Source organism: Janthinobacterium sp., assembly GCF_031995485.1.
In the GTDB taxonomy this organism is placed as follows: domain Bacteria; phylum Pseudomonadota; class Gammaproteobacteria; order Burkholderiales; family Burkholderiaceae_D; genus Janthinobacterium.
In genome coordinates, this window is record NZ_DAMAGB010000023.1 from 11,029 (window position 1) to 68,699 (window position 57,671).

General features: G+C 64.3%; 44 protein-coding genes (1 of these 44 running past the window's edge). 16 read left to right on the plus strand and 28 right to left on the minus strand.

Translation table 11 applies throughout. The features are described 5' to 3' along the window. Nucleotides 1-207: 207 nt before the first annotated feature. Nucleotides 208-1,056, minus strand: a complete 849-nt coding sequence (locus tag RTQ46_RS14270) for an SDR family oxidoreductase (RefSeq protein WP_312437514.1) — start codon at nt 1,054-1,056, stop codon at nt 208-210. 108 nt (nt 1,057-1,164) lie between these two features. On the opposite strand from RTQ46_RS14270, the gene RTQ46_RS14275 reads away from it, so the two are divergent. The 4 genes from RTQ46_RS14275 (at nt 1,165) to phaP (ending at nt 4,844) form a co-directional block, all read left to right on the plus strand. After that, the gene (locus tag RTQ46_RS14275; protein WP_312437516.1) at nt 1,165-1,593 is read left to right on the plus strand and encodes a helix-turn-helix domain-containing protein; all 429 of its coding nucleotides are present in this window, start codon (nt 1,165-1,167) and stop codon (nt 1,591-1,593) included. A gap of 101 nt (nt 1,594-1,694) precedes the next feature. Next, nucleotides 1,695-3,929 carry an ATP-binding protein gene (locus RTQ46_RS14280; protein ID WP_312437518.1) on the plus strand — a complete coding sequence of 745 codons (2,235 nt, stop codon included), beginning with the start codon at nt 1,695-1,697 and terminating at the stop codon, nt 3,927-3,929. A 5-nt stretch (nt 3,930-3,934) separates the two neighbouring features. Beyond that, the gene (locus tag RTQ46_RS14285; protein WP_312437520.1) at nt 3,935-4,129 is read left to right on the plus strand and encodes a hypothetical protein; all 195 of its coding nucleotides are present in this window, start codon (nt 3,935-3,937) and stop codon (nt 4,127-4,129) included. A 106-nt stretch (nt 4,130-4,235) separates the two neighbouring features. Next, the gene (gene phaP / locus RTQ46_RS14290) at nt 4,236-4,844 is read left to right on the plus strand and encodes a TIGR01841 family phasin (RefSeq protein ID WP_312437522.1); all 609 of its coding nucleotides are present in this window, start codon (nt 4,236-4,238) and stop codon (nt 4,842-4,844) included. Nucleotides 4,845-4,953: 109 nt separating this feature from the next. Here the strand turns inward: phaP and RTQ46_RS14295 are convergent, their stop codons facing one another. Beyond that, entirely contained in the window at nt 4,954-5,595 is a 642-nt protein-coding gene (locus tag RTQ46_RS14295) for a metalloregulator ArsR/SmtB family transcription factor (RefSeq protein ID WP_312437523.1), read from the minus strand. Continuing rightward, nucleotides 5,592-6,815 carry an MFS transporter gene (locus RTQ46_RS14300; RefSeq protein ID WP_312437525.1) on the minus strand — a complete coding sequence of 408 codons (1,224 nt, stop codon included), beginning with the start codon at nt 6,813-6,815 and terminating at the stop codon, nt 5,592-5,594. The genes RTQ46_RS14295 and RTQ46_RS14300 overlap by 4 nt, the downstream gene beginning before the upstream one ends. Before the next feature lie 122 nt (nt 6,816-6,937). Here RTQ46_RS14300 and RTQ46_RS14305 point away from each other — a divergent pair, with 122 nt between their 5' ends. The 3 genes from RTQ46_RS14305 (at nt 6,938) to RTQ46_RS14315 (ending at nt 11,759) form a co-directional block, all read left to right on the plus strand. Then, nucleotides 6,938-7,642, plus strand: coding sequence for an SMI1/KNR4 family protein (locus RTQ46_RS14305; RefSeq protein ID WP_312437527.1), 705 nt, complete (start codon nt 6,938-6,940; stop codon nt 7,640-7,642). 155 nt (nt 7,643-7,797) lie between these two features. After that, a complete protein-coding gene (locus RTQ46_RS14310) occupies nt 7,798-9,465 on the plus strand; it encodes a VRR-NUC domain-containing protein (protein ID WP_312437528.1) in 1,668 nt (555 codons plus the stop codon). Continuing rightward, on the plus strand, nt 9,462-11,759 hold the full coding sequence (locus RTQ46_RS14315; RefSeq protein WP_312437530.1) for an ATP-dependent DNA helicase: 2,298 nt from the start codon (nt 9,462-9,464) through the stop codon (nt 11,757-11,759). Before RTQ46_RS14310 ends, RTQ46_RS14315 begins: the two co-directional genes overlap by 4 nt. Here the strand turns inward: RTQ46_RS14315 and RTQ46_RS14320 are convergent. The 14 genes from RTQ46_RS14320 to pstS form a co-directional block, all read right to left on the minus strand. Beyond that, a complete protein-coding gene (locus RTQ46_RS14320) occupies nt 11,740-12,468 on the minus strand; it encodes a response regulator (RefSeq protein ID WP_312437602.1) in 729 nt (242 codons plus the stop codon). The genes RTQ46_RS14315 and RTQ46_RS14320 overlap by 20 nt on opposite strands. Nucleotides 12,469-12,482: 14 nt before the next feature. Further along, nucleotides 12,483-13,556, minus strand: a complete 1,074-nt coding sequence (locus RTQ46_RS14325) for a histidine kinase (RefSeq protein WP_312437532.1) — start codon at nt 13,554-13,556, stop codon at nt 12,483-12,485. Nucleotides 13,557-13,559: 3 nt separating this feature from the next. Further along, nucleotides 13,560-14,357, minus strand: a complete 798-nt coding sequence (locus RTQ46_RS14330; protein WP_312437533.1) for a LiaI-LiaF-like domain-containing protein — start codon at nt 14,355-14,357, stop codon at nt 13,560-13,562. Beyond that, the gene (locus tag RTQ46_RS14335) at nt 14,347-14,730 is read right to left on the minus strand and encodes a LiaF transmembrane domain-containing protein (RefSeq protein WP_312437534.1); all 384 of its coding nucleotides are present in this window, start codon (nt 14,728-14,730) and stop codon (nt 14,347-14,349) included. The genes RTQ46_RS14330 and RTQ46_RS14335 overlap by 11 nt, the downstream gene beginning before the upstream one ends. A gap of 393 nt (nt 14,731-15,123) precedes the next feature. Then, on the minus strand, nt 15,124-16,023 hold the full coding sequence (locus RTQ46_RS14340; protein WP_312437535.1) for an NAD-dependent epimerase/dehydratase family protein: 900 nt from the start codon (nt 16,021-16,023) through the stop codon (nt 15,124-15,126). A 90-nt stretch (nt 16,024-16,113) separates the two neighbouring features. Continuing rightward, the gene (locus RTQ46_RS14345; RefSeq protein ID WP_312437536.1) at nt 16,114-18,075 is read right to left on the minus strand and encodes an ATP-dependent helicase; all 1,962 of its coding nucleotides are present in this window, start codon (nt 18,073-18,075) and stop codon (nt 16,114-16,116) included. 31 nt (nt 18,076-18,106) lie between these two features. Further along, the gene (gene senA / locus RTQ46_RS14350; protein ID WP_312437538.1) at nt 18,107-19,303 is read right to left on the minus strand and encodes a selenoneine synthase SenA; all 1,197 of its coding nucleotides are present in this window, start codon (nt 19,301-19,303) and stop codon (nt 18,107-18,109) included. Nucleotides 19,304-19,504: 201 nt separating this feature from the next. After that, a complete protein-coding gene (gene phoR / locus RTQ46_RS14355) occupies nt 19,505-20,818 on the minus strand; it encodes a phosphate regulon sensor histidine kinase PhoR (RefSeq protein WP_312437540.1) in 1,314 nt (437 codons plus the stop codon). A 10-nt stretch (nt 20,819-20,828) separates the two neighbouring features. Further along, nucleotides 20,829-21,518 (minus strand): response regulator, encoded by a 690-nt coding sequence (locus tag RTQ46_RS14360; protein ID WP_034755074.1) that lies wholly within the window; start codon nt 21,516-21,518, stop codon nt 20,829-20,831. Between the two features lie 5 nt (nt 21,519-21,523). Continuing rightward, nucleotides 21,524-22,234 (minus strand): phosphate signaling complex protein PhoU, encoded by a 711-nt coding sequence (phoU, locus tag RTQ46_RS14365; protein ID WP_312437551.1) that lies wholly within the window; start codon nt 22,232-22,234, stop codon nt 21,524-21,526. 62 nt (nt 22,235-22,296) lie between these two features. Beyond that, complete coding sequence (pstB, locus tag RTQ46_RS14370; protein ID WP_312437553.1) at nt 22,297-23,091, minus strand: phosphate ABC transporter ATP-binding protein PstB; 795 nt, start codon at nt 23,089-23,091, stop codon at nt 22,297-22,299. 30 nt (nt 23,092-23,121) lie between these two features. Then, nucleotides 23,122-24,009: a phosphate ABC transporter permease PstA gene (gene pstA, locus RTQ46_RS14375; protein WP_312437555.1), complete on the minus strand. Its 888-nt coding sequence runs from the start codon at nt 24,007-24,009 to the stop codon at nt 23,122-23,124. Continuing rightward, nucleotides 24,006-24,977: a phosphate ABC transporter permease subunit PstC gene (gene pstC, locus RTQ46_RS14380; protein WP_312437557.1), complete on the minus strand. Its 972-nt coding sequence runs from the start codon at nt 24,975-24,977 to the stop codon at nt 24,006-24,008. The genes pstA and pstC overlap by 4 nt, the downstream gene beginning before the upstream one ends. A 227-nt stretch (nt 24,978-25,204) precedes the next feature. Then, on the minus strand, nt 25,205-26,254 hold the full coding sequence (gene pstS, locus RTQ46_RS14385) for a phosphate ABC transporter substrate-binding protein PstS (protein ID WP_312437559.1): 1,050 nt from the start codon (nt 26,252-26,254) through the stop codon (nt 25,205-25,207). 290 nt (nt 26,255-26,544) lie between these two features. Here pstS and ppk1 point away from each other — a divergent pair, with 290 nt between their 5' ends. The 3 genes from ppk1 (at nt 26,545) to RTQ46_RS14400 (ending at nt 29,578) form a co-directional block, all read left to right on the plus strand. Beyond that, nucleotides 26,545-28,635, plus strand: a complete 2,091-nt coding sequence (gene ppk1 / locus RTQ46_RS14390; RefSeq protein WP_312437561.1) for a polyphosphate kinase 1 — start codon at nt 26,545-26,547, stop codon at nt 28,633-28,635. Nucleotides 28,636-28,674: 39 nt separating this feature from the next. Then, complete coding sequence (sixA, locus tag RTQ46_RS14395; protein ID WP_312437563.1) at nt 28,675-29,133, plus strand: phosphohistidine phosphatase SixA; 459 nt, start codon at nt 28,675-28,677, stop codon at nt 29,131-29,133. Between the two features lie 319 nt (nt 29,134-29,452). Then, nucleotides 29,453-29,578, plus strand: coding sequence for a hypothetical protein (locus tag RTQ46_RS14400; RefSeq protein WP_312437565.1), 126 nt, complete (start codon nt 29,453-29,455; stop codon nt 29,576-29,578). Between the two features lie 64 nt (nt 29,579-29,642). Here the strand turns inward: RTQ46_RS14400 and RTQ46_RS14405 are convergent, their stop codons facing one another. From RTQ46_RS14405 to RTQ46_RS14435, 7 genes are all read right to left on the minus strand, one after another. After that, on the minus strand, nt 29,643-30,716 hold the full coding sequence (locus RTQ46_RS14405; RefSeq protein WP_312437567.1) for a polyamine ABC transporter substrate-binding protein: 1,074 nt from the start codon (nt 30,714-30,716) through the stop codon (nt 29,643-29,645). Nucleotides 30,717-30,949: 233 nt separating this feature from the next. Then, on the minus strand, nt 30,950-33,556 hold the full coding sequence (gene clpB, locus RTQ46_RS14410; protein WP_312437568.1) for an ATP-dependent chaperone ClpB: 2,607 nt from the start codon (nt 33,554-33,556) through the stop codon (nt 30,950-30,952). Between the two features lie 136 nt (nt 33,557-33,692). Beyond that, entirely contained in the window at nt 33,693-34,154 is a 462-nt protein-coding gene (gene moaE, locus RTQ46_RS14415; protein WP_312437570.1) for a molybdopterin synthase catalytic subunit MoaE, read from the minus strand. Beyond that, the gene (locus tag RTQ46_RS14420; protein ID WP_312437571.1) at nt 34,151-36,733 is read right to left on the minus strand and encodes a DUF349 domain-containing protein; all 2,583 of its coding nucleotides are present in this window, start codon (nt 36,731-36,733) and stop codon (nt 34,151-34,153) included. Before RTQ46_RS14420 ends, moaE begins: the two co-directional genes overlap by 4 nt. Before the next feature lie 128 nt (nt 36,734-36,861). Continuing rightward, entirely contained in the window at nt 36,862-37,521 is a 660-nt protein-coding gene (locus RTQ46_RS14425; RefSeq protein ID WP_312437572.1) for a hypothetical protein, read from the minus strand. A gap of 121 nt (nt 37,522-37,642) precedes the next feature. Next, on the minus strand, nt 37,643-40,312 hold the full coding sequence (locus RTQ46_RS14430) for a bifunctional acetate--CoA ligase family protein/GNAT family N-acetyltransferase (RefSeq protein ID WP_312437574.1): 2,670 nt from the start codon (nt 40,310-40,312) through the stop codon (nt 37,643-37,645). A 140-nt stretch (nt 40,313-40,452) separates the two neighbouring features. Beyond that, a complete protein-coding gene (locus RTQ46_RS14435) occupies nt 40,453-41,445 on the minus strand; it encodes a DUF2804 domain-containing protein (protein ID WP_312437575.1) in 993 nt (330 codons plus the stop codon). 280 nt (nt 41,446-41,725) lie between these two features. On the opposite strand from RTQ46_RS14435, the gene RTQ46_RS14440 reads away from it, so the two are divergent. Then, nucleotides 41,726-44,908, plus strand: coding sequence for a di-heme oxidoredictase family protein (locus tag RTQ46_RS14440; RefSeq protein WP_312437577.1), 3,183 nt, complete (start codon nt 41,726-41,728; stop codon nt 44,906-44,908). A gap of 112 nt (nt 44,909-45,020) precedes the next feature. Here the strand turns inward: RTQ46_RS14440 and RTQ46_RS14445 are convergent, their stop codons facing one another. Genes RTQ46_RS14445 through RTQ46_RS14455 form a run of 3 tightly spaced genes read right to left on the minus strand, consistent with a single transcriptional unit; the run spans nt 45,021 to nt 48,219 of the window. After that, nucleotides 45,021-45,392, minus strand: a complete 372-nt coding sequence (locus tag RTQ46_RS14445) for a YajD family HNH nuclease (protein WP_312437578.1) — start codon at nt 45,390-45,392, stop codon at nt 45,021-45,023. A 58-nt stretch (nt 45,393-45,450) separates the two neighbouring features. After that, nucleotides 45,451-47,046, minus strand: a complete 1,596-nt coding sequence (locus tag RTQ46_RS14450; protein WP_312437579.1) for a RimK family protein — start codon at nt 47,044-47,046, stop codon at nt 45,451-45,453. Nucleotides 47,047-47,088: 42 nt separating this feature from the next. Further along, nucleotides 47,089-48,219: a GNAT family N-acetyltransferase/peptidase C39 family protein gene (locus RTQ46_RS14455; RefSeq protein WP_312437580.1), complete on the minus strand. Its 1,131-nt coding sequence runs from the start codon at nt 48,217-48,219 to the stop codon at nt 47,089-47,091. Nucleotides 48,220-48,486: 267 nt separating this feature from the next. Between RTQ46_RS14455 and RTQ46_RS14460 the strand changes: the two genes are divergently transcribed. The 3 genes from RTQ46_RS14460 (at nt 48,487) to RTQ46_RS14470 (ending at nt 56,653) form a co-directional block, all read left to right on the plus strand. Then, entirely contained in the window at nt 48,487-51,498 is a 3,012-nt protein-coding gene (locus RTQ46_RS14460; RefSeq protein WP_312437581.1) for a PAS domain-containing protein, read from the plus strand. Between the two features lie 48 nt (nt 51,499-51,546). Then, nucleotides 51,547-52,773 (plus strand): exonuclease SbcCD subunit D C-terminal domain-containing protein, encoded by a 1,227-nt coding sequence (locus tag RTQ46_RS14465; protein WP_312437582.1) that lies wholly within the window; start codon nt 51,547-51,549, stop codon nt 52,771-52,773. A 124-nt stretch (nt 52,774-52,897) separates the two neighbouring features. Then, entirely contained in the window at nt 52,898-56,653 is a 3,756-nt protein-coding gene (locus RTQ46_RS14470; protein WP_312437583.1) for an AAA family ATPase, read from the plus strand. A 21-nt stretch (nt 56,654-56,674) separates the two neighbouring features. Here RTQ46_RS14470 and RTQ46_RS14475 read toward each other — a convergent pair whose 3' ends face one another. Further along, nucleotides 56,675-56,914 carry a hypothetical protein gene (locus RTQ46_RS14475; RefSeq protein ID WP_312437585.1) on the minus strand — a complete coding sequence of 80 codons (240 nt, stop codon included), beginning with the start codon at nt 56,912-56,914 and terminating at the stop codon, nt 56,675-56,677. A gap of 95 nt (nt 56,915-57,009) precedes the next feature. On the opposite strand from RTQ46_RS14475, the gene RTQ46_RS14480 reads away from it, so the two are divergent. Together RTQ46_RS14480 and RTQ46_RS14485 are read left to right on the plus strand one after the other, a co-directional pair. Then, nucleotides 57,010-57,222: a hypothetical protein gene (locus RTQ46_RS14480; RefSeq protein ID WP_312437586.1), complete on the plus strand. Its 213-nt coding sequence runs from the start codon at nt 57,010-57,012 to the stop codon at nt 57,220-57,222. A 102-nt stretch (nt 57,223-57,324) separates the two neighbouring features. After that, on the plus strand, nt 57,325-57,671 hold the 5' end (the start) of the coding sequence (locus tag RTQ46_RS14485; RefSeq protein ID WP_312437587.1) for a hypothetical protein. Its footprint extends 544 nt past the window's final position; only the first 347 of its 891 coding nucleotides appear in the window; the start codon lies at nt 57,325-57,327; its stop codon lies off the right edge, out of view.

Consider the following 57,671-nt stretch of genomic DNA (forward strand, 5'->3'; position numbering starts at 1 on the left):
CCACGTGGCGGAATTGGTAGACGCGCATGGTTCAGGTCCATGTGCCTTCGGGTGTAGGGGTTCGAGTCCCTTCGTGGGCACCATTACCTAATTCGCAAAAAAGCCGCAGACTTTCATGAGTCTGCGGCTTTTTTCATGGCCGGACGGTTTTGTCAGACGATTTTGTGCCGCAAGGATGCCGCAGCCGCGGCACCCTGCTCCACCTTGCTAGGCCAGCGCCGCCTTGACGGCATTGGCCAGGCTGGTGGTCGGACGGCCAATCAGCGCGCTCAGCTGCTTGCCATGGTCTTCCAGACCGCCCTTGGCCACGCCTGCATCGGAGTCGGCCAGCAGTTCGGCGAAACCTTCCGGCACACCCACACCGACCAGCGCGGCCTTGAAGTCCGCCTGCGGCAGATCCTTGTAAACAATCTGCTTGCCCGACTGGCACGCCACTTCGGCCGCGTACTCGCTGAGGGTAAAGCTGTCGTCGCCGGCCAGTTCATAAATCGCCTGCGGCGCAGCGGCAGTCAGCACGGCAGCGGCGGCCTCGGCGTAATCGCGGCGCGCGGCCGACGAGAAGCGGCCATCCTGCGCCGCGCCGAGCACCACGCCATGCTCGAGCACCGGCGCCAGGTGTTCGGTATGGTTTTCCAGGTACCAGCCGTTGCGCAGGAAACTGAACGGCAGGCCCGAGGCGCGGATGGCCGCTTCGGTGATCACGTGTTCGGCCGCCAGGCCCAGCGGCGTGTTATCGGCACGCAGCACGCTGGTGTAGGCCAGCAGCGCGACGCCGGCGCGCTTGGCCGCATCGATCACATTCTGATGCTGGGTGGCGCGCTGCCCCACTTCGCTCGACGAAATCAGGAGGATCTTGCTGGCACCCTGGAAAGCCGCGTCCAGGCTGGCGCCGTCGTTGTAGTCGGCCTGGCGCACCTGCACGCCCTGCGCGGCCAGGCCTGCCGCCTTGGCCGGATCGCGCACGGCGGCGACGATCTGGTTGGCGGGAACGGTTTTCAGCAGCGCGGCAATAACGTGCTGGCCCAGCTTGCCTGTGGCGCCGGTGATGACAATCATGATTAGTCCTTTGGTGTTGGGGAAGAAAAATCTATAATAGCGCCATCACTTACCAAATGTAAGTACGTACCTTTTGGTAAGTACTGAATTTCTTCGGGATCACCCACCATGTCGAATCACCCCCCCGGCGCCAGCCTGCGCGCCGCCCTTGCCGAACAGAACCAGAGCACCCGGCTGCTGGCGGCCGCCTGTCCGTCGCGCGTCGTGCTCAGCCATCTCACCAGCCGCTGGGCCGTGCTGGTGCTGGTCCTGCTGCTGACCGGCACGCGGCGTTTCAGCGAACTGCGGCGCGAAGTGGGCGGCGTCAGCGAAAAAATGCTGGCGCAGACGCTGGACGCGCTGTGCGGTGACGGTTTCGTGCTGCGCCAGGCCTATCTGGTGATACCGCCCAAGGTGGAATACAGCTTGACGCCGCTGGGGCGCGAGGCCGCCGAGCGGCTGGCCGTGCTGGTCGACTGGATCGAGGATAATTATCCGCGCATCGAACAGGCGCGCACGCAGGCAGTGCTGGCGGCGCAGCCGGCAAAAGCGGCCTGAATGCCAGGAAACTATTGCCCGCAGTAAAGCCATTTATCGTTTACACCTGTTTGGCTTGATGTAATACTGACCCTACATACAGGCGTCATGATTGCGACACCATGAATCAGTTGATTTCTTCCACCGCCGGCCGGGCCAGGATCTTGCTGGTCAGCAGCGCTGCCAGCGAGGTCAGCGAACTGCTTTATGTGCTGGACCGCCATAACCTGGGCACCGGGCTGGCCGCCGATATCGATGCCGGCGTGGCGCTGGCGGCCGGCGGCGCCGATCTGATCCTGCTCGACGCCGCGCTCGCTGGCGGCAATATCGGCGACACCTGCACCCGCTTGCGCAATGCGGGCGGGCGCCACGGCGTGCCGCTGCTGCTGATGTCCTCCTCGCCTAGCGCCGAAGAACAGGGCCGCAGCGTGGGAGCCGGCGCCAGCGACTACATCAGGATGCCGTTCGATGCGCGCGATGTGGCCGAAAAAATCCTGATGGAACTGGCGCTGCACAAGGCGCACAGCACCGACGCTGTGGCTGCGACCACCCCCGTGCATCCGCAAACGCTGGAGGTGAACTACCACTCGATCCTGGCCGGCTCGCCCGACGCGGTGCTGCTGTTCGATCTCGACAACGCCCTGCTGATCGACGCCAATCACCTGGCCGAAACACTGTTCGGCATGCCGCTGGCCATCCTGCTGCAGGGCGGCATCGAGCGCGTCTTTCCTGCGCGCCAGCCCGATGGCGACACGTCGTCGCGCCTGCTGCAGCAAAAAATGCACGACACCCTGCAAGGCCGGATCGTGCTCTTCCGCGCCCACTGCTGCCATCGCGACGGCCACGCCATCGCCTGCGAAATCCGCCTGATGCGCCTGTCCGTGCCGGGGCGCCAGCTGGTGCATGCGCGCATCATCGACCTGACCGAACGCAACCTGGCCGAAGCCTTGCGCGCCGGCCAGAACACGCTGCTGGAAATGATCGCCAAAGGCGCGCCATTGCAGGGCACGCTGGACCAGCTGCTGATGATGATCGAAGCGCAGTCGCGCGGCGTGTACTGCTCCATCATGCTGCTCGATGAAGATGGCCAGCACATGCGCAGCGCATCGGGTCCCAGCCTGCCGCCGGCCTATATGGCGCTGCTCGACGGCGTGCCGATCGGCCCGGCCGTCGGCTCCTGCGGCACCGCCATGTACCGCCGCGAGTGCGTGGTCGTCACCGATATCGAGCACGATCCGCTATGGACGCCCTACCGCCACCTGGTCGCACCGTTCGGCCTGCGCGCCTGCTGGTCGCAGCCGATCTTCGGCCAGGATGGCGCCATCCTCGGCTCGTTCGCCATGTATTACCGCGAAGTGCGCAGCCCCGTGCCGCAGGAACTGGTGCTGATCGACGTGGCGACCGACCTGGCCGGCATCGCCATTTCCCGCACCCGCCATGAAGACGAGCTGCAGCGCCACCGCATGCACCTCGAAGAGCTGGTGGCCGAGCGCACCGCCGCGCTGACGCTGGCCAAGGAACAGTCCGAACAGGCCAACCGCGAGCTGGCCGCCGCGCTGGCCCACCTGTCGATCACGCAGGATGAACTGGTGCGGCGCGACAAGCTGGCTGCCCTGGGCGCGCTGGTGGCCGGCATCGCGCATGAACTCAATACGCCGATCGGCAACGGCCTGGTGGTTGCCACCACCATGGCCGAGCGCACGCAGGCGCTGCAGGCCGGTTTGCAGGACGGTTTGCGCCGCTCGGAACTGGAAACCTACCTGGCCCAGGCCGGCGAAGCTGACGCCATCGTGCTGCGCAACCTGCAGCGCGCGGCCGACCTGGTGTCGAGCTTCAAGCAGATCGCCGTCGACCGCGCCAGCTCGCAGCGCCGCCATTTTTTGCTGCGCCAGTTCATTGCCGAACTGATGCTGCCGCTGTCGGCCACGCTCAAGGGCGCCGGCCATGTGCTGCGGCAGGACGTGCCGCCCGAGCTGGCGATGGACAGCTATCCCGGTCCGCTGGGCCAGGTGCTCAGCAACCTGTTCGAGAACTGCGTGCGGCACGCCTTCGAGGGCCGCAGCAACGGCGTCATCAGCATCACGGCGCGCGCCAGCGATGACGGCAACCTGATCACCATCGCCTTGGCCGACAATGGCGGCGGCATCGCCGCCGGCGACCTCGCGCGCATCTACGATCCGTTCTTCACCACCCGGCTCGGCTCGGGCGGATCGGGCCTGGGCCTGCATGTGGCGCACAATATCGTCACCGGCGTATTGGGCGGCCATATCGAGGTGGCCAGCAGCGAGGCCGGCACTACCTTTACGCTGCACCTGCCGGTTATCGCGCCGCAGGCCGGCAATTCTGTTGGAGAATAAACAGCATGAAGCACCTGATCGCAATCGCCCTGCTGGCCGCCTGCACGGCCGCCCTGGCCGCTCCCGCGCCCTGGTACAAATGGCGCAGCAAGGTCGATGGCACCCTATCGTGCGCACAATCGACGCTGGGATTTGGCTGGGAGCTGGCCTCGGGTCCGTACAAAGATAGCCGTTGCGAAAAACCGGCGCTTGTTAAATAATGGGGACATAACAACACGGGGCAACCGGCTTGACAGCAAGCGAAAGCAACGCAGTGTCGAAGAGTATTGGAAGATAAAACGTATCTATTCAAACCGAGGAGACCACATGTTTACCAATCCTGAACAATTCGCATCGGCCACCAAGGCCCTGTTCGAATTCCAGCTGATGACCTTCAATACCCTCACCTCCAAGGCGGTGCAGGGCGTGGAGCAGGTGCTGGCCCTGAACATGGCCACCGCCAGGGCCGGCATGGAAGAAGGCATCGCCGCCGGCAAGGAAATCAGCCAGGCCAGGGATCCAAAAGCGGCGCTCGCCGCCGCTGCCGCCCAGGTGCAGCCGGGCGTGGCCGGCGCCAAGGCCTACAAGCAGCAGCTCGATGAAATCATCAAGGATATCCATACCGAATTCACCTCGGCCGCCGAAGCCCATGTGGCCGAAGCAAAGAGCAATCTGAGCGCCCTGATCTACGACGTCACCAAGAACGTGCCACCGGGCTCGGAGAACGCGGTGGCCATCGTCAAGGCCGCCATCGACAACGCCTTCCTCGGCTACGAGCAGGTGACCAAGGCCACGCAACAGGCCGTGAAAACCGTGGAAGAGCAGATCGCCAAAGCCTCGGCCCAGGTGGCGCAAGCGTCGGACAAGGCGACAGCGGGCGTGCAGGAAGCGGTGGACAAGGTGACGCCAAAGGCCGCCAAGGCACCGAAAAAATAAGCGTAGGCCGGATTAGCGGCGAAGCCGGGTAATCCGACAACATCGTTGACCATTGACCGTGGTGTTGTCGGATTACGCGCACGCGCCTCGGCGGCCCCGCCAATCCGGCCTACGCCGCCTTTAACGGGGTTATGCGGTACACGCACCTTCTCCCCCCTTCCAGCAGATACTCGCTGCGCTCCACCGTGCAATCCTCGCCCAGCACGCGCTGGAAGATCGCCAGTTCCGACCGGCAGAATTTCCTGCATGACGTCGCCGCCGCGCAGATCGGGCAATGGTTTTCCACCAGCAGCACGCTGCCGTCCGGCTGCGGCTCGGCGCCGGCCATATAACCCTCGCCATCGCGCGCCTCGGCCAGGCTGGCCACGCGCTGCGCCAGCGCCGCACTGCCGTCGACGCAGGACCGGTAGGCCGCCTCGCTGCCGGCCTCGCGCGCGGCGATCAGTTTGTCGAGTCCCTCGTCGCCAAACAGCAGCTGCACCTGCGCGATCAGTTCCAGGGTCAGCCCGGCATGGCGGTCGGGAAAGCGCGCATGGCCTGCGTCCGTCAGCGACCAGCGCCGCGAAGGCCTGCCCACCTTGTCGGCCACATCGTCGAACGCCACCAGGCCCCTGCCGTAAGCCGTCTCCAGCTGGCGCCGCGCGCCCATCGAGGTGATCCCCAGCAAGGCCGCCAGTTGCTGCGCCGTCTGCGGTCCGCGCATTTTCAGCAGGAACAGCGTCTGCTCCGAGGTGGCCGGGACGGTGCTCATGCCGCCGCCGTCAAGGCCGCCGCATCGGCCGCATGCAAGTGCCGGCGCCAGCCGTGCATGCGCCAGGCGGACCAGGCGGCGCACAGCGCGCCCACCACCAGGATCAGGCGGGTGTCGATCAGGATCAGCAGCGAGCCGACCAGCGCGACCACGATATTGGCGATGCAGAAGGTGGTCGACAGCAGGCCCATCACTGCGCCCTGCCCGTGCGCGCTGAAGCGCTCGGCGCACCAGCCCTGGATTACCGTGTTGTACAGCGCATTCGGGATGCCGAACAGCACGATGGCGGCAATGCCGACCCATATATTGCCCATCGCCAGCACGCCGATCGCCAGCGCGATGCCGCAGCCATACCAGCCGGCACGCAGCAGCGGCGCATGGCGGCTGGGGCCGCCCGCCAGCAGCGAGGTGATCGTCATGCTGCCGCACAGGCCCACGTTGACCCAGGCGATCGCCTGCGCATTGTAGTGCGCCGTCTCGACCAGCCACAGCGGATAGAATTCATAAAAGCTGGCCACGCCGCAGGTCAATGCCAGCTGCACGATGAACAGGGTGCGCAGCTCTTCATGGCGCAGCAGGTTCAGCGAATGCCGGTCGCGCGCCACCTGCCACCACGAGCTCGTCAGCAGCGACGGCGCTTCGCGCGGCAGGCCCGTGGCCACCAGCAAGGCGACGAGCATCAGCGCGCCGGCGGCGATCCAGAACGGCACCGTCACGCCCCAGGCCAGGGTGGCGCCGGCCAGGATCGGACCGACCAGCCAGCCCAGGTAAAACGCGCCATTCAGCCATGACATGGCGCGCAGGCGTAGCGGACCCTGCAACTGGTCGGCCAGCATGGCGCGCGCGACGGCGCCGTTGCCTTCGAGCAGGCCGGTAATAAAGCGGGCCACGATAAACAGCGGATACGACTGGATCACCAGCGCCCAGGCCGTGATGGCATGGCCGATGGCGGCGCCGACAGCCGTGCGCATCAGCAGGGGCCGGCGGCCATAGCGGTCCGACAGCGGCCCCAGCAAGGCCGAACCGATCAGCAGGCCCAGCGGGTTGATGGTCAGCGCCAAGCCGAACAGCAGTTTCGACGGCAGGCCCATGAAATTATTGAAAGCGTTCGGCGCCTCGGCGGCGAACAGCGGCGGCAGGATCGGATACGGCAGGGACGCGCCGATGGTGGACAGCAGGGCCAGCATGCAGGCGGCGGTGATCAGGATGATATTTTTCATGCGACATGTTTTCTTGATTATGTTTATAAAGCAAGAATACGGGCCGAACGCAAATAAGTAAACAGAATCGTTTATTAATTGCGTAACACTTGTTTGTTTATAACTTTACCAACAGGACCACCATGACCTTGCCAGAAATCGAACACCAGCACGATTTTTCCTATCCTTCCCTGTACCGGCAGCTGGAACAGGACGGCATGCTCAATGTGGGTGAATATGGCCCAGACTGGTACAACACGGTCCTGCCCACCCTGAAAGACCGGCCAACCCTGCTGCTGTTCGCCGACGATTTCGAGCTGCTCGGTGTCGATGCCGTGGCGCAAGCACTGGCCGAGCAGGCAGAGCCCGACGATTACCGCCAGATCGACCCGGCCTTCACCTTCATTCCGTTTGCGCAGACGGGCGCGGGCGACCACTACTGCTTTTTCCAGACTGGCGCAGCCGATGGCGAGATACCGATCGTGCTGCTGTGGCATGACCAGGAGGAAGCCCGGTATGTGGCGAAAAACCTGCAGGACTTTATCTTCAGCATGCTGCTCGACATCATGGCGGACCAGGATACGTATAACGACGTCAGCGACGAACAATTCCGCGAACAGCTGGAAAAAATGCTGGTCACGCACGCGCGCTATCTGACGCCGCGCCAGCAGGAAGTGCTGCAAACGCTATTGGCGCGCGACATCGGCGACTACGAGGTGGCCTTGCCCAAAGGCAGGACGGAGACGCATCGCGGCTTGCTGACCGATCTGGAACTGAAAACGCTGAAGCAAGAACTGATTCCTTTTGATAAACCGGATTTTCCCTATGGTGCAGCTGCCCGGTCATGACCGTAGACGGTTGTCCAACGGCGACAGCATGCAAGGATAAGGCAGGTAATGAGCACAAAATCGCTGTGCAAGCGGCGAACGAAGGTTTAAACTGTATATAAACACAGTAAAATCATGTCCGAGTAACATCATCCTGCTTTGAAACAACTACCACCATGCTGAGAGTGCTGGAAAATCCTTTGTACTATCTGGACAATTTCCAGGGCGTGCTGGGCTGGATTGCCGAGCGCTATGCCGATCTGCTGAGCTTTGATGAAATGCAGTTCATCGATCAATTCGCGCAGCTGCCGCAAGCGTCGCGCGCGCTGTTCGTGCGCTTCGTGATGCGCAAGGGCTGCCTGTTTCGCGCCAGCAAACTCAACTACGCCGAGATCGGCGACACGCGCGCGGCCGCCCTGCCCCTGCTGGCAACCGGCTGGGTGGTGGCGGACCCGGCCATCGATATCGACACCGTGTTCGAGCTGCTGCTGAAACCCGAGCTACAACAGGTGTTTGGCCTGAGCGGCCCGTTGAAAGCGGCGCGCAAGGCAGACCAGCTGGCAGCGCTGCGCGAACAGCATCCTGGCGAGCAGCCGTTTTCCGCCTGGTATCCGGCCGCGAACGATGTGCTGTACACCATCTGCAACCAGCCCCTGTGCGACCGGCTGCGCCTGATTTACTTTGGCAATTTCCACCAGGACTGGTCGGAATTCGTGCTGTCCGACCTGGGCGTGTATCAATACGAAAAAGTCGAGTTTTCGCTGGCCTCGCGCGGTTTTCGCACGCGACAGGATATCGAGCACTACGAGGTGCTGCACCAGTGCCGCGAGCGCTTCAACGACGAGGCGGCGCCCGCATCGCCTGACGAAGTGCTGCAGCAGCTGTCCACCCTGGCGGCCGGCACCGACAACGCCTGGCTGGCCAGCCGGCGCGACAAGCTGCAGTTCCAGATCGCCCAGCATCTGGAAAAATCGCAGGACTGGCCGGGGGCCTACCGCGCCTACGCCGATTGCCGCTATCCCGGTGCGCGCGGGCGCGCCATCCGCGTGCTGGAAAAGGACGAGCAGCCGCTGGCGGCCTACGAGCGCCTGGAAATTGCTTTGCAGGCACCCGAAAGCGAGGCCGAGCGCCAGTTGCTGCTGCGCATGGCGCCCCGCCTGCGGCGCAAGCTAGGTCACGCGAAACAGCCCGCCGCGCCAGCCGCGCCGGTCGAGCGCATCGATCTGCTGCTGCCGTTTCCGCAGGAACTCTGCCATGTGGAAGGCGTGGTGCAGCAGCACCTGATGCAGGACGATGCCCCCGTCTATTATGTGGAAAACACGCTGATCAACTCGCTGTTCGGCCTGCTGTGCTGGCACGCCATCTTCAAGGCCATTCCCGGCGCATTCTTCCACCCGTTCCACCGCGGCCCGGCCGACCTGCACAGCGCCGACTTCCATGCGCGCCGCCTCGATGATTTCACAGCCTGCCTCGCGCAGCTCGACAATGGCGCCTACCGGGCCACCATGCGCGCCACCTACGCCGCCAAGGCCGGCATCGTCTCGCCGTTTGTCAGCTGGCAAGTAATCGATGGCGACTTGCTGGAACTGGCGCTTGCCTGCATTCCGGCCGCGCACCTGAAAAAAGCGTTTGAACGCATCTTGCTCGATATTAAAAGCAACCGCACGGGCTTTCCCGACCTGATCCAGTTCTGGCCGGCCGAACAGCGTTATCGCATGATCGAAGTCAAGGGGCCTGGCGACCGCCTGCAGGACAACCAGCAGCGCTGGATCGCGTATTGCGCGCAGCACGCGATGCCGGTCACCGTGTGCTACCTGCAATGGTCGCAGGCGGAGGCCGCATGACGGACATCAGCGATAGCCCGCGCCAATACACGATTGCCGTGCGCGCCCTGTGCGAATTCACCGCCAAGGTGGGCGACCTCGACCTGCGCTTCACGCCCTCGCCCACGGCGCAGGAAGGCATTGCCGGCCACGCCACCGTGACAGGGCGGCGCGATGACGATTACCAGCGCGAAATCAGCTTGTGCGGCGACTTCGGTCCGCTGCACGTGCGCGGGCGCGCCGACGGCTACGATCCGGCGCGGCGCCAGCTCGAGGAAATCAAGACCTACCGCGGCGACCTGTCCGCCATGCCGGGCAACCACCGCCAGCTGCACTGGGCGCAGGGGCGCATCTACGGCCACCTGCTGTGCCAGCAGCTGAACCTGCCCATGCTGCGCGTGGCGCTCGTGTATTTCGATATCGCCAGCCAGAAGGAAACCGTCATGCACGAAGAGTGCACGGCCGAAGCGCTGCGCACCTTTTTTGAACAGCACTGCACGCTGTTCATCGACTGGGCCGAACAGGAACTGGCGCACCGCGCCAGCCGCGACGCGCAGCTGGCGGCGATGACGTTTCCACACGCCGACTTCCGGCCGGGCCAGCGCCAGCTGGCCGAAGCCATGTACAAGGCCAGCAGCCGCTCCTGCGGCCTGCTGGCGCAGGCGCCGACCGGCATCGGCAAGACGGTGGGCAGCCTGTTTCCGATGCTCAAAGCCACCGCCGCGCATGGCCTCGACAAGCTGTTCTTTTTGGCCGCCAAGGTGCCGGGCCGGCAGATGGCGCTCGACGCCTGCGCCATCCTGAAAAACAGCGCGCCCTTGCTGCCGCTGCGGGTGCTGGAACTGAGCGCCAAGACCAGCGCCTGCGAGCATCCGGACAAAGCCTGCCACGGCGAATCGTGTCCGCTGGCGCGCGGTTTCTACGACCGGCTGCCGCTGGCGCGCGAAGTGGCGCTGGCCAGCGGCCTGATCCTCGACAAGGAAGCCGTGCGCGCGATCGCCCTGCAGCAGGGCGTGTGTCCCTACTATCTGGGCATGGAACTGGCGCGCTGGAGCGATGTCGTGATCGGCGACTACAACTATTATTTCGACCTCAGCGCCATGCTGTACGGCATGACGCTGGCGTTTGACTGGAAGGTCAATGTGCTGGTCGACGAAGCGCACAACATGGTGTCGCGCGTGCGCAGCATGTATTCGGCCGAGCTCGAACATATCCAGCTGAAAACGCTGCGCAAGTTCGCGCCCGAGCCGTTGAAAAAGCCGCTTGACCGCGTCAATCGCCAGTGGAATGCGCTGCTCAAGGAGCAAGGCGAGGACTACCTGGTCCACCCTGCCCTGCCCGAGAAGTTCTTCGGCGCGCTGCAGGGCGTGGCCACCGCCATCGGCGACCACATGGCCGAGCATCCCGCCTCGCTCGACGAAGACCTGCAGCGCTTCTATTTCGACGTGCTGCTGATCAACCGGCTGGCGGAAAGCTTCGGCGACCATTCGCTGTTCGATGTCAGCAAGACGGCGACCGGTTCCACCGTCTGCATCCGCAATATCGTGCCGGCGCCATTCTTGAAGGCGCGCTTCGAGGCCAGCCGCAGCACGGCGCTGTTTTCCGCCACCCTGAGCCCGTGGAATTACTACAGCGATACGCTGGGCATGCCGGCCAATACGGCCTGGGTCGATGTCGAATCACCATTCCTGGCAGAGCAGCTGGCCGTGCGCGTGGCCGACAGTATTTCCACGCGCTACCAGCACCGCGCCGCCTCCCTGCTGCCGATTGCCCAGCTGATGGCCAGGCAATATGCGGAAGCGCCGGGCAACTACCTGGCGTTTTTCAGCAGCTTCGACTATATGGAAAAGACGGCCACGCTGTTTGCCCAGCATTTTCCGGACGTGCCGATCTGGCAGCAGCCGCGCCGCATGGACGACGCGGCGCGCACGCAGTTCCTGGCGCGCTTCGGGCTGGAGACGCGCGGCATCGGCTTTGCCGTGCTGGGCGGCGCATTCGGCGAAGGCATCGACTTGCCCGGCGCGCGCCTGATCGGCGCCTTTATCGCCACCCTGGGCCTGCCGCAGATCAACCCCGTCAACGAGCAAATCCGCCAGCGCATGGGCGACATCTTCGGCGCCGGCTACGATTACACCTATCTGTATCCGGGCATGCAGAAGGTGGTGCAGGCGGCCGGCCGCGTGATCCGCACGCAGACGGACAAGGGCGTGGTGTACCTGATCGACGACCGCTTTGCGCGGCCGGAAGTGCGGCAGCTGTTGCCCGCCTGGTGGGACGTGCAGATCGCGCCGCGCGCTAGCGTTCCAGCAGCCTGAGTTTCTGGTAGCCGGACTTGCTGACGGGAATGCGCGTGCCATCGTTGAGGATGGCCACATGGCTGTCCCGGGTGGCCGGCTCGATGCGGCTGAGGCAGTCGATATTGAGCAGGTAGGAGCGGTGCACACGCAGGAATTTGTGCGCATCGAGCTGGGTTTCCAGTTCGCCCAGGCGCTGGCTTTTCAGCCACGCCTTGCCGTTCGAGCGGATGCTGACATAGTCGTCCTGCGCTTCGATGTAGTCGATGCTGTCCACGGGGATCACCTGCACCCTGGCGCCGTCGCGTATCAGCACGCGCGCCAGTGGCAGCGCGCGCGCGGCCGCCTCGCGCAGCACCGTCTCGATGGCGGCCGCAGGCACGCGGTGCGCCCGCGCATGCGCCAGCGCCTGGTCGAAACGCTGCTCGCTGTACGGTTTCAACAGGTAGTCCAACGCGTGGCATTCGAAGGCCTTGAGCGCATACTGGTCATAGGCGGTAACAAAGATCAAGCGGGTTTTCGCGCCGATCAGCTCGGCCACTTCGAAACCGTCGAGCCGGGGCATCTGTATGTCGAGAAACACCAGCTCCGGTTCCAGTTCCGCAATCGCCTTGACGGCCTCGAAACCGTTGGCGCACTCGGCCACGATCTCGACATCGTCGTGGCGCGCCAGGCACTCGCGCAGCAGCGCCCGCGCCAGCATTTCATCGTCGACTATCGCCACCCGCATCGTTGCCTGCATCGCTATTCCCCGCTTGAGCCGGCCTGCGCCGGCATGGTGATGGTCACTTCAAACCCGCCCTCCTGGCGCAGCCAGTGCACGCTGGCCTCGTGGCCGTAGGCGCCAAGCAGGCGCTGGCGGACATTGTCGAGGCCGACGCCATTGCCGCGCGCGGGCGTCTGCTGCGCATCGACGGGATTGCCGACCTGTATCTGCAGCAGGCTGCCCAGGCGCCGCGCGGCTAGCGCGATCACGCCGCCTTCCATCAGGCCGCCAATGCCGTGCTTGACGGCGTTTTCCACCAGCGGCTGGATCAGCATCGGCGGCAGCAGGCAATCGAGCGCCGCCTCGTCGATGGCTTCCTCTACCCGCAAGCGCTCGCCGAAGCGCACCTGCTCGATCGCCAGGAAATGGCGGATCAGCACCAGCTCCTGCTGCAAGCTGATCTTCTTGTGCGCCTCCATGCTCAGGCTCTGGCGAAAGAAGCTGGCCAGCTCGACCGTCATGGTGCGCGCGCTGGCAGGGTTGATCGACGTCAGCGCGCTGATGGAATTGAGGCTGTTGAACAGGAAATGCGGATCGATCTGCGTGCGCAGCATGCGCAGCTGCGCTTCCTGCGCCATCAGCTGGGCCTCCAGACCGCGCTGCTCGGCCATCCTGGCGCGCACGAATTCGAGCAGCAGATAATGCACGGCAACGGCCAGGCAATACAGCAAGGCGCCCAGGCCGAAAAACAGCAGCAGCAGGGACGGCCGCAAGGCCATGCCGATCCAGGGCAGTTCCAGCAGCAGGCTGACGCTGTTAAGGAACTGCAGCAGCGTGGCCCACAGCAGGCCCGCACACAGCGCCGCCACGCCCATCACGACCAGAATGGCGGCCGGATGGCGCTCGCTCAGGGGATAGGCGCGGCACAGATAAAAAGCGGAAAATCCCGTGCCGATCGCATACACCAGGGTGGCCGGCGCCACCAGCAGCACGGCGTTGCTCCATCGCACATCGGCCACCCTGGCCAGCACGAAGGACAAGGCCAGGCCCAGCGTAATGCACAGCAACATGGCGACTATCGCGCCATGCCGCTTCGACAGGGGCGCCGCCATGGGCTAGTTGCGCACTTCCAGCCCGCCCATGATGGCGTAGCCGATCACATACAGGCGCTTGTTCTGGTGCGGCGGCACGATGGTCTTTTCTTCGAAACCGCCCAGGATCGGCGTGCCCTGCAGGATCACGCTCCAGTCGGGCGGCACCTTGATGGTGATGCCGCCGCACAGGGCAAATACATTGAGCACGGCTTCGCCCTCGATCGATGCCTGGCGCAGGTCGATCTCGCAGCCGGCCATGATCACATTGATGTCGCCGCCACGGAAACGCTGCGACGAGACGCGCCGCACGAAGCCGCCCAGGATGGCCGACACTTCGATAATGCTGTCGTCGTCCGCCTGCCCGCTGGCCCCGGGTGCCGGCTTGTCCAGCGATACGGCGCCGTTGCGGGCCTGGCCGAAAGAGTCAGGCCGGGCAGTGTTGTCTTCGCGTGCCGCAAAGCGCCGGCGATGCTGGCGCTGCCGTGCACCCGGCAAGGACCTGGTCACCACGGCGATGCCGACGCCGATAATGACCAGCGGCCACAGCAGGTTCCAGCTGACATGGAACAGGCCCATCGCGCGGAAGGTCCACGTCACGCCCAGCAGGACCAGGATACCGCCCAGCACATAGCCGGAACGGGTGCGGCTCTGCGAGATTTTCAGCAGGCCGAATATGATCAATATGGTCGGCCAGAAGCGGAACGTATAGCGCACGCTGATGAAACCGAGATTGTCGAGCAGGAACACCAGCCCCAGGCCGATCACCAGCACGCCCAGGATGATCTGCGATGGCGAGTGCAGCGGTGGTTTATTGTTCATGCTCGGACTCCCGGTAAGCCACAAAATGTTTGTTCAGCAGCGGTTCCAGCACCAGTCCCACGCCCCAGGCGATCAGCAAGGCGGGCCAGCTGTTGTAGAAGTTGAGGTTCCACAGTTCTTCATACGAGACATACCACCAGGCGGCAAAAAAGATCAGCCACAGGCCGCTCAGCACCTGCTTGGCGGAAACCGGCGCCACCAGCTTGTTCAGGCCGAACAGCACCATGATCACGGGCCAATAATGCCATAGCTGCCAGTAGTCGCGCAGGTAGATGATATCGAGCCGGTCGAGCAGGATGACGGCGCCGACCACGATCAGCAGCACACCCCATAACAGCTGCGTGCGGCGCCAGTAAGCTTGTTCATGTTTCACGAGACCCCCTTGTGTTGGTTGACCGTAAAGATACGCGCTGCGGCGCAAAAGGGAAATGCCGGATCGGCGAATGGCGGATACGAATCGGTGAATGGCGGGAAAACTGCGATGAAACGAAAAAAAGAGCCGGCAAGGCCGGCCCTCAAGGGGTTTGCTGTCACGCTAACGCCGGAGAAAGGGTGCTGCGCGTGGCGCCGGAGACAGGACAATCTTCGACAACGCCACCCACAAGAAACTGGTGCCGATCCTTGAGGCGACCGGCTGACCTGCTGGAAGCTCGAACATGCCGCCAACTTCACGGCAGTGCGTCTCAACCAAGCGGAGCCATCATACCTCTGCCGGCCCCATTGCACCGTTCGCTAGCGCACACAGTTGCACGATTTCTGCGCTGTATCAATGCTGCGGCGCCAACATGTCGTGTTTGATCCAATCGAGCACGGATGGACCCTTGGGCTGCCAGCCCAATGCACGGGCCCGCTGGCCGCGCACGCGGCTGTTGGAACCGAGGCCATACGAAGCCATTTCGTAGCCCCATTCGGCAATCGCTTCCGGCAGCGGCCAGTCCTGCGCCGGACCGAAGCCCAGTGCCTCGGCAATCGCCGCTGTCATGTCGCGGAAAGCCGCTTCGCCCGATTCGACAAAGTAAAAGGTGCCGGCCGGCGACTTTTCCAGCGCCAGCAGGTACAGCGCCACCACGTCGTCGATATGCACGTTCGACCAGATATTGCGGCCCGGACCCACATGGCGCACGATGCCGCTCTTGCGCGCCTGCTTGAGCAGGCGCGGCAACTGCACGCTGTCGCGCGGCAAGGCGCCGTGGCCATAGATCAGGGTATTGCACAGCACGCTGGCGCGCACGCCGTTGGCGGCGCTGGCCAGGATCAGGTCGTCGATGGCGACGCGGGCCGCCTTGTCGGCGGTGGGCGCTGGCAGCTTGTCCTCGTAATAGACCTGCTCGCTGCCCTCGCCGCCCGACGCGTCGCCGACGATGGACGAGCCGCTGGTATGCAGATATGGCTTGTTGCTGCCCGCCAGCGCTGCCAGGATCGCTTCCACCGCGCCGCGATGGTCGCTGCTGGCCGCATTGATGACGGCGTCCGCCGCCCTGGCCTGTTCGATGATCAGGTCCCGGTCGTCGAGGCTGCCGACCACGCCCTGCACGCCGATGCCGGCCAGCTCGGCCACCTGCTCCGGCTTGCGCACCAGGCCGGTCACCTCATGGCCGGCACGCACCAGGCCTGCCGCGATGGAACTGCCGATAAATCCTGCCGCGCCTGTCAGAAATACTTTCATGGGGTCACTCCTTGTTGGTTAAATAGCTGCTTCACCCAACGAGTATGCCCCGTTTGCCGCCGAGCAAACAGCGGCGGCGCGGCAAATGATTTATGCAGCCGGCGCAACAATGGATGACTTTTCCCTGGCCTTCGGTAGCTGCAGGGCGGCAATATAGCGGCTCCGGAAAGCGGGATTTTCTGGCGTCAATATGGTCAGCCGGTCGCGCGCGCGGGTGGCGGCCACATAGAAGCGGTTTTCCTCTTCCAGCGGATCGCTCTTGCTGCGCGGGAATTCGTCGAGCGCCAGGTACGGCAGGATCACATGGTTGTATTCGAGGCCCTTGATCTGGTCGATGCAGGCGATCACCAGCTTGGCCTTGCCGGTCGATACTGTGACGGCCTCTTCCATTTCACCGAGCCAGCCGGCAAAGCCGCCCAGCGCCACCCCCGCTTCCGTGCACACGGCGATAAAGCCGTGCAGCGCACGCGCCACCACGCGCGCCTGGGCCGGATCGACATAGATGCGGCGCGCCGTCTGTTCCAGCTGCAACATCTCGAATACATGCTGCAGGGCGGCGCCGGCCGGCGCGTCCGGTGGCAATGCACGCAGATACGCGACGGCAGCAAGGGTCAAGCCCGCCTTGTCCTGGTTGACGGACTTGCCCAGCTGGTTGGTCAGAAAACCTTCCAGCAAATCGGGATAGTTGGCCACGTCCGCCTTGGCCTGCTGCAGTTCGCTGCGCGTAAACGGAATTTCGGCAAACGCCACCAGCGCTTCGAGGATCTCGCCACGGCGCGGACCGCTCTGAATCGCATGCAAGTCCTTGCGCGCAATCGCCACCATGCCGCGCAGCATCAGCACTTCCTGCGCCAGCAGATAGCTGTGCATGTCGACCAGGCCGTAGGCGATGCCGTTCTGGAACAGTGCCGTTTCCACGCGGATCGCCTGGTCGCGGTCGCGCAGCAGGATGGCGGTGGTGCCCGCGTGCGCATGCTCGAGCGCGGCGATCAGCTGTGCGCTGCAGGCCTGCGGCTGGGTATGGTCGTAGTGCAGCAGCTCGACCGGCGTGCCGCGCGTCAGGGCCGACACGCTGGGCTTGTTCTTCAGCACGCCCACGGCCTGCGCCAGCTGCGGGCCATAGCGGTAGGACGCCGTCAGCGGCAGGCGCTGCAATGCCGGAAACTCCTGCTCGAAGCGCTGGCGCAGGAAGCGGTGATCGGCGCCCGACCAGGTATAGATCACCTGGTCCTTGTCGCCGGCGCCGCAGAAAAACGCGTTGCCACGGCGGATCAGCATGGTCAGCAGGCGGAACGACGCTTCGTTCAGGTCGTGCAGTTCATCGGCGACGATGATCTGGTACTGCGGCAACTGATTGCGCAACGGCTCATCGTCAGACAGCATGCGCACCAGGTCGTAGGTTGCGTCGAATGGCGCGCGAAACTGGATATCGCCCGTATCGGCGCCGCGCAAGCCTTCGTATTCGCGCAGCCATAAGTAATGCGTGCGCGACATGCCCAGCAGCTCCAGATTGTCTTCCAGCGAGTTGGTCTCGAAGTCGGGACCATGGAAATCGAGCCTGGCCTTGGTGCGCAATTGCAGCTTGAGAAACTCGGCGATCGCCGCATTGGTGGTGTTGATTTCCAGCGGATAGCGGTGCGCGTACTTTTCCGATACCACCTCCAGCGCTTCCCACGCCATCGGGCGCAGTTCCTCATTGCTGCGTATCGACGCCACCTGCATGCCTTCCATCTGCCGCAGCACATGGGCGGCAAACGCGTCAAAGGTATCGATGGTCAGGCGCTTGACCACGCCCAGCGGCACGCCCACCTCGAGCAGGCGCTGGCGCAGCGCGACTCGGGCCGCTTCCGTAAACACCAGCGCCAGCATGCGCTCGGGCGGACGGCCACGGTGCAGCGCTTCGGCCAGCCGCAGCGCCAGCGTGGTGGTTTTCGCGGCGCCGGCATTGGCGTCGATCAGCACGACTTTTTTCTGTGCCGTCTGGATGGCAATCTGTTCGGCCGTGGGCGTGATGCGCTTGGGCGCAAATTGCGGGGTGTTATCTATACTCAAAAGAAATCCTGAAGTGATGGTGCCCTGGTCTCTACCAGGCGCAGGTGCGCAGGCCAACGAAGCCCTCGCCGCGTTCCGGCGGCTGGAAGGCGCGCATGCGTGGCGAAACGAGGCGCAGCGGCGTGGCAAACGAGGCGCCGCGCAGCACCTGGTCATGCATGAAATGGGGCGCCGAATATTCGCGCCAGGCGCCGGGCACAAAGCCCGGGTACGGTTCGAACGGCGTTGCCGTCCATTCCCACACCTGGCCCCAGCGGAACAGGGGATGGCCGGACAGCGCAGCATACTCCCATTCGGCCTCGGTCGGCAAACGGCGCCCGATCCAGGCGCAGTAGGCCTGCGCCTCGTACAGGTTGAGGTGGCGCACCGCTTCCTGCGGCGCCAGCGTGGCCGGCACGCCGAAACGTTCCGTGCGCCACAGCAGGCCATCGCGCTGCCAGTACAGCGGCGACGAGCGCTCCTGGCGCATCAGCCAGGCGCTGCCGGCCGTGCTCCAGAACTGGCGGTTCTGGTAACCGCCGTCCGCCACGAAGTCACCGAACTGGGCATTGGTCACGGGTGCGCTGTCGATGGAAAATGGGGGTACATACACGGCGTGCGGTGCGGATTCATTGTCAAAGGCAAAGCCGTCATCGGGCTTCGACCCCAGCTGCACGCTGCCGCCGGGAAAACGGATTTCGCCCGCGCTGGCCAACGAGCGCTGGCCGGCCGGCAAGCTGTCGGGCGCCGGCAGGCCCAGCGATTGCAGTCCCGCCAGCATGGCTTCGCCAGCCATATCCTCATGCGCCAGCGCCAGCCGGTACGGATACAGCGCGCTGTCGATGCTGGCGGTGCGCGACAGTTTGTCGAGCACGCGGTCGAACACCTCATGCGCGTACATCCTGACGGCGCCCGCGTTCGGCATGTCGAGCGTCCAGCGCGCGCGGTGCGCCACCATGTTGGCGTCGAACAGGTCGTCGCCGCGCGTCAGCAGGCAGTTGTACAGAGCGTCAGCCGGATGGCTGGAAGGCGCTTCGCGCAGGATATACCACTCGGCAAACCAGGCGATATGGCCCAGTTGCCACAGCGGCGGGGTCAGATGGGGTTCTTGCGGCAGGCGTGCGGCCACGTCGTAGCCGGCGTCCGCATAGCGGTCGAGCAGCGCCAGCGTATGGCGGCGCGCCGCCACCAGCGACTGGGCGAGTTGCTGCGCGCTGGCGTGGCGGAAGGAGGCGGTTGGTAAAGTCATGACCGATTGTAACGACTTTTGCCGGGTGCACGGTGCTTGTCGGATTACGCGCTGCGCGCTAATCCGGCCTGCGTTGTTGCCTGGGCCAACGATGTTGTCGGATTACGCGCTGCGCGCTAATCCGACCTACGTTCCATTGTCAGCGCTGCGTAGGTCGGATTAGCCCTTCGGGCGTAATCCGACGCCACCGTCGCCGCATGCTTACTTGACCGCCAGCTCGCCCTGCAGCGGGCTGACCACGGATTTGGGCATGCTGACGATAAAACTGCTGCCCTTGTCCGCTTCGGACTGGATCGCCAGGGTGCCGCCGTGGCGCAGCAGGACGTGCTTGACGATGGCCAGGCCCAGGCCGGTGCCCTGGGTTTCGCGCGAGCGGCTCTTGTCGACGCGGTAGAAGCGTTCGGTCAGGCGCGAGATATGTTCCGGGCTGATGCCGATGCCCGTGTCCTGCACCGTAAATTGCGGGCCGGCCGCGCCATCGTGCCAGCGCAAGGTGATCTTGCCGCCGGCCGGCGTGTAGCGCACGGCGTTCGAAGCCAGGTTGCCGAAGGCGCTGTAGAGCTCGTCATAGCTGCCCAGCACGTCGGGGCCGTCGAATTCCAGCGTGATGTCGTGCTTGCCGCCCGACAAAGCTTTGGCGTCGCGCGCCACCTGCTGCATCAGTTTTTTCACATCGACCGGCTCGGGGCGCAGCGGATAGTCGACCGATTCCAGGCGCGACAGGGTCAGCATGTCCTCGATCAGGTGCTGCATGCGGTGGCCCTGCTCCGTCATCAGCTTGATATGGGCGGCGCGCGTGGTGGCGTCCAGGTCCAGCTCGGTGGCGATTTCCAGGAAGCCCACGATCACGGTCAGCGGCGTGCGCAGCTCGTGCGAGGCATTGGCGATAAAATCGCGCCGCATGCGTTCCAGCCGTTCCGTTTCCGTCACATCGTGCGTGACCAGGATCTGGCGGCGGTTTTCAAATGGAATGATCTGCACGATCAGCTTGCGGTTGCGGAAGGTGATCGTCAGCGGCTGGTCGTAGCGGCCCAGGATGATGTAATCCATGAACTCGGGGCTTCGGATCAGGTTGGTCACGCGCATGCCCTTGTCGCGCTCGTGCGTGAGGCCCAGGTGCTTTTCTGCTGCCGGATTGCACCATTCGAGGAACAGCACATCGTCCATGATGACCACGCCGTCAGGCAGCAGGTGCATGGCCTGGCGGAAACGCGCCAGCCATTCGGTCAGCTCGGCCTGGTTCTTTTCATCGTCGCGGCGCATGCGGTACAGGCGCGCGAAGATGCTGGTCCAGGCGCCCCAACCGTCGGGCAATTTGGCGCTTTCCGGGTTGTCCAGCCAGTTACTGAGCTGGAACAGGTACGACAGCTGCACGAACACCATCATCGCCATCAGCACAAAGGCGATGCCCAGCGCATAGGTGGCGCCAAACAGGTACCACACCACGGCCACGCCCACCAGCGACAGTCCCATGCGCAGCGCGGCGGGCACCCAGAACAGCAATTTCGGATTCATAGAGACAGCTTTACTTTTCGGACAACATGTAGCCAACGCTGCGCACCGTCTTGATCAGGCTTTCGGCCTCCTTCAAGGCTTTACGCAAGCGCAATACGTGGACATCGACCGTGCGTTCCTCGATCACCACATGGTCGCCCCACACCTTGTCGAGCAGCTGGCTGCGCGAAAACACGCGCTCGGGGTGGGCCAGCAGGAATTTGAGCAGCTTGTATTCGGCATGGCCGATATCGATCTTCTGTTCATCCATCATCACGGTACAGCTGACGGGGTCCAGTGCCACGTTGCCGGCACGCATAGGCGCCTGCGCGTGTTCCGGACTCTTGCGCCGCAACAGCGCCTTGGCACGCGCCAGCAGCTCGCGCGGCGAGAACGGCTTGGTGACGTAGTCGTCAGCGCCGCTGTTCAGGCCGGCCAGCTTGTCCTCTTCCATGCTCTTGGCGGTCAGCATGATCACGGGGATGGCGGCAAAGTTGCGGTCGGCGCGGATGCGCGACAGCAGGCGCAGCCCCGTCTGGTCCGGCAACATCCAGTCGAGCAGGATCAGGTGCGGCGTGCGGTGCTGGATGAATTCCCAGGCATCGGCGACATTTTGTACGGAACAGCAGTTCCAGCCGGACTCGCGCAGCGAATAGGTCACCAGTTCAACGATGGCCGGCTCATCTTCAACAATCAATACCGTGGTTTTATCAGATGCCATAAATCTTACTCAGGGAGCTCCTCGGAAATGGCAGGGGCAGCCGATTTGGTGTGGCGGATGTCCTTGCCTTCAACCACGTAAATCACGTACTCGGCGATGTTTTTCGCATGGTCGCCGATCCGTTCGATGGCCTTGGCCACCCACAGGGTATCGAGCGCCGCCGAGATCGTGCGCGGGTCTTCCATCATAAACGTAATCAGGTTGCGCATGATAGAGCGAAATTCATGATCGATGATGGCATCCTGCGCAATCAGGGCCAGCGCCTGCTTGCCGTCGTTGCGGGCAAACGCGTCGAGCGCGTCGTGCAGCATGTCGGTGGCCGTGTTGGCGATGCCGCGCACCATCTCGTAATGGTTGACCACGGCGTTGCCGCGCTTGTGCAGGTTCTTTGCCACGCGGGCGATCTTGGTCGCTTCGTCGCCCACGCGCTCCAGGTCCGTGATCACCTTGATGGTGGCCATGATGGTGCGCAAGTCGTTGGCGGCCGGCTGGCGGCGCACGATCAGGTGGCTGCAGGCGTCGTCAAGCGACACTTCGAGCTGGTTGACGACGTCGTCTTCGCGCATCACGCGGTCGGCGCGCTCCGGGTTGCCGATGCGAAAGCAGGTCATCGCGTCGAGGAACTGGGTCTCGACGATGCCGCCCATCAGCAGCACTTTCGAGCGGATCGCCTCGAGTTCGTTGTCGTATTGTTTGGATGAATGTTCGCCTATCATGCTGTCTCTCTCCGAATGCAGTTATGTGTGCCGGTGTGCCTGGTTGCCGCTTGCGGGGCGTATCAGCCGAAGCGGCCGGTAATGTAATCCTGTGTTTCCTTGCGGGCCGGATTCATGAAGATCTGGTCCGTCTCGCCGAATTCCACCAGTTCGCCCAGGTACATATAGGCCGTGTAGTCGGAGCAGCGCGCCGCCTGCTGCATGTTGTGGGTAACGATGGCGATCGTGTAATCCTGTTTCAGTTCGCTGATCAGCTCTTCCACTTTCGAGGTCGAGATCGGGTCCAGCGCCGAAGTCGGCTCGTCGAGCAGCAAGACGTCCGGCTTGACCGCCACGCCGCGCGCGATGCACAGGCGCTGCTGCTGGCCACCCGACAGCGACAGCCCGCTCTTGGTCAGCTTGTCCTTCACTTCGCCCCACAGCGCGGCCTTCTTCAGCGCCCATTCGACGCGCTCGTCCATCTCGCCTTTCGACAGGTCTTCATACAGGCGCACGCCGAAGGCAATATTGTCGTAGACCGACATCGGGAACGGCGTCGGCTTCTGGAATACCATGCCGACCTTGGCGCGCAGCATGTTGACGTCCTGGTCGGTGTCGAGCACGTTGCGGCCGCGGTACAGGATCGAGCCTTCGGCGCGCTGGCCAGGGTACAGGTCGTACATGCGGTTCAGGGTGCGCAGCAGGGTCGACTTGCCGCAGCCGGACGGACCGATAAACGCCGTGACCTTTTTTTCATGAATGTCGAGGTTCACATTGTGCAGGCTCTGGGTTTTTCCGTAGAAAAAGTTCAGGCCGGAGATCTCGATGGTTTTCTTCTTTGGCGCCACGTCCTGGGCTGGAGTCATTTGGGTATTCATGGTTTCGCTTTGCTGTATGGGCTGCAAGAATTAGTTAGGAACTTTTTGGCTGAACACGGTACGCGACAGGATGTTCAAGGCCAATACGCTAAAGGTGATCAACAGTGCGCCACCCCAGGCCAGCGAGCGCCAGTTGTCGTACGGGCTCATGGCGAACGAGGCGATCACGGACGGCAGGTTGGCCATCGGCGCATTCATGTTAAAGCTCTGGAACTGGTTGTTCAGGGCGGTGAACAGCAGCGGCGCCGTTTCGCCGGCGATACGGGCCAGCGCCAGCAGCACGCCGGTAATCACGCCGGCTTTTACTGCACGCAGGCGCACCAGGGTGGCGACCTTCCAGCGCGGCGCGCCGAGGGCAAACGCGGCTTCGAGCAGGCTGTTCGGCACCAGGCGCAGCATGTTGTCGGTGGTGCGCACCACCACCGGCACGGCGATCAGCGACAGCGCGATGGCGCCGGCATAACCCGAGAAGTGTTTCACGTGCGCCACGTACAGGGCGTAGACGAACAGGCCGATCACGATCGATGGCGCCGACAGCATGATGTCGGTGACGAAACGCGTCACCTGTGCCAGCTTGTTTTCTTCGCCGTATTCGGCCAGGTAGATGCCGGCAAAGATGCCGATCGGTGTGCTGACCAGCGTCGCCAGGCCCACCATCAGGCCGCTGCCGACGATGGCATTGATCAGGCCGCCGCCTTCGCTGCCGGGAGCCGGGGTGGTATTGGTGAACATATCGATCGACAGCGCACCGAAACCCTTGATGATCAGGGTAATCAGGATCCACACCAGCACCGTCAGGCCCAGGGCCATGGCGGCCACCGACAGGGCGATGCCGACGCGGTGCATCAGCAGGCGCTTGCGGTAGACAGGATTCATCGCCGGCTTGGCTGCGGCGTCAACAGTGATGGCTTGGTTCATTTCGTGCCTTCCTTGCGGGACATGCCAGCCAGCATCAGCTTGGCGGCGGATAAGACGATAAAGGTGATGACAAACAGGATCAGGGCCAGCGAGAACAGCGACGACACGTGCAGCGCCGATTGCGCTTCGCCGAATTCATTGGCCAGCAGCGAGGTGATGCTGTTACCGGCGGCAAACAGCGACCACGACAGCTTGTTGGCGTTACCGATCACAAACGTCACGGCCATGGTCTCGCCGAGGGCGCGGCCCAGGCCCAGCATCACGCCGCCGACCACGCCGGTCTTGGTGTACGGCAATACAATCTTGCGCACCACTTCCCAGCGCGTGCAGCCCAGGCCGTAAGCCGATTCTTTCAGCACGGCCGGCACGATCTCGAACACGTCGCGCATTACCGAGGCGATGAACGGGATGATCATGATGGCCAGCACCAGGCCGGCCGTCAGCAGGCCGATGCCCATCATCGGGCCGCTGAACAGCGGGCCGATCAGCGGCACATTGCCCAGCGTGGCTTTCAGCACCGGCTGCACGTAGTCGGCGAACAGCGGCGCGAACACGAACAGGCCCCAGATGCCGTAGATGATCGACGGCACGCCGGCCAGCAGCTCGACGGCCGTGCCCAGCGGACGGCGCAGCCAGGCCGGGCAGATTTCGGTCAGAAACAGCGCGATGCCGAAGCTGACGGGAAACGCGATCAGCAAGGCGATGATGGAGGTGACCAGCGTGCCGATGATGGGGATCAGCGCGCCATACTGGTCATTGACAGGGTCCCACTCGGCCGACACGATGAAGTGCAGGCCGAAGGTCCTGAAAGCCGGGATCGACTCGTGGATCAGCGAGATGATGATGCCGACCAGCACGACCAGCACCGACAGGGCGAACAGCATCGTCACCTTGTGGAACAGGAAGTCCTGCATGCGCTGCTTGCGCATGGTCGACAGCAGTGCTGCCTGGCTGAGGGAATCGGTCATGGTGCCGCCTGGCATGGGGATCGTGGAGGAATTGGATTGTGCGCTCATAGTGGGCCATGTGTGGTGTTACTGACGGTACAGCTGTATGTCTGTTTTCTACTCGTTTTTGTGCTCGTTTAGCCGGGAGCGCCCGCCTGGCTATGCATGGCGGGCGGTCCTGGCTAACTCCCTGCCCCGCCGCGGGGCGCGGCGTGGCAAGGATGGGACGTTATGGAAACACGATCTGATTAGTAGATGGCCTTGCCCGAAGCATCTTTCAGGTTGGCTTTCCACGATTCCTGCACCAGTTTCACGACCGATGCCGGCATCGGCACGTAGTCCAGTTCAACGGCAGCGGCGCCACCGTTCTTGTAGGCCCAGTCGAAGAATTTCAGCACTTCCTTGCCCTTGGCTGCGTCAGCCTGGGTTTTGTGCATCAGGATGAACGACACGCCGGTGATCGGCCAGCTGTTCTTGCCAGCCTGGTCGGTCAGTACCACGCCGAAGCCCGGGGTTTGCGTCCATGGTGCCGAAGCAGCGGCTGCCTTGAAGTTTTCGTCGTCAGGCTGCAGGAAGTTGCCGTCCTTGTTTTGCAGCTGGGTGTGCGCCATATTGTTTTTCTTGGCGTAAGCCCACTCGACGTAGCCGATCGAACCCTTGATACGCTGTACGTTGGCAGCAACGCCTTCGTTACCCTTGCCGCCCACGCCCACTGCCCATTTCACGGCCGAACCGGCGCCGATCTTCGACTTGAAGTCAGGATTGGTTTTCGACAGGAAGTCGGTGAACAGGAAGGAGGTACCCGAACCGTCGGCGCGGTGCACCACGGTAATTTCGGTGTCCGGCAGCTTGACGCCCGTGTTCAGCGCGGCGATTTCCGGCGCACTCCATTTGGTGATCTTGCCCAGGTAGATGTCGGCCACGACTTTGCCGGTCATTTTCAGCTGGCCAGGTTTCACGCCGTCGAGGTTGACGATGGTAACCACGCCGCCCATGATGGCCGGGAACTGCATCAGGCCGGCTTCTTCCAGCTCGGCTGCCGTCAGCGGCATGTCGGACGCGCCGAATTCAACGGTTTTGGCCTTGATTTGCTTGATGCCTGCGCCGGAGCCGACGGACTGATAGTTCAGGCCGTTGCCGGTATTGGCTTTGTACGTCTCGGCCCATTTGGCGTAGATCGGGTACGGGAAGGTTGCGCCAGCACCTGTCATATCTGCCGCCATGACGGAAGCGGAAGAAAATGCCATCGCTGCCGAAGCACCCACGACGATAAATTTGAACATTTGCTTCATTTGCATATCAAGTCCTCAGGGTTGTTACAGGGTTGTGGGGTCTTGTGCCCCCGGTGAATGCTGTGCAGTCTAGCAACCGAATGTGACAGCTTTATGACATGGACCGGATTTGTTGAAATAATCGCCTACGCCCCGCAAACCCCGCTTTTTCAGGCACTTGATGACATGCTTTGTGACGCTTTATGACAGCCTGTGTCATGGACTCGTCATATTTCATCATTACACTCTTGATACGTCATAACATGCTTACGCGCCCGAATACGGCTAGAATTAACTATCTGCAAAGTTAGAAGAATATGAAACCTGAACTGCACACGGAAGTGACCAAATCGGGCATCCTGCTTGACCGGGAATTGTCGCAACTGACCTTCAACCGCCGCGTCATGGCGCAGGCGGAAGACCCGAATATTCCCTTGCTGGAACGCCTGCGCTACCTGTGCATTGTCAGCAGCAACATGGACGAGTTCTTTGAAGTGCGCGTGGCCAGCCTGCTGGCGGCCGGCAGCATCGGCGGCTCGCTGGCCGGCCACCCTGCCCTGATCGCCAATCTTGAACGCATTTGCATCGAGTGCCATGCGCTGGTCGAGCAGCAATACGAAATCCTCAATAACGACGTGCTGCCGGCGCTGCGCGCGGCAGGCGTGCACCTGCTGCGCGACCAGGACCGCAACGAGGCGCAGCGCGCCTGGGTCAAGGATTACTTCGACCGCGAAGTGCGCCCGCTCTTGACGCCGATCGGCCTCGATCCGGCCCACCCGTTTCCGCAAGTGGTTAACAAGAGTCTCAATTTCATCGTGTCATTAAGCGGCAAGGACGCGTTCGGACGCGGCACGGCGATTGCCATCGTCAAGGCGCCGCGCGTGTTGCCACGCGTGATCAAGCTGCCGGACGAGATTTCCGACGGCGTCTCGTTCTGCTTGTTGTCGTCCGTCATCCACGCGCATATCTCGGACCTGTTTGCCGGACGCGAAGTCATCGCTTACTCGCAGTTCCGCGTCACGCGCGACAGCGACCTGTGGGTCGACGAGGACGAAGTCAAGAACCTGCGCCAGGCGCTGAAGGGCGAGCTGGTGGGCCGCCAGTTCGGCACTTCGGTGCGCCTGGAAGTGGCGCGCAACTGCCCGCAGGAACTGTCGCAGTTCCTGCTCGACCAGTTCAGCCTGGACCAGAGCCGCCTGTACCGCGTCAACGGTCCCGTCAACCTGGTGCGCCTGTCGGAAATGATCGATCATGTAAAACAGCCGGCGCTGCGCTTTGCGCCGTTCTTCCCGGGCCAGGCCAACAAGGCGGTCGGCAACGATATCTTTGCCGCGCTGCACAAGCATGACATCCTGCTGCACCACCCGTACCAGTCGTTCCAGACGGTGATCGACTTTATCCGCAGCGCCGCCTACGATCCATCGGTGGTGGCCATCAAGCAGACGATTTATCGCACCGGCATGAATTCGGACCTGATGGAGTCCCTGATCACGGCCGCCAAGCTGGGCAAGGAAGTGACGGTCATCGTCGAACTGATGGCGCGCTTCGACGAGGAAGCCAATATCAACTGGGCCGACAAGCTGGAACAGGCCGGCGCGCAGGTGGTCTACGGCGTGGTGGGCCTGAAGACCCACGCCAAGGTGGCCCTGGTGATCCGCCGCGAAGAAGGCGCGCTGCGCTTCTATGCGCACCTGGGCACCGGCAACTACCACCCGACCACCACCAAGCTGTATACGGACTTTGGCCTCTTGACGGCCAAGCAGGACCTGGCGGTGGAAGTCAATGAAGTGTTTATCCACCTCACCAGCCTGACCAAGCCGCACAACCTGAACCACCTGTGGCTGGCGCCGTTCGGCCTGCAAAGCGAGATCATCAAGGCAATCCGCAACGAGGCCAAGATCGCCCGCTCGGGCAAGCGCGGCCGCATTATCGTCAAGATCAATGCGCTGGTCGACGAATCGGTGATCCGCGCGCTGTATGCAGCGTCCAGCGATGGCGTCAAGATCGACCTGATTGTGCGCGGCGCCTGCACCCTGAAGCCTGGCGTGCCTGGCCTGTCGGAAAACATCAAGGTGCGCTCGGTGATCGGCCGCTTCCTGGAACACAGCCGCATCTATTATTTCCGCAACGACCTGGCGCACGATGTGTACCTGGCCAGCGCCGACTGGATGAGCCGCAACCTGTTCCGCCGCGTGGAAGTGGCCTTCCCCGTGCTTGACCGGGCTCTCAAGCGCCGCGTGATTGCAGAAGGCCTCAATCCTTATTTGAAGGATAATACCAATGCGTGGGAGCTCGAATCGAGCGGCCACTACACACGCCGCAAGCCGCGCGCCAAGCAGACGCCGTTCAGTGCCCAGCAGTATCTGATGCACAGCCTGGGCACGCCGGCGCCGGACGTCGGCGAATAAGCGCTATCCATCCATCGCATTGACCAGGAGGACGACATCATGGACTTGATCTTGTGGCGCCACGCCGAAGCTGAACCGGGCGTGCCCGACCTGGAACGCGCGTTGACCGTCAAGGGGCAAAAGCAGGCGCGGCGCATGGCCGAATGGCTGGGCTCGCAACTGCCCGACAATTGCCGTATCCTCGTCAGCCCCGCCGTGCGCACGCTGCAGACGGCCGAGGCGCTGGGCCGCAAGTTCAAGCTGCTGCCGGAACTGGCGCCCGGCGCGGAAGCGGAAGACATATTGAAAGCGGCCAACTGGCCGGGCAACAAGGAAACCGTGCTGATCGTCGGCCACCAGCCGACCCTGGGCCAGGCGGCGGCGCTGCTGCTGACGGGCGAAGTGCAGGACTGGGAAATGCGCAAGGCCAGCGCATGGTGGTTTTCGCAGCGCGAACCGGGCGATGCCTTGAGCGTGTATCTCAAGGCGGTGATGGCGCATGATCTGGTGGTGAAGTAAAGCCAACGATGGTGTCGGGTTACGCGCTGCGCGCTAACCCGACCTGCGGTCATCAAAGCCACCGTGTGTCGCCCAGGTCGGGTAGGTCGGATTAGCGTAGCGTAATCCGACAACATTGTTGACGTGGCCGGTAATGCGCGTACGTCGGGTAGGTCGGATTAGCGCGCAGCGCGTAATCCGACAACCCACCATCCTTTGCGCAGCTCGCTTGTAAAGCGCCGGCTATCTGCTAGAGTTTAATTGCATCAACACCGCGCCAAGTTTCCTTTGGCGCACTGAGCAACCCAGCGGACAGCCGTCCAACGGCGGCTGAAACATCATGTTGACCTTGATCATCTTTCTCTTTATCGCCATCTTCGCTGCCATCATCGGCTTTGTCGCCTTTGAACTGATCGAAGAATCGCGCGGCAGCCACCACAAACTGATGGACCGCTATCACGAGTAGCGCACCACAGCTCCAATCAATGGCGCCAGTGACGGCATCACCGTCCCTCGCGCCATCGCTTTTTTCAGACTCCCGTTTTGAACTTGGTATAAATGCGCGTCATCAGGCGGCGGACATCGGCCGTGATCGCTTCGGGCGCGGCCATGCGCTGCTTGTCGGCGTCGGGCAGGAAGATCGCCTTGTTCTCGGCAATATCCTTGCGCACGTATTTCAGGCTCGGCGTGTTCGGATTGGCGTAGAACACCTTGTTGCTCAGGCTGGCGTGCACTTGGGGGCGCAGGATGTAATTGATAAAGGCATGCGCATTGTTCGGATGCGGCGCGTCGGCCGGAATCGCCATCGTGTCGAACATCAGCGCGGCCGTTTTCGGCACCAGCACCTGGATTACATTGCCGTTCTTGGCATCCAATGCCCGCTGGCGCGCGATATTGATGTCGCCCGACCAGCCCAGCGCCACGCAGACGGAGCCGTTGGCCATGTCATTGATGTAGCCTGACGAGCTGAACAGCGTTACATACGGACGGATCGCCTGCAGCACCTTGCCCGCCTCCTGGTAGTCGGCGCTCGATTTCGAATACGCGGGTTTGCCCAGGTACTGCAGCGCGGCCGGCAGTACTTCGGAGGGCGAATCGAGGAACGACACGCCGCACGACTTCAGCTTCGACACATATTTCGGATCGAAGATCAGGTCCCAGGCGTTTTCCGGCATCGGCATGGTACCGAGCGCGGCCTTGACCTTGTTGACGTTGATGCCCACCGTCGTGTAGCCCCACAGCCAGTCGACCAGATAGTCATTGTTCGGATCGATCTTGGCCAGCTTGGCCTGCAGACTGGCGTCCAGGTTGCCGATATTGTTCAGTTTGCTTTTGTCGAGCTTGCGCAGCAGGCCCGCATCGATCTGCAGCTTGGCCCATTGCGCCGTCGGCACCACGATGTCATAGCCCGACTTGCCAGCCACCAGTTTCGCGTTGAGGATTTCATTGTTATCGAAAACGTCGTAGCGCACCTTGATGCCCGTTTCCTTCTCAAAATTCTTGATCGTCTCGTCGCCGATATAGTCGGACCAGTTGTAGATATTCAGGACCTTTTCTTCCTGCGCATGCGCGGGCAGCGCCAGCACGGCCGCCGCCAAACTCATTCCAAGTACGATGCGTCGTCCTGCCTGCCATTTGCTTGCCATGTCCCAGCCTCCAGAGTGATCAAAAATAGGGTTGATGATAGCAACAAGGGCGGCATCAGGTCCAGCCTGATACCGCCCTTGCTTGAATTAAACCCCACGGCAGACAGCGGGGTCGCTTCCTCCAGAAACGGCATGCGCGACATTGTGGCGCATGCCCCCTCAGGGTCCGACCCCAGCAGTTTGCCTTTGGGTCAGACTTTATCGAGCCCCACCTGCGCACCCGTAAATACCAGGTTGCCCCCCTGTGCATCGATGCGGATCTCGTCTTTCGGACCGAACTTGCCTTCCAGAATCAGCTTGGACAGCGGATTTTCGATCTGCTGCTGGATCGCCCGTTTCAACGGCCGCGCGCCATAGACCGGATCGTAGCCCGCTTCCGCGATCTTCTGCAGCGCGGCATCGGTCAGCGACAGGCCCATGTCCATGCGCGCCAGGCGTTCTTCGAGGATCTTCAGCTGGATCTTGGCGATCGCACCGATATTTTTCTCGTCGAGGCCATGGAACACCACGATCTCGTCGATGCGGTTGATGAACTCGGGACGGAAATGCGAGCGCACCTCGGCCATCACGGACAGTTTCACCACGCCCGGATCATCGCTTTCCATCGCCTGGATTTTATGCGAACCCAGGTTCGAGGTCATGATGATGACGGTGTTCTTGAAGTCCACCGTGCGGCCCTGCCCGTCCGTCATGCGGCCGTCGTCGAGCACCTGCAGCAGCACGTTGAACACATCGGCATGCGCCTTTTCCACTTCGTCGAGCAGGATCACGCTGTACGGCTTGCGGCGCACCGCTTCCGTCAGGTAGCCGCCCTCGTCGTAGCCCACATAGCCGGGCGGCGCACCGATCAGGCGGGCCACCGAGTGCTTTTCCATGAATTCGCTCATGTCGATGCGGATCATCGACTCTTCCGTATCGAACAGGAACGTCGCCAGTGCCTTGCTCAGCTCGGTCTTGCCGACGCCCGTCGGCCCCAGGAACATGAACGAGCCGTACGGCCGGTTCGGATCGGACAGGCCCGCTCGCGAACGGCGGATCGCATCGGCCACGGCCGTGATCGCTTCATCCTGGCCCACCACGCGCTCGTGCAGCTTCTCTTCGATATGCAGCAGCTTGTCGCGCTCGCCCTGCATCATGCGCGAGACGGGGATGCCGGTCGCGCGCGACACCACTTCGGCGATCTCTTCCGCGCCCACCTGCGTGCGCAGCAGTTTCGGCTGGTCCGACGGCACATTGGCGGCGCCGCTGTCGGCCTGTTTGAGCTGGGCTTCAAGCTGCGGCAGCTTGCCGTACTGCAGCTCCGACACTTTCTGCCAGTTGCTCTCGCGCGTGGCCTGTTCCATCTGCAGCTTGACGTTTTCGATCTCTTCCTTGATATGCGTGCTGCCCTGCACCACGGCTTTTTCCGCCTTCAGGATTTCCTCGAAGTCGTTGTATTCGCGCTGCAGCTTGAGAATCTCTTCGTCGATCAGGCCCAGGCGGCGCAGCGATGCTTCGTCTTTTTCCTTCTTGACGGCTTCCTTCTCGATCTTCAGCTGGATCAGGCGCCGTTCCAGGCGGTCCATCACTTCGGGCTTGGAGTCGATCTCGATCTTGATCTTGGCCGCCGCTTCGTCGATCAGGTCGATGGCTTTATCGGGCAAGAAGCGGTCGGTAATATAGCGGTGCGACAATTCCGCCGCCGCGATAATGGCCGCGTCCGTGATCTCCACCTTGTGGTGCAGCGCGTACTTGTCCTGCAGACCGCGCAGGATGGCGATGGTCGCCTCCACCGTCGGCTCGTCGACCAGCACTTTCTGGAAGCGGCGCTCGAGCGCGGCGTCCTTCTCGATATATTTGCGGTACTCGTCGAGCGTGGTGGCGCCCACGCAGTGCAGTTCGCCACGCGCCAGCGCCGGTTTCAGCATATTGCCGGCGTCCATCGCGCCTTCGGCCTTGCCGGCGCCGACCATCGTGTGCATCTCGTCGATAAAGACGATGCTCTGGCCTTCATCCATCGCCAGTTCCTTCAGCACGGATTTCAGGCGCTCCTCGAATTCGCCGCGATATTTCGCGCCAGCCAGCAGGGCCGCCATGTCCAGCGACAGCACGCGCTTGCCTTTCAGCGACTCGGGTACTTCGCCATTGACGATGCGCTGCGCCAGGCCTTCGACGATGGCGGTCTTGCCCACGCCCGGCTCGCCGATCAGCACGGGATTGTTCTTGGTGCGGCGCTGCAGGATCTGGATGGTGCGGCGGATCTCGTCGTCGCGGCCGATGACGGGGTCGAGTTTGCCCTTGCGGGCGCGCTCGGTCAGGTCCAGCGTGTATTTTTTCAGCGCTTCGCGCTGGCCTTCCGCCTCCTGCGAGTCGACCTTGTTACCGCCGCGCACCGCCTCGATCGCCGCTTCGAGCGACTTGCGGCTCAAGCCGTTTTCGCGCGCCAGCTTGCCCGCGTCGGACTTGTCGTCGGCCATTGCCAGCAAGACCATTTCGCTGGAAATGAACTGGTCGCCGGCCTTTTGCGCTTCCTTGTCGGCCAGGTTCAACAGGGCGGCAAATTCGCGGCTGATCTGCACGTTGCCGTCGGTGCCGGAGACCTTGGGCAGGCGCTCCAGCGAGGACGTCAATGCCTTGGACAGGCCGCCGACATTGGCGCCGGCGCGCGAGAGCAGCGAGCGCGCCCCGCCGTCGTCCTGGTTCAGCAGGGCGGTCAGCAGATGGACCGGTTCGATATAGGGATTGTCATTGCCCACGGCCAGGCTTTGCGCGTCGGCCAGGGCTTCTTGCAGTTTGGTGGTGAGTTTATCTTGTCGCATGATGAAAAGTGCTCCCGGTTAATTCGTTGTAAAGCAAATTGGGGTGGGGCAGAACTTTTCAAGCATACACATTGCAACAAAATAATGCAGTGGCGCTACGCTGGCGTGTGCCGTACTCTTGATCCGGAAGGCCGGTTTACAAAGTGCGCCACTTGTCGAGCGCCGCTTCGTCGGTAACGCGCGCATCGACCCAGCGCGCGCCTTGCGGCGTAGCTTCCTTCTTCCAGAACGGCGCTTCCGTTTTCAGGTAGTCGATAATGAATTCGCAGGCGGCAAACGCCTCGCCGCGGTGGCCCGACGAAACGGCCACCAGCACGATCTGCTCCTGCGGCTTCAAGGGACCGACGCGGTGGATCACGAGGGCGCCGGCCAGCGGCCAGCGTGCTTTTGCCTGTGCGACGATGGCCTCGATCGACTTTTCCGTCATGCCCGGATAGTGTTCCAGTTCCATCGAGGCCACGTCCAGCCCCTCGTTCATGTCGCGCACGGTGCCGACAAAACCGACCACCGCGCCGACCTTCGGATCATGCGCGCGCAGCTGGGCAATCTCCGCGCTCAGGTCAAAGTCGGCTTGCTGGATGCGGACGCTGATGCTCATTGCGCGCCACCGATACGGCGCAGCAGCGCCTCGATGCGGCTGGCCGTGCGCGCGTCGGTCAGCGCGGCGATCGCGCACAGCTGCATCAGCTGCGACGCCTGCGTCAACGGCTTCTGGCCCGACTTCAGCGACGACTGCAGCACTTCAACCTGCATTTTCAGGCGGTCGCGCGCAAACTCGGCGCCGCTGTCGACACCGGCCACGATTTCCAGGCGCAGCACTTCTTCCAGCAGGCGCGGCACGCCCGATTGCAGCCTGGCGACATACGCCGCGCTGCCCGCGCCGATGGCGGCCACGGCGGCGGCAAAGCGCGCCTGCAGGCTGCGCTCGTATTGCGCGTCCAGCGGCGGCAAGGCGCTCCAGCGTCCGGTCCACGCCTGCGCGTCGACCTCGCCGCCTTCAGCCAGCGCCGCTTCCAGCGACTGCACCAGGCGCAGCTTGTCGCGCAGGGCATTGGCTTGCGCCGCGCCGGCGCGCTGGGCGATGGCGTCGGCCTGCGCCTGCAGCGCGGCAATCGCATCCTGGTAGCGCTGCTCGATCTTCGCTTCGCTGGCGCGTGGCACCGGACCGGTGGCGTTCCAGGCGGCGCGCGTCTCGCGCAGCAGCTGGTTGATAAAGGCGGTGCGGCTCTTGTCATCGCCGTCCGGCATGACCGCCGTTTCCAGCGCGGCGCACAGCGCTTCGCGCGCATGCAGGTGTTCGCGGCGCTCATGGTCGGCCGCATGCGCGGTTTCCTTGCGCTTGGCAAAGATGTCGTCGCAGGCGGCGCGGAAACGCTGCCACAGGGCCTGCTCGGCGCGGCGCTCCAGCGGCAGCGCCTTGGCCAGCTCCTGCCATTTGTCCTGCAGCGCGCGCAGCATGTCGACCGTATTGCGCTCCGACGGTTTCAACAGGCCCACTTCGACGATCAGCTGTTCGCGGCGCGCCGTTTCGATCTGGCGCTGCGTGTCGAGCGGCTTGAGCAAGGCGTCGAGCGCGTTGCCAAACTCCGTGTCCAGGCGTTTCTTTTCCTTGCGGTCGATGGTGCCCAGGCGCATCCAGGCCTGGCGCAGGCGCTGCGAACTCGACGCGACCTGTTTCCAGTCTGTACTTTCCTGCGATGCCAGCGCAGTTGCCTCGACGATCAGCTCCTGCGCCTTGGCGGCATTGCCGTGGCGCTCTTCGGCCAGCTGCTTGAAATGCTGGGCGGCCGGGGCATAGGCGACCGTGCAGGCGGCGTCGAAACGCTCCCACAGGGACTTGGGCGCCGGGCCGGACAAGGTGTCGAGCGACTTCCAGCGTTCGCGCAGGCTGCCCACCTTGCGGGCCAGCTCGCTCATCGGCAATTGCTGCGCCGGCAATTCCTCGCCGGCCTTGACCAGTTCTTCGCGCGAAACGTTGCCGCCCCAGCGCGCCCAGTCGGCCAGCTGCTTGAACTGCGCACGCACATGGGCCAGGCGGTCGGCCTGCGCCGGCGTCAGACGGCCATGCTTGCTGTCGCGCAAGGTCTTGTCGTGCTCGGAAGCCACATGCAGCAGGCCTTCGGCCAGCGCCGCTTCCATTGCGTCGAGCGTCTTGAAGAATTGCTCGGTGGCTTCTTTCGACACGGGCGCGGCTTCCTGGCGCGGCTTGCGCGGCGCTGAAGGTTCACTTGCAGCCGGCGCCTCGGGAACCAGCGGTGCGGGCGCCGTGGCCAGCAAGGCCTGGAATTGCTGTTGCAGGCTGTCCGACAACGCCGACTCCGGCAGGCGCGGTAGTGCCTGCCATGCGCGTTTGAGCGCTGCGGTGTCCAGCGTGGCGGCATCCTGCGCCTGCCACTCGGCCAGCGCCGCATGGCGCGCGTCGAACACGGCCTGGTGCTGCTGCAATGCGTGCAAAGCCGTTTGTGCCTGCGCGCGCGCCTGGTCGAAGTCAAGCGCCAGGTGTTTCGGCAGCGAAGCGCGCTCGGGCGACTGCCCATGCTGCGCATGCTCGGCGTCGAGGCTGGCCAGGGCCTGGGCCAGTTCGTCGGCCGACTGGCCGCCGGCAGCCAGCTGGCGTGCGGCAGCAACCGCGTCGATCACGGCGCGCTGCAGCGCCACCTGCGCTTCCAAGCGCTGCGCCAGCGCGGCGCGGGCGGTGGTGAATTGTTCGGCCAGCTCCGGCGTGGACTTGATGACCTGCCATTGGCGGTCCAGCTCGGCTACCTGGTTCGGGCTCAGCTTTTCGTCGTTCAGCAGGCGCTGCGCGGTGGCGATGCTGGCCTGGGCGCGCTGCGACTCGGCCGCCTGGTGGCGGATCAGGTCGATGCGGCCCTGCACCAGTTTGGCGACGCGGCGATCCGTATTGCGCATGGCCTGGTGGACTTTTTCCAGCAGCGCCAGCGAATGGACGTGTTCGGCCGCGATCAGGCGGGCTTCGGCAAATTCGCTGCCAATAATAAAGTCGGCTGCCGCTGCTTCATCGCCGGCCACGGCATGGGCGCGGGCCACCTGTTCGGCGCGGCGCGAGGCGCTCTGCGCGGTGGCGGCGGCCTGCTCTGCCACCACAGGATCCGGGGCGGTGGTCTTGCTTGCCTTGCTGGCTTTGCTGGCAGAACGCTTGAAGAGAAATTCGAACATGACGGGTTTCGCGTGGATCAAAACCACCATCATAACAAAGCCGGGGGCATTGCATCAGACAGGACTGAAGTAATTATATAATAATTAACTTAAACATTTTTTCCATAAAAATTGGTATTTCATCCACCTTATGCCACATGATGGTGCAGACCGGCAGGCCCGGCGCCTGCAGCGCAGTTAGCGGCCACTGACGGCGCATGCACCGAACCTCGCGTCGCCATCGCTGCGGCAGGCTGCACAAACGGCAGCACCTGCGCCTTGCTGCGGCGGTTTTCTTCGGCGCGGGCGTCATGCGCCAGGAACTGGTAGGCGATGGCAAACCACGCCTCGCCGACAATTACCCGGCGCGCCAGCGCAAACAGCTCGCGCTCTTCCTTTTCCAGCCGCGCCAGCAGGGCGCCGCAAAAGCTGTCGATAGCGATGCACAGCTGTTCGGCCTGCTGCTCCAGCTGCTGCTCCGAGCTGTCGATGGCGGCCACGGCGCGCCGCTGCACGGCATGCACGCTGTCCAGCGCGGCACGGTTGAGGCTGTTCAATTCGTCCAGCAGGCCATCGGCGTGCGGCGTGGCCTGGCGGATCGCGGGAATCAGGTACTGGTCGACCTTGCGCCAGTAGCCGACCTGATACAGGCGGTTCAGCCACTCGCCTGCATAATCCAAATGGGACAGGCTCAGTTCGCGCTGGTGGCGCAGCTGCGCGTGCATATATTGTTGAAACGACAGCAGGCTGACGCGGATGCTGGCCTGCTCGACCGACAAGGACACCAAAGTATATGTAGCTGTAAGCATGCACCCACCCCATGAAATGCGAACGATCTCGCCGCTTGGAGATAAGAGTGTAAAGACTGCCGACAGGGCCGCATTTGATCCTGCACAAACAGGCGCCATGGCCTGCGAACTTTGCAAGAAGTCAATTTCCTTCGCGCAGGCTGATATGCAGGTCGACCACGCCCGGCTCTTCCGATGGCGTGACGGTGCCGCCAAAGCTTTTCACCAGCTTCTGCATGCCCTTGTTGCGCGCCATCGCCTCACCCACCAGCTCTTCCGTGCCGCGGCTGCGGAAATAGTCGACCAGCTTCTCGAACAGGATATGGCCGAGGCCCTGCGCCTTGAGCTTGGAGCGCACGGCAATCGCGAAATCGGCCGTGATATTGTCCGGATCGGCCACCGCGCGCACCACGCCCAGCGTTTCCGGCACGCCGTCCGGTCCGGTGTGGGTGGCGATAAACGCCATCGCGCGGTCGTAATCGATCTGCGTCAGGCGCGCCAGCTGCGACAGCGGCAGCTCGCGCATCGAGGTAAAGAAGCGCAGCCGCACGTCGTCCGGATCGAGCGCGTTGAACAGGTCCACATGCTGCGGCGCGTCCTCGGGACGGATCGGGCGCAGCACGATGGATTGCCCCATCCACGTCACCTCTTCTTCCAGTTCCTGCGGATACGGGCGGATCGCCAGCCGGTCGGCGCTCTGCCCCGGCTGCAGGCGGATGCGCGCGTCGAGCGCGATCACGCCGTTGGCGTCGGCCACCAGCGGGTTGATGTCCAGTTCGGCCAGCTCGCCGATATCGGCCACCAGTTCGGCCACCTGGATCAGGGCATAGCAGATGGCGTCGATATCGGCGGCCGGCTGGTTGCGGTAGCCGGCCAGCAGTTTCGACACGCGCGTGCGCGAGAGCATGTCGCGCGCCAGCACCATGTTCAGCGGCGGCAGGCCGATTGCATGGTCGGCCGTCACCTCCACCGAAATGCCGCCCTGCCCCACCAGGATCACGGGACCGAAGGCGCTGTCGGTGGTAACGCCGACAATCAGTTCATGCGACTGCGGCCGGCGCGCCATCTGCTGCACCGTGAAGCCGTCGATCAGCGCGTCGGGACGCATCTTGCGCACGCGCTTTTCCATCGCGGCGGCCGCCGTGCGCAAAATCGTCGGATTGTCGAGATCGAGCGCCACCCCGCCCACGTCGGATTTATGGGCGATATCGGGCGAATGGATTTTCAGCGCCACCGGATAGCCGATATCGGCCGCCACCGCCAGCGCCTCTTCCACGTCGGCCGCCATGCGGGTAATCGCCACCGGAATGCCGTAGGCGGCCAGGATCTCTTTCGAGCGGCATTCGCCCAGCACCGTCTGGCCGGCCGCCAGCGCCTGCGCGACGATTTCGCGCACGCGCGCGCGGCGCGGCGTGGACGACAGCGGCAGCTGGGCCGGCACCTCCATCAGGGTGTCCTGGTTGCGCCGGTACTGCACGATCTGCATGAAGCCATGCACGGCTTTTTCGGGCGTGTCGTAAGTGGGGATGCCGGCGCGGTTGAATACCTGGCGCGCGGGCGCCACCGTGGTGCCGCCCAGCATGCACGACAGGACCGTGCGCGAGGTGGCCTTGATCAGCGGCGTGACGGCTTCGGCGATCTCGATCGAGGACACCATCGCGCTGGGCGCGTGCAGCAGCAGCATGGCGTCCGCTTCCGGTTCGGACAGCAGCGGCTTGAGCGCATCGACATAGCGCTGCACCGGCGCGTCGCCGGCCAGGCCGACCGGGTTGTCGTGCGACCAGCCCGGCGGCAGCGCTTTTTCCAGCGCGATCACGGTCTCGGGCGACAATTCGGCCAGCTTGCCGCCGCTGCCCACCAGCGCATCGGTGGCCATCACGCCCAGTCCGCCGCCATTGCACAGAATCGCCAGGCGCTCGCCGCGCTGGGCGCGGATATGCGTGAGCGTCTCGACCGCGTCGAACAGCTCCTCGGCCGAATACACGCGCAGCATGCCGGCGCGGCGGATGGCCGCGTCGTACACGGCGTCCGACCCGGCCAGCGCGCCCGTATGCCAGGCCGCCATCGCCGCGCCTTCCGCTTCGCGCCCGGCTTTCAATACGATGACGGGTTTGCTGCGCGCCGCCGCGCGCGCGGCCGACATGAATTTGCGCGCCGCCTGGATGTCTTCCATGTACAGCAGGATGGCGGCCGTGTCGATGTCGCCGGCCAGGTAGTCGAGCAGGTCGCCAAAATCGATGTCGGCACTGCCGCCCAGCGAGATGAACTTGGAAAAGCCCACCCCATGCGCGTTGGCCCAGTCGAGTACGCCCGACACCAGCGCGCCCGACTGCGACACAAAGGCGATCTTGCCGGCGGTCGCGCCCACATGGGTAAAACTGGCATTCAGGCCGATTTTCGGCACCAGCAGGCCCATGCTGTTCGGCCCCAGGATGCGCAGCAGATGGGGTTTCGCCTCCTTCAGCATCAGGTGGCGCAGCTTGCCGTGCTCCGCGCTGTCCAGGCCCGCCGTCATGACGATGGCCGCGCGCGTGCCCATGCTGCCCAGGTCGCGGATCAGCCCCGGCAAGGTGGCAGGCGGCGTGCAGATAATGGCCAGCTCGGGCGCCTTGGGCAATTGCGACAGCTTGTGATAGCAGCGCAGCGCATGCAGCTCTTCGTATTTGGGATTGACCGGATAGATGGCGCCCTGGTAGCCGCCCTGCATCAGGTTATGCAAAGCGATGGCGCCCAGGCTGCGCTCGCGCGAGGAAGCGCCGATCAGGGCCACCGAGGCCGGCTTGAACAATTTGTCGAGATTACGGATACTCATGCTCTGGCCTTATGGACTGTCTGGACGATGCTGGCGGCTATGCGACTGCAGCAGCTGCGCCAGTGTATAGGAAGCATCTGCAAAAAAACTTGACCATGTGATGCTTTTTGCAAAAAAGTGACGGTGTGCGAACAGCGCCGCTACCAGCGCGAGCGGTGGCTTTCGGTTACGCCGGCCAGCTGCGCCACGATGCGTTTGGGGGCATCGATGCTGGCGCGCACCCAGCCACTGAAGGTGCCGATCGGCTGGATATAGCGGCTCGCCGCCAGCCACAGGTCACGCTCTTCGCGGCGCGCCCCTTCCGGCCTGAAATGCAGGTCCAGCAGATCGTCGTCGGTCCACACATGCCAGGGCGCCAGCGGATTGTCGGGATTGAAGTCGAAATGGGCGCGGCCCAGCGCATACAGCTGGCCATCGAGCCACAGCGCGTTTTCGTTCGCGCCGAAATACCCTGCCTGCAGATTGAAGCCCAGGTCCAGCCCATGCGCCGAGGCCCAGCGCCATTCCGTCTCGCGCGCCAGCAAGCCGTTCGAGTAATCGAAGCTGGCCACGCCGTCGTCCAGGCTGTAGCCGATCGCGCCGCAGCGTACCGTGCCCCACAGCGGCAGGCCGCCCGACTTTTGCGTCGCATGCACGCTGCCACCCTCCTTCACCTCGCCAAACGCGAGCAGGGTCGGCGCCAGCGGCGGGCCGAACTCCGCATCGATGCCGAACGTGCCGCAATCGAGCCGCAAACGGTAGCGGTGCCGCGGCATGGCGTCGATGGCGATGATATCGGACAAAAACCGGAAGCGGCTGCCGGCCACCGCATGCGGCGCCAGCGTGGCCGACAGTCCCGGCACGCCATCGCGCGAAAACGACGCCACCAGCTTGCCCTTGCGGCGGTCGAACGCATAGGCAAAGGCGGTGCTGGTCCAGCCCAGGTCGACGATGGCCACGGCGCAGAACAGCTCCGGCGTGGCCAGCGCCACATAATGCCAGCGCTTGTGGTGCAGCCAGCGCCACAGCCATCCGCGCGCATGGGGCGGCGCCAGGGCGGCCCAGTCAAAGCCGCCGGCCAGGCCGGCATAGCGCCCGAAACGCGGCGCGCCATCGGCGTCCAGCAGCGCAGGCGGTGCGGCCGGCAGCGTCATGCGGCGGGTCCGGCGTGCTGTCGGAAAGCGTGATTGTCCATGCGATAAAGATACCGCATTTTCTTGTCGGGCTCGCGTTTTATCGCTGGCGTATCGCCCGCCTGACAACACACTTGACACGCTGCCGCCGCTGCGATAATGTGCTTCAATATTGCCATATGGCAATAAATTCCCTTCTCGTCTATGATCATTCCAGCTACTTCCTGCCTCCCTTGCCGTGGGCGGCCTGGCGGTGTCTGGCAGGCTTCTCACATATAACCAATTATCAAGGAAGAGCGTCATGATTCAATTCCGGCATGGCCTGCGCGCAGCTCCACTGCTACCGCTGGTGTTGGCCCTGGCCGCCTGTGGCGGTGGCGGCGATGCGGCACCAACTGCGGCGACGGCGCCCACGGCGCAACTGGGCGCACAGGTAGCGTCCGAAACCGTGCTGACACCCGTCGGCGCGACGGCCAGTTCGGCCGAACGTGGCGACCTGTCGGCGGCGGCCGCGATCGACCGCAACGACGGCACGCGCTGGGGCAGCAGCTTTCACGACAACGAATACCTGACGCTCGATTTCGGCAGCTCGCAGCTGGTCACGCGCGTGCGCATCAGCTGGGAAAACGCCCACGCCAGCGCCTATCTGCTGCAGGTCTCGGATGACCTGAACAACTGGACCACCATCCGCAGCGTCGAGAACAGCGGCGGCGGCGTGGAGGACATCACCGGCCTGTCGGGCCAGGGCCGCTACCTGCGCATGCAGGGCGTCAAGCGCAGCGGCCAGTATGGCTATTCGATTTTCGAGATCCAGGCGTTTACCGGCACGCCGGCCACGCTGCCAAGCGAGCCGCCCGTCACGCCGCCGGTGGTGCCAGGCGACCCGACCCGGCCCGGCGTGGCGGTCAAACCCGTTGCCGCCACTTCCTCGGCGGTGGAAAACCCCGGCATGTCGGCCGCCATGGCAATCGACGGCAAGAGCGCCACGCGCTGGGCCAGCAGCTTTGAAGACGGCGCCTGGATCCAGTTCGACTTCGGCACGCCCACGGCCATCGGCTACCTGCAGCTGCAATGGGAAAACGCCTATGGCAAGGAATATGCGTTGCAAACTTCCGACGATGGCCGTACGTGGACCCAGGTGCGCTACGTTACCAATGGCAAGGGCGGCACCGAGGAATTTTTCAACCTCGGCCTCAACGCGCGCTATCTCCGCCTGCAGGGCGTGGCGCGCGCCACCCAGTATGGCTATTCGCTGCTCGAAGCGGTATTCAAGTCGCCCGGCAGCGACAACAGCCTGCCGCTGCAAGCCACTTCGGCGCTGAAATTCCCGGCTGACGGCAGCGCCTTGGTGCCGCTGCCTGCCGCGAAAGAGCCGCTCGAAACGCTGCAGTTCACGCTGGCCGACGGCACGCTGGTCACGCGCTTCGGCGCGCGCGGCCTGGCGCGCCATGGCCGCGAACGGGGCGAGGAATGGAACGAGATCGGCTACGGCCCGAATGAAACGGTCGATCCCGTCACCGGCCTGCCGCTCGACAAGGGACCGGGCAACTACCTGACGTTCGTGCCGCAATACTTCAAGAACCGCACCTGGGGCGTCGAGATCATCGACAACAGCCGCGTGCCGGGCGTGACCAAACCCACCCTGATCGTCAACCAGTACACCACGGTCGACTTCCTGTCCGGCGGCGTGGCCTTCTTCCGCGGCTTCGACCGCCCGGGCGTGACCGGCTACGGCTGGATGTCGCCCGGCGAGCTGGTCGACCGCAATGTGCCCGTGTGCAAGCCGCTGGCCTACCCGGCCGCCGGCAAGCTGGCCAACGCCAACGGCATCAACGGCGCCTGCACGCTGCTGATCAAGGAGTATCCGGGCCACGGCGGACTCGATGCCGGCGGCATGCCGAATGGCACGGACGTCAAGGCGCGCGCGCTGGTATCGGGCGACATCATCGAAGTGTCGCCCTCGATGTTTTCGACCAAGGAAGCGATGGCCGCCCACGGCGACGATGGCGGCATCCGCTACTATTCCTATGAATGGACCTATGTGGTGGGCGCCGGCCTGCGGCCATGGTATGGGGTGCAGCCGCGCCTCAATTCCGTGCCGCTGCCGGCCGACACCCTGTCGGGCGGCCTGGGCTCCGTGTCCTATAACTACTCGGATAACGCGCTGTTCATGTTCCAGCAGCCGCACAACCATATCGGCATGCAGAACATGCAGCGCTTTGTCGAAGGCCGGCGCCTGGTGCATACCAATTTCACCACCGGCGACCATAACGAAGGCGGCAATGACCGCTACGCCCAGGCCGTCGGCCTGCAAGGCCCGCGCTACACCCAGTCGGCCTGCATCGCCTGCCACGTCAACAATGGCCGCAGCCCGGCGCCCGCGTCCATCAACCAGCGGCTCGACATGATGGCCGTGCGCGTGGCGGCCCTCGATGCAGCGGGCCAGCAGGTGCCGCATCCGCAATACGGCACGGCGATCCAGATGAATGCGGTCTCCAGCAGCGGCGTGCCGCAGAACTGGGGCAACAGCGTGGCTGTCGGCGGCTTCGAGACCAGCAAGGTCACGCTGGCCGATGGCACGAATGTGGAACTGCGCAAGCCGCTGCTGTCGTTCGAGGGGCCGGTGCCGGCCATCGCCTCGCTGCGCGCCGCGCCGCCGATGATCGGCACGGGCCTGCTCGAAGCGGTGCCGGAGGCGGACATCCTGGCGCGCGTGCGTTCCACGCCGGACGCCGACGGTGTCAAGGGCCAGGCCAACTTCGTGTTCGATCCGGAAAGCGGCGCCGTGCGCCTGGGCCGCTTCGGCTGGAAGGCCGCCAAGGCCACCTTGCGCCAGCAGGCCGCCGAAGCGCTGCTGCTCGACATGGCCGTCACCTCGCCCGTCTATCCGAACCGCGCCTGCACGGCGGGGCCCAAGGCCTGCGCAGCCGGCGGCAGGCAGGCCGGCATTTCCGAGGCCGACCTGCAGTCGATCTCGCACTACCTGGCGCTGGTGGCCGTACCGGCCCAGCGCAGCATCGCCAGCGGTTTTCCGAAAGGCGTGGCACCGATCGACGAGCTGAAGGTCGACGCGCAGCAGGTTGCGCTTGGTTCCAAACTGTTCCAGGGCATGCGCTGCGCCGCCTGCCATACGGCGGAAATGAAGACCGGTTCCGGCCACCTGTTTGCCGAACTGCGCGACCAGACCATCCGCCCCTATACCGACCTGCTGCTGCACGACATGGGGCCTGGCCTGGCCGACAAGTTCGCGGAAGGCCAGGCGCAGGGCAGCATGTGGCGCACGGCGCCGCTGTGGGGCATCGGCTACACGGAAAAAGTGCTGGGCAAGGAAGGCAAGGCCGGCTACCTGCACGACGGGCGCGCGCGCAGCCTGACCGAAGCGATCCTGTGGCACGGCGGCGAAGGAGCGCGCGCAAGGCAGCGTTTCGAGGCACTGTCGAAGGCGGAGCGGGAATCGCTGCTGGCGTTTCTGACGTCGCTGTAAAAAAGGGCAACTGTCAGCGCAGGCCGGGGTCAGACCCTCGATGCCGCCAACGCAGAGGCTTGCGCCGGCGGTCGAGGGGGCCTGAGCCCAGCTTGTGGTTCAGCGTTAAAACTCAGTCCTTTTTCCTGATCAGCCCCGCCAGCGCCGCAAACGGATTGTGCGTCGCGGGCGCCACCTCGGCCGACAGCAGTCCCGCGCCACGGTCCGCTTCCAGGTAGCGCGAGTGTTCGTTGTCGTGGCAGTACAGGCACAGCAGCTCCCAGTTGCTGCCGTCGGGCGGGTTGTTGTCATGATTGTGGTCGCGGTGGTGCACGGTCAGCTGCTGCACGTTGGCGCGCGTGAATTCGCGCATGCAGCGGCCGCACACCCACGGGTACATCTTCAGCGAGCGCTCGCGGTAGCCGCTCTCGCGCTGCTCGGCCGCGCGGCGCGCCTCGGCGACGATCTTGTCCAGCCGGGCGGCGTCGGGCTTTTTGGTTTGCATGACAGCTTTCAATCGAGGGGATAAACCGCCATTTTAATCAAGATGGCGCGCCAGGTGTTCAACTGGCGGCGAGCCCATGCGCAATATCGAGACGGCGCACGATATCGCGCAGCACGATACGGTACAGTTCGTCTCCCAGCACGCTGTCTTCATTGCCCGCGTCGATATTCGGATTGTCATTGACTTCGATCACCACCGGGCCGCGCGCCGTCATCTTCATGTCCACGCCGTACAGGCCGTCGCCGATCAGGTTGGCCGCAGCCACGGCATGGGCCAGCAAGTCGGCCGGCACTTCGTCGAGCAGCACTGCCTGCGCCGCGCCGAATTGCGCCTGGCCCTGCGCATCGCGCTTGGCGATCTGCCAGTGATCCCTGGACATGAAGTACTTGCTGGCGAAAATCGCCTGGCGATTCAGCACGCCGATGCGCCAGTCGAAATCGGTGTACATGTATTCCTGTACCAGGATCAGCGCCGATTGCCCCAGCAGCGCCTGCGCCGTCTGCCGGAATTCCTCGACATTGCCGACCTTGCTGACCCCGCGCGAGAATGCGCCGTCGGGGATTTTCATCACCATCGGATAGCCGATCTCGCGCTCGATATGGCCGATATCGCCGAGGTCCGCCGCCTGCAGCGCATAGGTGCGCGGCGTGGGAATACCATTGCGGCGCAGCAGGTCTGCCAGGTAGACCTTGTTGGTGCAGCGCAGGATGGACATGGAGTCGTCGATCACCACCATTGCTTCGCTTTCGGCTTTTTTTGCAAACAGATAGGTGTGGTGATTGATCGCCGTGGTTTCACGGATGAACAGCGCGTCGAATTCGGCCAGGCGCGAAAAATCCCTGCGCTCGATCAAGGTCACGTCCAGGCCCAGCTGGCGGCCCACGTCGACAAACCGGTCCAGCGCCGCGTCATTGCTTGGTGGCAGCTCTTCCTTCGGATTGTGCAAAATCCCAATATGGTAGCGATACGGTTTCACCTGCGTGCGATGCGGTTCGGGCGCCAGCGCCATCGCCTGCAAGGCGGCGCGCGCGTGGCCCAGCTGGCTGTCGCCGAGGGTGCTGACATTGTGCACGCGGATGGCGGCGATCTTCCAGTCATCGTCGCGTTCGAATTCGACGCGCATCAGCGGAGTGGGAAAGGTGTCGAAAATCTGCCGTGCCAGCGCGGCCAGCGGCGTGTAGCCGGTCACGCCGAAATGAATATCCATCGAAAACTCGGCCGGCATCGGCCGCCCGTCCGTGTCGTCCAGCGCCTGGTTCAGCGCATGATCGAGCTCGCTGGTATCGAGGCAGTAGATGGCCTTGCGCGACAGATCGTTGATGGTCTTGACCGAGGGCAGCACGGCATAGCCGCGCGCTTCGGCCAGCAGCGAACAGTAGTAGCCGACCGACAGGTATTTGTAGCTGCGGCACAGGTTGATCACGGCCGCGCCGTGCGCCGCATGCTGGCCGGGAGCGTCGAGAAAGTCGCTGGCGCTGACGACTTCCTGCCCTGCCGCCGCCTGCCAGTCCTTCGGCTGTTCGACGATCACGATGGTGGTGGCTGCCCGCAGCAGTGTCACTGGCGAGCGGGCGGGAGGTTCACCGGTCTCGCCAGCGGTATCTGGCGGCGTTGCGGCTTGGGCGCGGGCGGCCCTGGTTCTGGTAGCAGGCATGATAAATAAGTGAGTGGATTGGACTGCGGAGGGACAAAGCAGTTACTGCACTGGCGGATAAATCACCACCACCGCCTTGGTGGCGTTGCGGCCGTAGCGCGCCATGCGTTCGAAATCCTTTTTCAGGATCGGCACGTTGATGCGCTCGTCCGCCGGACGGCCGTTCGAGCTGTCGGGGTCGTCGATAAAGAAATAGCGTTCGTCGGAGCCCGTCACGACCACCCAGTGCGGCGCGCGTTCGCGCGTCAGCCGGTAAGTCGAGATCAGCACCAGCGCGATGCCGCCGCCCGCATAGCAGCGGCTCAGTTCCGCCGGCCCGGCCACCTTGTGGTGCACCACGATGCCGCGCTCGCGTACCTTGCGCACGAAGTCCTCATGCACCAGCGTGATCACGTCGCGCTTTTCCTGGCTGCGCACCGATTCGCGAAACAGCACGCCGCTGCCGTTGACCCAGATCTCGGCACGGTAGCCGCGCCGGTGCGCGGCCAGTGCCAGGCCATGCGGACCGCAGCCGCCATGGCCGGCCGTCATGAAGATGGTGGTCGCTTCGCGCCACAGCTGCAGCTCCAGCGTGCGGTCCAGCACCAGCGACGGATCGAACGCCTTCATGGCCATCATCAGGCACGAGGCGCCACAGGTGAAACCCAGGGTTTGCGGATAGTAGGTGGCGCGCGCCAGTGGGGGGCGCAATCGCGCCGTCAGCGATTTCTCGAGCCGCAGCGCGTCCATGCCATCCTGGTAATAACTGTCATGTTCACCGAAGACGGTGTAGCCATGTTGCGAAAACAGCTGGCGCGAAGGCAGGTTGTCCTTGCGGATTTCCAGGCGGATGGCAACGCACTGCCGGGCAAGCGCAAGCTCCTCTGCCGCGTGCAGCAAGGCCGAGGCAATGCCCTTGCCCAGCCATGCCGGCGCGGTGGCTATCGAATACACCCTGGCCAGCGACACATCGGCCCGAAACAGCAGGGTGAGATAGCCACAGGCGCATCCCTGCACCTCGCCGATCAGCGTCACCGAATTGCCTTGCGTGAGCAGATGGCGAAAACTGCGCCGGCTGAGACGATCGGCACTGAAGCTGGCCTCTTCGATCGCCAGCAGGACCGCGATATCACCGGCGTTGGCCTCGCGTATCCGCCAGTTCTCGAGCATGGCTTGCGGCGCACGATCACGCATCTTGCTTTCCTTGTCTGTATGTACAGCCGCCATCGTAGCGACGGCGCCATAAAAACGGTGTCAAGGAAGGGCCGAAAAGCGTAAACAAAAAGTAAAACTTCGTGGCGCGGCCGGCCGGGCATGTCGCGCCGTGAAATTTTTTTATCATAAAAAGCGACACAACCACTTGATTTAACGCAGAATGTAGTCAGCAAGTGACAGCGGCGCATGGGCAAACCAGCGCGCCGCCCCGTTCAACGATTCTGGCCACAAGCGACCGTGATATAGATGACAAGAACCCTGCAACGCCTGGCCAGCCGGCTGTACCGCATCAGCCTGGTTCCCCTGTTCGCGCTGCCGCTGCTGCTGGCGCTGTGGGGCGCCCTGCTCTACCAGATCGGCCAGGAACGGGCCGGCGCCACGCGCGACGCGGTGGCGGCCAGCCAGTCGCTGGCGCGCACGCTGGCCGACCATACTGCCTACATCCTGCGCCAGACCGATCACGCCACGCAGCTGTTCAAGCTGCGCCATGAAGCCACGGGCGGCGCGCTGACGCTGGCGCAATTCACGCGCCCGCAGGGCCTGCTCGACAGCGTGCTGCCGTCAAAACTGGAATTGCCGATCGCCGTTACCGACGGCCTGGGCAATATTATCGACAGCGCCAATGGTTACCCGGCCGGCAAGCTGGCTGGCCAGGCCTTCTTTCGCACGCTGGCCGCCACGCCCGGCGATATCGCGCTGGTCGACACGCCGGTAATGGATGCGGCCAGCAAAAAATGGATGATCCGTTCGGCCCGCCGCCTGAACGATGCCGACGGCAGCTTTGCCGGCGCCATCGTGATCCTGGTCGACCCCACCTACTTTGTCGACGATTACGACCGCCTGAACCTGGACGAACAAGGCGCGCTGATGCTGGTCGCGCGCGACAGCGGCCTGACGGTCGGGCGCATCGGCGAACGGCTGGTGATCAGCGACCAGATCGACTTCCGCATGCCGGGCCCGCCCACGCACGTCGCGGAACAGGCGGAAATCACGCCGCCGCCCGACGCCGTTGCGCGCATCTACAGCTACCGCGACCTGGGCCGCTATCCGCTGCTGGCGGTGGTGGGCGTGAGCCGCGCCACGGCACTGGCCCATTTCGAGCACCGCCGCCGCGTGTATATCGGCGTGCTGGTGGCCGCCAGCCTGCTGATCACCGGCTTCACCGCGCTGCTGATGCGCCAGAGCGGCCGGCTGCGGCGCAGCATTCGCCAGGCACAGGAGGCGCAGGCGCTGCTGCGCGCGGCGCACCACGGCAGCCTGGACTCGGTGATGCTGCTCAAGGCCTGGCGTCCGGCGCCCGGCAAGCCGCCCGAAGACTTCATTTTTGCCGACGTCAACGAACGCGCCGCCGCCGTGCTGGGCAAGCCGCGCGCCGAGCTGCTGGGCCAGCGCGCCTTGCCGCTGATGCCGCTGCTGCGCGGCGAACGCTTTTTCGAACGCTTCGTGCTGGTGATGGAATCGGGCCAGCCGATCGAAGACGAGTTCGAGCTGCCGCAGCCACGCGGCGGCACGCGCTGGCTGCGCCACCAGATCGTGCCGATCAGCGACGGCGTGGCCGTCACCTCGCGCGACATCAGCGCGCGGAAACTCGACGAACTGGCGCTGCAGGACAACCGCAGCTTCCTGCAGTCGCTGATCGACCATCTGCCGGTGCTGGTGTACGTGAAAAGCGCGCGGCCCGAAAATTTCGGCCAGATGGAAGTGTGGAACAAGGCTGCCGAAGACATCACCGGCTACCTGGCGAACGACGTGATCGGCAAGACCGACTCCGCTGCCTTTCCTCCCGGCTTCGGCCTGCATGACGAAGAAGACGACCGCGCCATCCTGGCCGAGCGCGGCGTGATCGACCACCCGGAAAAGCCGCTGCGCCTGCCCGACGGCAGCCTGCGCCATCTGCATTCCGTATCGGTGCCGGTGTTCGACGAGCGCCAGCAGGTCGAACACATCCTGGGCATCGCCGAAGACATTTCGCAGCGCCGCCAGCAGGAACTGGCGCTGCGCCAGAACCAGGCCGAGCTGGCGGCCGTCAACGACGCCTCGCCGCTGGGACTGGTGCGGCTGGACCGCGAACGGCGCTGCACCTACGTCAACCGCACGTTTGAAGCGATCACGGGGCAGCCGCGCGCCTCGGCCATCGGCGCCGGCTGGACCAGCGCGCTGCATCCCGAAGACTATCCGCTGCTGCACCAGGCGCTGGAAGAACTGCGGCGCAGCCATGCGCCGTTCCAGTCCACCCTGCGCTGGCTGCACCGCGACGGCAAGCTGGTATGGGTCTCGATGAAGATCGCGCCGATCCTGATCGACGGGCGCATCGAGGGCTATGTGGGCAGCCTGGACGACATCACCACCCTGCGCGAATCGGAAGTGGCGCTGCTCGAAAGCGAAGCACGGCTGCGCACGATCGCCGACACCCTGCCGGCCATGATCGCGTATATCGACGCCGACCAGGTCTACCGCTTCCTGAACCTGGCCTACGAACGCGAATTCGGCCTGACAGGGCTGCAGGCGCTGGGGCGCAGCGTGCGCGAAACGCTGGGCGCCGTGCGCTACGGCACGGTGGCGCCGTATATCGAACGCGTGCTGGCCGGCGAGACGCTGAGTTTTGAAGAGGAAGACACCAGGGAAGGCATCGAGCGCTGCATGGAAGTGATCTATATTCCGCAGATCGGCGAAGACCATCCGCAGGTGGTGGGCTTTCACGTGATGCGCCAGGATATCACCGTGCAGAAGCGCGAAAAACAGCGGCTGCTGCAGCTGGCACAGGTCGATGCATTGACGGGCCTGTCGAACCGGGCCGGCTTCGTGCAGAAGCTGGCCGACGCCATGCATGCGAGCCGCCAGCACCGTCACCTGATGGCCGTCATGTACATGGATATCGACCGCTTCAAGCCCGTCAACGATACCCACGGCCACGGCATCGGCGACGCGCTGCTGCGCGCCTTTGCCCAGCGCCTGACGCAGACCATGCGCGCCACCGACATCATCGCCCGCCTGGGCGGCGACGAATTCACCATCATCATGGAGCGCATTACCCGGCCGGAAGACGCGGCGGTGCTGGCCGCCAATATCGTCTATGCGATGCAGCAGCCGTTCGAACTCGATGGCATCACCGTGCAGATTTCGGCCAGCGTCGGCGTGGCGTTCTACCGCGACGAAGACATCTCGCCGGCCGCCCTGCTGCAGCAGGCCGACGTGCTGCTGTACCAGGCCAAGCAGGATGGACGCAATACCTACCGGGCCGCCACGATCATAAGCTGACAGCGGTGGTATATTGGCGCCTGTCTCCCCCCATTCGATCATTCACCCATGCGTCTGCTGCACACTTCCGACTGGCATCTGGGCCAGACCCTGCACAATTACGAGCGGGGCTACGAACACCAGCGCTTTCTCGACTGGCTGCTCGACACGCTGGTAGCCGAACAGGTGGATGTGCTGCTGGTGGCCGGCGATGTGTTCGACAACGCCAACCCGTCGGCCGCCTCGCAAAAACAGCTGTATGTGTTCCTGCAGCAGGCCAGGGCGCGGCGGCCGGCGCTGCAGCTGATCGTCATCGCCGGCAACCACGATTCGGCCGGCCGCCTGGAAGCGCCCGCTCCGCTGCTGGCCGGCTACGGCACCCATATGCTGGGCCACATCGTGCGCGACGAGGCCCGCCAGATCGACCTCGAACGCATGCTGCTGCCGTTGACGGGCGCCAGCGGCGATATCGAGGCCTGGTGCCTGGCCGTGCCGTTCCTGCGCCCCGGCGACGTGCCGAAACTGCCGGCCGGCAGCGGCCAGGATGCCTATCTGGGCGGCATCGCGATGCTGTACCGCCAGCTGGCCGACCTGGCGCTGGCGCGGCGCGCGCCCGGTCAGGCGATTGTCGCCATGGGCCACTGCCATATGGTCGGCGGCGAGATGTCGAACGACTCCGAGCGGCGCATCGTCATCGGCGGCACCGAGATGCTGCCGTCGGGGATTTTCGACCCGGCGATTGCCTACGCGGCGCTGGGCCATCTGCACCTGGCGCAGGAAGTGGGCAAGCAGCGGCATGTGCGCTACAGCGGCAGCCCGATCCCGCTGTCGTTCGCCGAAGTCAATTACCGCCACCAGGTGCTGTGCATCGATCTCGCCGGCGAGCAGCTGCAAGGCGTACGCACGATCGACGTGCCGCGCGCCGTGCCGCTGCTGCGCGTGCCCGACAAGCCTGCGCCGGTGGCCGAGGTGCTGGCACAGCTGGCCGCGTTGGATCTTCCTGATGCGCCAGCCGAAGCGCAACCGTTCCTGGAAGTGCGCGTGCGCCTGGACGCGCCCGAACCGGGCCTGCGCACGCGCATCGAAGCGGCGCTCGACGGCAAGCCGGTGCGCCTGGCCAAGATCGAAACCTCCAGCGCGGCCAGGTCCACCGCGATCGAGTCGATGACGCTCGACCAGCTGGGCCAGCTGCAGCCTGACGAGATCTTCCGCCGCCTGTACCAGCAAAAATTCGGCAAGGAGGCGCCGCCGGAACAATTGTCGGCACTGGCTGAATTGCTGCTGCCTGGCGCGTGATCTTTTTCGCGCGTGGTAACACCCGAACAGCAAAAAGGCCGGGGTCGGACCCTCAGGGTCCGACCCCGGATTGTGCTTTAGGGTTGAAAGCGAACGCCAATTTGACTGCATTGAAAAAATCTCCATGAAAATCCTCACTATCAGCGGCAAGAACCTGGCCTCGCTGGCCGGCGAATTTATGGTCGACTTCGAGCAGGAGCCGCTGGCGTCTTCCGGCCTGTTCGCCATCAGTGGTCCCACGGGCGCCGGCAAGAGCACCCTGCTCGACGCGCTGTGCCTGGCCCTGTACGACGCCACGCCGCGCCTGCTCAAGGTGCAGGGCCGCAGCGCCCTGCCCGACGTCGGCAAGGAAACCGTCAACGCCCAGGACACGCGCACGCTGCTGCGGCGCGGCACGCCGGACGGCTACGCGCAGGTCGATTTTGTCGGCAACGACGGCCACCGCTACCGCGCGCGCTGGAGCGTGCGCCGCTCGCGCACCAGGGCCGAAGGCGCGCTGCAGGCGACCAGCATGAGCCTGCACCAGCTGCCCGCGCTGCAGGCCATCGGCGGTACCAAGACGGAGGTGAAGGAAGAGATCGAGAAGCGCATCGGCCTGTCGTTCGACCAGTTTACGCGCGCCGTGCTGCTGGCGCAGAACGAGTTCTCGACCTTTCTGAAAACGGAAGACAACGAGCGCGGCGAGCTGCTCGAAACCCTGACCGGCAGCACCATCTATTCCGATATCTCGATCCGCGCCTTCGAACGGGCGAAAAAGGAAAAGCAGGCGCTGGAACGCCTTGTCGACAAGCTGGCCGACCAGCGCCCGCTATCGGCCGAGGAGCGTGAACAGGCCGAGCAGCAGAGCGAGGCGGCCGAAGCGGCGCTGCAACAACTGGAACTGCGCAAGTCGGTGCTGGAGCTGCAGCAGCGCTGGCATCAGGATGCACAGCGCCTGCAGACCCAGGCCGCCCAGGCGCAGCAGGCGCTGGAGGCGGCCGGCATCGAACAACAGACGGCCGTCCCGCGCCGCGAGGCGCTGGCGCAATGGGACCTGCTGCAGCCGGCGCGCCCGCTGCTGGCGGAGATCGCGCGCACCGACGCCGATCTGGCCGCCACTACGCTGGCACTCGAAGCCGCGCGCCAGCAGGCGCAGGACGCCCTGGCCAGCCAGGAGCAGCTCGCTGTCGCCTCGCTGCAGGCATCGATCCACCTGCAGGCGCAGGAGGCGGCGCAGCGCGATGCGGGGCCATTGCTGGACCAGGCCAAGGCGCTCGATGCCGGCATCGCCGCGCAATTGCCGGCGCATCGCCAGGCCTCACTGGCGGCGCAGGCGGCCGACACGGCCAACGATGCGGCGCGCGCGCAACTGCTGGCCATGCAACAGCACCAGCAGGACCTGAACACGCATCAGGCCAGTGGCGCGCAATGGCTCGCCAGCCATGCACAATGGCAGGCGCTGGCAAAGGACTGGACGCTGTGGGACCAGCTGTTTGCCCAGGCCGGCCAGGCCGCCGCGCAAGCCGACGTATTCGCGGCCAGCCTGGCGCAGGCGGCGCTGCTGGTGCGCCAGGCTGGCAGTGACAGCGAAACGCAGCAGCAAGCGCTGGCAACGGCCATCGCCACTACCGCCGAACTGGAAGCGCAGCGCGCCGCCGCCACCGCCGCCATGCAGGCCATCGATGGCGGGCAACTGCCGGCGCAGCGCCAGCAACTCGAAGCGCACGCGAAGGTCCTGGCGGCGGCGGAAAAAACCTGGACCGAACTGGCGCGCAGACAGCAGGAGCTGGCGCGCTGGCAAGCCAAAGCGGCGCAATTGACTCAGGCGTTTGAAGCCGAACAGGCGGCGCTGGCCCTGGCAGCGGCACAGACACCGGTGCTGGAAGCGTCGCTGGCGCAGGCTGAAACCGCCTTGAAGGGCGCGGAAGCGGCCTGCGCGGCCAGCGTGGAACAATTGCGCGCCACCCTCGCCGACAACGCACCCTGCCCCGTCTGCGGCGCACTGGAACACCCGTACAGCCATGCCGATCATGCACTGCAGGCCATGCTGGCCAGCCTGCGGGACGGCGTGCAAGGCTGCCGTGCGCAGCTGCGCGGCAATCTGGAACAGCTGGCCGCGCACAGGGCGGCACTGGCCTCGCTGGCGCGCGAGCAGGCCGCCGCCACGCAGGAACTGGCCGCCCTGCCCGCGCTGATCGACGGCTTGTCTGCGCAGTGGCAGCTGCAATCGGCCAGCCTGCAACTGCCGGCCGAGCACCTGCGCAGCGCATGGTTCGGCGAGCAGATCGCCGCCAATGATGCGGCGCTGCAGGCGCTGGCGCAGCAGGAACATGCGCTGCGCCAGGCAGGCATGCGGCGCGACCGGGCGCAAGCCGCCTACGAACAGTCGGCAAAGGAACAGACGCGCCTGACGGCGCTGGCGGCCGACGCGCAGGCACGGCTGGCGCAATTGCTGGCACAACAGGCGGCGGCCAGCGACAAGGGCGAGGCGGCGCGCGCCAGCCTCGATGCCCTGCTCGGGCAGCTCGACAGCGCCTTCGACGACGCCGATGGCGCGGAAGACTGGAAGGAAGCCTGGCGGCACGGGCCGGCGGATTTCCGCGCCGCGCGGCAGGCAGAAAGCACGCAGTGGCTGAAACAGCAGGCAGCGCAAGACGAACGCAGCCATGCGCTGGCCACGGTCGCCGCGCAGCTTGATGCGCTCGATGCGGCGGCGGTCAAGGCGCGCCAGGCGGCGCTCGATGCCGACACCGCCTTCAAGGCCCTGGATACGAAGCTCAAGGGCATGCAGGACGAGCGCGCCGCGCTATGGCAGGGCCAGCCCGTGGAGCAGGTCGAGCGCGCGCTGGCCGCCAGCATCGACGCGGCCCGCACGGCGCTGGCAGCGCGGCAGGCGGCGGTGCAGGAAGCGAGCCAGCTGCGCATCCGCCTCGACGAAGCGCGCGCGCAGACCATGCAGCGACTCGACGCACTGCAAGCGCAGGCAGTGGCGGCAACGGCCACGGCGCAGGCATGGCTGCAGCAGTTCCGGCAGCAGCATCGGCTGCATGCGCCGGACGATCTCGACACCCTGCGCGCGCACCTGGAACGCGATGCGCACGCCATGCGCGCCGAACGCGAGGCCTTGCTGGAACTGGACAAGCGCCATGCGCAAGCGCACACGGTGCTGGCCGAACGGCTGCAGCAGCAGGCGCTGCATCGCGATCATCCACCGGAAAACCTGGAAACCGATACAGAGGCCTTGCAGGCGGCCTTGGCGGGACTGCAGACGGAGCGCCAGCAAGCCAACCAGGCCGCCACCGCGCTGCGCCTGGCCATTGCGCAGGACGACGCGCGGCGCCACAGCGCGCAGGCGATGCTGGCACAGATCGAGGCGCAGGCGATGATTGAGCGGCGCTGGGCCAGCCTGAACGAGCTGATCGGTTCGGCAGACGGCAAGAAGTTCCGCAACTACGCCCAGCAATTCACGCTGGAGGTGCTGCTCGGCTATGCCAATGCGCACCTGACCCACCTGGCACGGCGGTATCGGCTCGAACGCATCAATAATCCCGGCAATCCGTCGCTGGGCCTGATGGTGCGCGACCAGGACATGGGCGGCGAGCTGCGCTCGGTGCACTCGCTGTCGGGTGGCGAATCGTTCCTGGTCTCGCTGGCGCTGGCGCTGGGCCTGGCCTCGCTGTCGTCGAACCGGGTGCGGGTCGAGTCGCTGTTTATCGACGAGGGCTTTGGCAGCCTGGACACGGAAACCCTGCGCGTGGCGATGGATGCGCTCGACGGCCTGCAGGCGATGGGCCGCAAGGTGGGCGTCATCTCGCACGTGCAGGAAATGACGGAGCGCATCGCCACCCGCATCCTGGTACAGCCGGGCGCGGGCGGCAAGAGCGTGGTCAGCGTGCGCTAGTCCTTACCGCAGGGTAGCACCCTATCGCGGGATGCCGCCCTTTTTCAGCTTGAGCATATGCCAGCCCAGTTCGCGGCGTATCTGCTCGGGGCCGGGCGGCGGGCGGCGGTGCGCCAGTTCGGCTTTCAGCCATTGCCTGACCAGTTCCTTGTCTGTCTGTCTGCGCTGTTCCATGATGGGGCCTTTCAACACAAAGCACGATGGGGTGATCTTCCCATTGAACGCGCCGGCGTTCAGGGCGTTGACGCACACAGCGCTCATGCGTGGCGGGTTTGCAACAAGATGTAGCGCAATACAAGGTAGGTTAAAATCTCGCCCTTCGCGCATGACGCAACTTGCCCACACAAAGGAATTCCATGAAAGCCGCCCGCAGCCTTACCTTCAAATGCGACAAATGCCAGAAATCGGTGCAGGTCTACCTGCAAAAAGTCTCGGCCTGCTCGCATATCCAGCCTTACCAGGGGCTGTGCCAGTGCGGCGAACTGAAACGCCACGCCACCGGCCAGGCAGACGCCGTCAAGTCCTACCTGGCATCGGCCGACGGCAGCTGGTCGCATCACCATCATTGATTGTTACATCCTGATTGCCAGATCTTGATTGTTACAAAGAAGTGTTAAAGCTGGCGCCGCTGCTGCCGTTAATTCCGGTACAACGTTGATTTGGATACCGCCATGGCCACTACCCTGCCCCAGCTCCCGCTCCTCGGCGCGCGCCAGACCGCCGCCAGCACCCTGGCGGGCCAGCAGCCGGCCAAAACCGGCGGCAACACCTCCAGCACGGCCGACGCCCTGATGCAGCGCACTGCCCAAGACGTGGTGGCCCTATCGAAAAAAGGCCTGGACCTGTCGGCACAGGGGCTGGCCGATCGCACCGACGCGCTCGGCAACGCCACGCTCGACGTGGCGCAGGACTTCCTCGGCAACATGGCGCGCCAACTGTTCGGCGACGGTGCCAGCATCAGCTTCGACTCGATCGACCTGTCGGCGGCTTCCGGCTATGCCGCGCAGGCATCGAGCGT

Bases quoted from the DNA above. Each gene is read 5' to 3' on its own strand.
- RTQ46_RS14465 (WP_312437582.1), top strand. From the start codon at position 51,547: ATGCGTCTGCTGCACACTTCCGACTGGCATCTGGGCCAGACCCTGCAC.
- RTQ46_RS14310 (WP_312437528.1), top strand. From the start codon at position 7,798: ATGCTGAGAGTGCTGGAAAATCCTTTGTACTATCTGGACAATTTCCAG.
- pstA (WP_312437555.1), bottom strand. From the start codon at position 24,009: ATGAACCAAGCCATCACTGTTGACGCCGCAGCCAAGCCGGCGATGAAT.
- RTQ46_RS14325 (WP_312437532.1), bottom strand. From the start codon at position 13,556: ATGGCGGCGCCCCTGTCGAAGCGGCATGGCGCGATAGTCGCCATGTTG.
- RTQ46_RS14450 (WP_312437579.1), bottom strand. From the start codon at position 47,046: ATGCCTGCTACCAGAACCAGGGCCGCCCGCGCCCAAGCCGCAACGCCG.
- RTQ46_RS14455 (WP_312437580.1), bottom strand. From the start codon at position 48,219: ATGCGTGATCGTGCGCCGCAAGCCATGCTCGAGAACTGGCGGATACGC.
- RTQ46_RS14430 (WP_312437574.1), bottom strand. From the start codon at position 40,312: ATGAGTATCCGTAATCTCGACAAATTGTTCAAGCCGGCCTCGGTGGCC.
- RTQ46_RS14460 (WP_312437581.1), top strand. From the start codon at position 48,487: ATGACAAGAACCCTGCAACGCCTGGCCAGCCGGCTGTACCGCATCAGC.
- RTQ46_RS14400 (WP_312437565.1), top strand. From the start codon at position 29,453: ATGTTGACCTTGATCATCTTTCTCTTTATCGCCATCTTCGCTGCCATC.
- RTQ46_RS14405 (WP_312437567.1), bottom strand. From the start codon at position 30,716: ATGAGTTTGGCGGCGGCCGTGCTGGCGCTGCCCGCGCATGCGCAGGAA.
- RTQ46_RS14425 (WP_312437572.1), bottom strand. From the start codon at position 37,521: ATGCTTACAGCTACATATACTTTGGTGTCCTTGTCGGTCGAGCAGGCC.
- RTQ46_RS14340 (WP_312437535.1), bottom strand. From the start codon at position 16,023: ATGAAAGTATTTCTGACAGGCGCGGCAGGATTTATCGGCAGTTCCATC.
- phoU (WP_312437551.1), bottom strand. From the start codon at position 22,234: ATGATAGGCGAACATTCATCCAAACAATACGACAACGAACTCGAGGCG.
- RTQ46_RS14440 (WP_312437577.1), top strand. From the start codon at position 41,726: ATGATTCAATTCCGGCATGGCCTGCGCGCAGCTCCACTGCTACCGCTG.
- RTQ46_RS14320 (WP_312437602.1), bottom strand. From the start codon at position 12,468: ATGCGGGTGGCGATAGTCGACGATGAAATGCTGGCGCGGGCGCTGCTG.
- RTQ46_RS14445 (WP_312437578.1), bottom strand. From the start codon at position 45,392: ATGCAAACCAAAAAGCCCGACGCCGCCCGGCTGGACAAGATCGTCGCC.
- moaE (WP_312437570.1), bottom strand. From the start codon at position 34,154: ATGAGCATCAGCGTCCGCATCCAGCAAGCCGACTTTGACCTGAGCGCG.
- RTQ46_RS14295 (WP_312437523.1), bottom strand. From the start codon at position 5,595: ATGAGCACCGTCCCGGCCACCTCGGAGCAGACGCTGTTCCTGCTGAAA.
- RTQ46_RS14270 (WP_312437514.1), bottom strand. From the start codon at position 1,056: ATGATTGTCATCACCGGCGCCACAGGCAAGCTGGGCCAGCACGTTATT.
- senA (WP_312437538.1), bottom strand. From the start codon at position 19,303: ATGACTTTACCAACCGCCTCCTTCCGCCACGCCAGCGCGCAGCAACTC.
- RTQ46_RS14480 (WP_312437586.1), top strand. From the start codon at position 57,010: ATGAAAGCCGCCCGCAGCCTTACCTTCAAATGCGACAAATGCCAGAAA.
- RTQ46_RS14315 (WP_312437530.1), top strand. From the start codon at position 9,462: ATGACGGACATCAGCGATAGCCCGCGCCAATACACGATTGCCGTGCGC.
- clpB (WP_312437568.1), bottom strand. From the start codon at position 33,556: ATGCGACAAGATAAACTCACCACCAAACTGCAAGAAGCCCTGGCCGAC.
- pstB (WP_312437553.1), bottom strand. From the start codon at position 23,091: ATGAATACCCAAATGACTCCAGCCCAGGACGTGGCGCCAAAGAAGAAA.
- RTQ46_RS14280 (WP_312437518.1), top strand. From the start codon at position 1,695: ATGAATCAGTTGATTTCTTCCACCGCCGGCCGGGCCAGGATCTTGCTG.
- RTQ46_RS14420 (WP_312437571.1), bottom strand. From the start codon at position 36,733: ATGTTCGAATTTCTCTTCAAGCGTTCTGCCAGCAAAGCCAGCAAGGCA.
- RTQ46_RS14285 (WP_312437520.1), top strand. From the start codon at position 3,935: ATGAAGCACCTGATCGCAATCGCCCTGCTGGCCGCCTGCACGGCCGCC.
- ppk1 (WP_312437561.1), top strand. From the start codon at position 26,545: ATGAAACCTGAACTGCACACGGAAGTGACCAAATCGGGCATCCTGCTT.
- RTQ46_RS14330 (WP_312437533.1), bottom strand. From the start codon at position 14,357: ATGAACAATAAACCACCGCTGCACTCGCCATCGCAGATCATCCTGGGC.
- RTQ46_RS14300 (WP_312437525.1), bottom strand. From the start codon at position 6,815: ATGAAAAATATCATCCTGATCACCGCCGCCTGCATGCTGGCCCTGCTG.
- RTQ46_RS14435 (WP_312437575.1), bottom strand. From the start codon at position 41,445: ATGACGCTGCCGGCCGCACCGCCTGCGCTGCTGGACGCCGATGGCGCG.
- phaP (WP_312437522.1), top strand. From the start codon at position 4,236: ATGTTTACCAATCCTGAACAATTCGCATCGGCCACCAAGGCCCTGTTC.
- RTQ46_RS14275 (WP_312437516.1), top strand. From the start codon at position 1,165: ATGTCGAATCACCCCCCCGGCGCCAGCCTGCGCGCCGCCCTTGCCGAA.
- RTQ46_RS14475 (WP_312437585.1), bottom strand. From the start codon at position 56,914: ATGAGCGCTGTGTGCGTCAACGCCCTGAACGCCGGCGCGTTCAATGGG.
- RTQ46_RS14470 (WP_312437583.1), top strand. From the start codon at position 52,898: ATGAAAATCCTCACTATCAGCGGCAAGAACCTGGCCTCGCTGGCCGGC.
- pstS (WP_312437559.1), bottom strand. From the start codon at position 26,254: ATGCAAATGAAGCAAATGTTCAAATTTATCGTCGTGGGTGCTTCGGCA.
- pstC (WP_312437557.1), bottom strand. From the start codon at position 24,977: ATGACCGATTCCCTCAGCCAGGCAGCACTGCTGTCGACCATGCGCAAG.
- RTQ46_RS14360 (WP_034755074.1), bottom strand. From the start codon at position 21,518: ATGGCATCTGATAAAACCACGGTATTGATTGTTGAAGATGAGCCGGCC.
- phoR (WP_312437540.1), bottom strand. From the start codon at position 20,818: ATGAATCCGAAATTGCTGTTCTGGGTGCCCGCCGCGCTGCGCATGGGA.
- sixA (WP_312437563.1), top strand. From the start codon at position 28,675: ATGGACTTGATCTTGTGGCGCCACGCCGAAGCTGAACCGGGCGTGCCC.
- RTQ46_RS14305 (WP_312437527.1), top strand. From the start codon at position 6,938: ATGACCTTGCCAGAAATCGAACACCAGCACGATTTTTCCTATCCTTCC.